The sequence below is a fragment of the Parachitinimonas caeni genome (assembly GCF_030129945.1).
Taxonomy (GTDB): domain Bacteria; phylum Pseudomonadota; class Gammaproteobacteria; order Burkholderiales; family Chitinimonadaceae; genus Parachitinimonas; species Parachitinimonas caeni.
The window spans coordinates 1-44304 of sequence record NZ_JARRAF010000037.1; the positions used below are offsets into that span (position 1 = coordinate 1).

At 58.7% G+C, this 44304-nt stretch carries 42 protein-coding genes; 29 read left to right on the plus strand and 13 right to left on the minus strand.

Annotated features, from left to right (window positions below):
* Positions 1-327 precede the first annotated feature (327 nt).
* Positions 328-1152 (plus strand): hypothetical protein, encoded by an 825-nt coding sequence (locus PZA18_RS20280; protein ID WP_284102701.1) that lies wholly within the window; start codon positions 328-330, stop codon positions 1150-1152.
* A gap of 105 nt (positions 1153-1257) precedes the next feature.
* Here PZA18_RS20280 and PZA18_RS20285 read toward each other — a convergent pair whose 3' ends face one another.
* Together PZA18_RS20285 and PZA18_RS20290 are read right to left on the minus strand one after the other, a co-directional pair.
* Entirely contained in the window at positions 1258-2631 is a 1374-nt protein-coding gene (locus tag PZA18_RS20285) for a metallopeptidase TldD-related protein (RefSeq protein ID WP_284102702.1), read from the minus strand.
* A 101-nt stretch (positions 2632-2732) separates the two neighbouring features.
* The gene (locus PZA18_RS20290) at positions 2733-4304 is read right to left on the minus strand and encodes a TldD/PmbA family protein (protein ID WP_284102703.1); all 1572 of its coding nucleotides are present in this window, start codon (positions 4302-4304) and stop codon (positions 2733-2735) included.
* A 383-nt stretch (positions 4305-4687) separates the two neighbouring features.
* Between PZA18_RS20290 and PZA18_RS20295 the strand changes: the two genes are divergently transcribed.
* Together PZA18_RS20295 and PZA18_RS20300 are read left to right on the plus strand one after the other, a co-directional pair.
* A complete protein-coding gene (locus tag PZA18_RS20295) occupies positions 4688-5203 on the plus strand; it encodes an endonuclease V (protein WP_284102704.1) in 516 nt (171 codons plus the stop codon).
* Positions 5204-5299: 96 nt separating this feature from the next.
* Positions 5300-5956 carry a FliH/SctL family protein gene (locus PZA18_RS20300; RefSeq protein WP_284102705.1) on the plus strand — a complete coding sequence of 219 codons (657 nt, stop codon included), beginning with the start codon at positions 5300-5302 and terminating at the stop codon, positions 5954-5956.
* Between the two features lie 172 nt (positions 5957-6128).
* Here the strand turns inward: PZA18_RS20300 and PZA18_RS20305 are convergent, their stop codons facing one another.
* On the minus strand, positions 6129-6746 hold the full coding sequence (locus PZA18_RS20305; RefSeq protein WP_284102706.1) for a DUF4291 domain-containing protein: 618 nt from the start codon (positions 6744-6746) through the stop codon (positions 6129-6131).
* 458 nt (positions 6747-7204) lie between these two features.
* On the opposite strand from PZA18_RS20305, the gene PZA18_RS20310 reads away from it, so the two are divergent.
* The 10 genes from PZA18_RS20310 to PZA18_RS20355 all read left to right on the plus strand — a co-directional run bounded on the left by PZA18_RS20310 (position 7205) and on the right by PZA18_RS20355 (position 20777).
* On the plus strand, positions 7205-7900 hold the full coding sequence (locus PZA18_RS20310; RefSeq protein ID WP_284102707.1) for a metallophosphoesterase family protein: 696 nt from the start codon (positions 7205-7207) through the stop codon (positions 7898-7900).
* Positions 7901-7988: 88 nt separating this feature from the next.
* Complete coding sequence (locus PZA18_RS20315; RefSeq protein WP_284102708.1) at positions 7989-9308, plus strand: SH3 domain-containing protein; 1320 nt, start codon at positions 7989-7991, stop codon at positions 9306-9308.
* Positions 9299-10624 (plus strand): SH3 domain-containing protein, encoded by a 1326-nt coding sequence (locus PZA18_RS20320; RefSeq protein WP_284102709.1) that lies wholly within the window; start codon positions 9299-9301, stop codon positions 10622-10624. The genes PZA18_RS20315 and PZA18_RS20320 overlap by 10 nt, the downstream gene beginning before the upstream one ends.
* 3 nt (positions 10625-10627) lie before the next feature.
* Positions 10628-11563 (plus strand): ATP-grasp domain-containing protein, encoded by a 936-nt coding sequence (locus PZA18_RS20325; RefSeq protein ID WP_284102710.1) that lies wholly within the window; start codon positions 10628-10630, stop codon positions 11561-11563.
* Positions 11564-11601: 38 nt separating this feature from the next.
* Entirely contained in the window at positions 11602-12651 is a 1050-nt protein-coding gene (pseI, locus tag PZA18_RS20330; protein WP_284102711.1) for a pseudaminic acid synthase, read from the plus strand.
* An 86-nt stretch (positions 12652-12737) separates the two neighbouring features.
* Positions 12738-13991, plus strand: coding sequence for a class I SAM-dependent methyltransferase (locus PZA18_RS20335; protein WP_284102712.1), 1254 nt, complete (start codon positions 12738-12740; stop codon positions 13989-13991).
* Complete coding sequence (locus tag PZA18_RS20340; protein ID WP_284102713.1) at positions 13988-18754, plus strand: glycosyltransferase; 4767 nt, start codon at positions 13988-13990, stop codon at positions 18752-18754. The genes PZA18_RS20335 and PZA18_RS20340 overlap by 4 nt, the downstream gene beginning before the upstream one ends.
* A 425-nt stretch (positions 18755-19179) precedes the next feature.
* Positions 19180-19359, plus strand: coding sequence for a hypothetical protein (locus tag PZA18_RS20345; protein WP_284102714.1), 180 nt, complete (start codon positions 19180-19182; stop codon positions 19357-19359).
* Between the two features lie 85 nt (positions 19360-19444).
* Positions 19445-20206, plus strand: coding sequence for a HesA/MoeB/ThiF family protein (locus PZA18_RS20350; protein ID WP_284102715.1), 762 nt, complete (start codon positions 19445-19447; stop codon positions 20204-20206).
* A 52-nt stretch (positions 20207-20258) separates the two neighbouring features.
* On the plus strand, positions 20259-20777 hold the full coding sequence (locus PZA18_RS20355) for a GNAT family N-acetyltransferase (protein ID WP_284102716.1): 519 nt from the start codon (positions 20259-20261) through the stop codon (positions 20775-20777).
* A 77-nt stretch (positions 20778-20854) separates the two neighbouring features.
* Here the strand turns inward: PZA18_RS20355 and PZA18_RS20360 are convergent, their stop codons facing one another.
* The 4 genes from PZA18_RS20360 to PZA18_RS20375 form a co-directional block, all read right to left on the minus strand.
* Complete coding sequence (locus tag PZA18_RS20360) at positions 20855-21313, minus strand: hypothetical protein (RefSeq protein WP_284102717.1); 459 nt, start codon at positions 21311-21313, stop codon at positions 20855-20857.
* An 82-nt stretch (positions 21314-21395) separates the two neighbouring features.
* Entirely contained in the window at positions 21396-21812 is a 417-nt protein-coding gene (locus PZA18_RS20365) for a Cif family virulence factor (RefSeq protein ID WP_284102718.1), read from the minus strand.
* 122 nt (positions 21813-21934) lie between these two features.
* Complete coding sequence (locus PZA18_RS20370) at positions 21935-23011, minus strand: alkene reductase (RefSeq protein ID WP_284102719.1); 1077 nt, start codon at positions 23009-23011, stop codon at positions 21935-21937.
* Positions 23012-23066: 55 nt separating this feature from the next.
* Positions 23067-23537: a YybH family protein gene (locus tag PZA18_RS20375; protein WP_284102720.1), complete on the minus strand. Its 471-nt coding sequence runs from the start codon at positions 23535-23537 to the stop codon at positions 23067-23069.
* Positions 23538-23648: 111 nt separating this feature from the next.
* On the opposite strand from PZA18_RS20375, the gene PZA18_RS20380 reads away from it, so the two are divergent.
* The 4 genes from PZA18_RS20380 to PZA18_RS20395 all read left to right on the plus strand — a co-directional run bounded on the left by PZA18_RS20380 (position 23649) and on the right by PZA18_RS20395 (position 26225).
* Positions 23649-24605: a LysR family transcriptional regulator gene (locus PZA18_RS20380; RefSeq protein WP_284102721.1), complete on the plus strand. Its 957-nt coding sequence runs from the start codon at positions 23649-23651 to the stop codon at positions 24603-24605.
* Between the two features lie 249 nt (positions 24606-24854).
* On the plus strand, positions 24855-25331 hold the full coding sequence (locus tag PZA18_RS20385) for a hypothetical protein (RefSeq protein ID WP_284102722.1): 477 nt from the start codon (positions 24855-24857) through the stop codon (positions 25329-25331).
* 162 nt (positions 25332-25493) lie between these two features.
* Positions 25494-25742 carry a hypothetical protein gene (locus PZA18_RS20390; RefSeq protein WP_284102723.1) on the plus strand — a complete coding sequence of 83 codons (249 nt, stop codon included), beginning with the start codon at positions 25494-25496 and terminating at the stop codon, positions 25740-25742.
* 75 nt (positions 25743-25817) lie between these two features.
* Positions 25818-26225, plus strand: coding sequence for a hypothetical protein (locus PZA18_RS20395; RefSeq protein WP_284102724.1), 408 nt, complete (start codon positions 25818-25820; stop codon positions 26223-26225).
* Positions 26226-26349: 124 nt separating this feature from the next.
* On the opposite strand, the gene PZA18_RS20400 is transcribed toward PZA18_RS20395, so the two are convergent.
* Positions 26350-27567 carry a serine hydrolase domain-containing protein gene (locus PZA18_RS20400; RefSeq protein ID WP_284102725.1) on the minus strand — a complete coding sequence of 406 codons (1218 nt, stop codon included), beginning with the start codon at positions 27565-27567 and terminating at the stop codon, positions 26350-26352.
* A gap of 150 nt (positions 27568-27717) precedes the next feature.
* On the opposite strand from PZA18_RS20400, the gene PZA18_RS20405 reads away from it, so the two are divergent.
* The 11 genes from PZA18_RS20405 to PZA18_RS20455 all read left to right on the plus strand — a co-directional run bounded on the left by PZA18_RS20405 (position 27718) and on the right by PZA18_RS20455 (position 37800).
* The gene (locus tag PZA18_RS20405) at positions 27718-28374 is read left to right on the plus strand and encodes a response regulator (protein ID WP_284102726.1); all 657 of its coding nucleotides are present in this window, start codon (positions 27718-27720) and stop codon (positions 28372-28374) included.
* Entirely contained in the window at positions 28374-29807 is a 1434-nt protein-coding gene (locus PZA18_RS20410; RefSeq protein ID WP_284102727.1) for a sensor histidine kinase, read from the plus strand. The genes PZA18_RS20405 and PZA18_RS20410 overlap by 1 nt, the downstream gene beginning before the upstream one ends.
* A 120-nt stretch (positions 29808-29927) precedes the next feature.
* Positions 29928-31532 (plus strand): flagellin N-terminal helical domain-containing protein, encoded by a 1605-nt coding sequence (locus PZA18_RS20415; protein WP_284102728.1) that lies wholly within the window; start codon positions 29928-29930, stop codon positions 31530-31532.
* Between the two features lie 94 nt (positions 31533-31626).
* Positions 31627-32016 carry a flagellar protein FlaG gene (locus PZA18_RS20420; RefSeq protein WP_284102729.1) on the plus strand — a complete coding sequence of 130 codons (390 nt, stop codon included), beginning with the start codon at positions 31627-31629 and terminating at the stop codon, positions 32014-32016.
* Positions 32017-32073: 57 nt separating this feature from the next.
* Entirely contained in the window at positions 32074-34086 is a 2013-nt protein-coding gene (gene fliD, locus PZA18_RS20425; protein WP_284102730.1) for a flagellar filament capping protein FliD, read from the plus strand.
* 116 nt (positions 34087-34202) lie between these two features.
* Positions 34203-34682, plus strand: a complete 480-nt coding sequence (fliS, locus tag PZA18_RS20430; RefSeq protein WP_284102731.1) for a flagellar export chaperone FliS — start codon at positions 34203-34205, stop codon at positions 34680-34682.
* Positions 34669-35010, plus strand: coding sequence for a flagellar protein FliT (gene fliT, locus PZA18_RS20435; RefSeq protein ID WP_284102732.1), 342 nt, complete (start codon positions 34669-34671; stop codon positions 35008-35010). The genes fliS and fliT overlap by 14 nt, the downstream gene beginning before the upstream one ends.
* 68 nt (positions 35011-35078) lie before the next feature.
* Positions 35079-35456, plus strand: coding sequence for a DUF2802 domain-containing protein (locus PZA18_RS20440; RefSeq protein WP_284102733.1), 378 nt, complete (start codon positions 35079-35081; stop codon positions 35454-35456).
* Positions 35453-36586, plus strand: coding sequence for a flagellar hook-length control protein FliK (gene fliK, locus PZA18_RS20445; protein WP_284102734.1), 1134 nt, complete (start codon positions 35453-35455; stop codon positions 36584-36586). The genes PZA18_RS20440 and fliK overlap by 4 nt, the downstream gene beginning before the upstream one ends.
* On the plus strand, positions 36576-36929 hold the full coding sequence (locus PZA18_RS20450; protein WP_284102735.1) for an EscU/YscU/HrcU family type III secretion system export apparatus switch protein: 354 nt from the start codon (positions 36576-36578) through the stop codon (positions 36927-36929). Before fliK ends, PZA18_RS20450 begins: the two co-directional genes overlap by 11 nt.
* 10 nt (positions 36930-36939) lie before the next feature.
* Positions 36940-37800 carry an NAD(P)-dependent oxidoreductase gene (locus PZA18_RS20455; protein WP_284102736.1) on the plus strand — a complete coding sequence of 287 codons (861 nt, stop codon included), beginning with the start codon at positions 36940-36942 and terminating at the stop codon, positions 37798-37800.
* Between the two features lie 85 nt (positions 37801-37885).
* Here the strand turns inward: PZA18_RS20455 and PZA18_RS20460 are convergent, their stop codons facing one another.
* The 4 genes from PZA18_RS20460 to PZA18_RS20475 form a co-directional block, all read right to left on the minus strand.
* Positions 37886-38533 carry a hypothetical protein gene (locus tag PZA18_RS20460; RefSeq protein ID WP_284102737.1) on the minus strand — a complete coding sequence of 216 codons (648 nt, stop codon included), beginning with the start codon at positions 38531-38533 and terminating at the stop codon, positions 37886-37888.
* Between the two features lie 145 nt (positions 38534-38678).
* Positions 38679-40469 carry an O-linked N-acetylglucosamine transferase, SPINDLY family protein gene (locus PZA18_RS20465; protein ID WP_407951200.1) on the minus strand — a complete coding sequence of 597 codons (1791 nt, stop codon included), beginning with the start codon at positions 40467-40469 and terminating at the stop codon, positions 38679-38681.
* Positions 40470-40758: 289 nt separating this feature from the next.
* A complete protein-coding gene (locus tag PZA18_RS20470; protein ID WP_284102739.1) occupies positions 40759-41805 on the minus strand; it encodes an RNA ligase (ATP) in 1047 nt (348 codons plus the stop codon).
* Between the two features lie 364 nt (positions 41806-42169).
* Entirely contained in the window at positions 42170-42823 is a 654-nt protein-coding gene (locus tag PZA18_RS20475) for an ATP phosphoribosyltransferase regulatory subunit (RefSeq protein ID WP_308447436.1), read from the minus strand.
* A 74-nt stretch (positions 42824-42897) separates the two neighbouring features.
* Between PZA18_RS20475 and PZA18_RS20480 the strand changes: the two genes are divergently transcribed.
* Entirely contained in the window at positions 42898-43056 is a 159-nt protein-coding gene (locus PZA18_RS20480; RefSeq protein WP_284102740.1) for a hypothetical protein, read from the plus strand.
* Between the two features lie 104 nt (positions 43057-43160).
* Here PZA18_RS20480 and PZA18_RS20485 read toward each other — a convergent pair.
* Positions 43161-44304: tetratricopeptide repeat protein (locus PZA18_RS20485; RefSeq protein ID WP_284102741.1), on the minus strand; the 1144-nt coding region annotated here is incomplete at its 5' end.

The following is a 44304-nucleotide window of genomic DNA, read 5'->3' on the forward strand; positions in this document are numbered from 1 at the left end:
AGTTTTGGGGCAGGGCTAGGCAGGGTGAGCGCAGTTTAGCGAGCTAAATAAGCGAACGCTAACGACGCCATGCCCCAAAAATCGACCCGGCCCGGAGGGTTTCGCCGGGTTTGGGCCTGCTGCCGCGTTAAAAATCGCTTGCTTAGTTCACTAAGCGGCGCGCTTTTTGCCTTGCATCAGGCCCAAATCCGACGAAACGCGATCCGGAAATAAAACGTCAACAGAGCCAAGGCTCGGTGGATGGCGCAGAGGGATGCGAATGCGCGTGTCGATGTTTTATAGCAGCTGCGTTCTCGAAAGACAGGGTGTGAAGGGATTGGAGAAACTATGCGGATTTTGCCTTATGTGGTGCTGGCATTTTTATTACCGCCGGTTATGGCGGCGCCCGCCAGTCGGGAATACAAATTAATTCTTGATTCTGGCGCATTGAAATCGGAGCAGGCTGCGGATATCGCGGCGAAGGTTGAACGGACTCTGCAGAATCTGGCTGGCGAAAAGCTGTCGATAGTCAGCCGTGTTAAATCGATGCGGGATAAAAGCCGGACTGTTCGTTTTATCGATACGCCCGGCGACTGCCTGCTGCGACAGGCTGGCTTGATCGTGCGGGATCGCGGCGATGAAAAGAAACGCGCTGTGACGCTGAAATTGCGCGGAAGGGGGAGTGAAGACTGGGCGCGTCATTGGCAGCTGAAAGAGGAAGAGGATGTGACACCCCCGCTGCAGGTGACATCTTCCCGTTCTCTCTCCAGCAAAATACCGGTGGCAACACCACTGAAAACCGTGGCTGATTTACTCGAATATTTTCCGGCATTGGCTGGATTGAAATTGCCGACGGGTAAAGCAGTTCAGTCGATTCTTCAGGAAGATATTCGCGAGGAAACGTTTACCCTGCCCCAATTCAAACTGGGGAGTCGCTGGAGCGAGACCGAATTGTCGATTTGGTATTTCGGCCGGGAAACCCAGCCGGGGTTGATCGAGGTGTCGTTCCGGTATGAGGTTGATCCGGCGGACGATGCCGTAACCCGCGCTCTGGCGGAGCGGTGGTTTACGCTATGGCAGGGAGCGTCCGGCTTGCCTGTGAGTGGTGCCGAGACCACCAAGACCGCCCATGTATTCCGGCGCGCAGCAGGGTTTTGTCAGGTAAACCCGTAGTTCGTGGTGGCCTGACCAGAAAAAAGGCCGCCCCGAAAGCGGGAGCGGCCCAGCGAAACGCGATCTGCAAACCTTATGTCAACAGAACTCAGGATTGAAACGCGATCAGGCGGCGACCGAAACCTCGGTCAGCAGGGCACATTCGGGGCCGAAATAGGCCTGGCCGACCGGGTTGTTGCCATCGAAATGGCTATGCCGCACACAGACATCCGATAGCTTCAGCCCCTTGAAGTTTTCCTGCACGGCGCCACCCAACGAGCCACCTTTCAGGTAGCGCACGGTGCCATTGATATTGTCGTGCAGGCGGGCCAGGCGGATTTCACTGCCGAATGTACCGCTGTTGGCATCGGTAAACAGGCCGGAGAACTGCAGGATCTCCAGCACCTGCGGTGCTGCTTTGGTCAGCGATGCATAGCTGTGGCGGCCGCCCGCGACGGTGACTGTACCGCGCACCGTGGTTGGCGCAGGCAGATTCAGATAGTGCGCGAACTGCTGATCGGCCGCGGTGGCGACGACGCGATTCTGTTCGACCAGGGGCAAGAGTGCCTGCGGTACCCCTTGTCCGGATATCGCCACGGTATCGGCCCCAAAGGGTTGCTGTGGGTCGAGCGCCAGCGAGATCAGATCGCCTTCGGTTGACTTGATCAGCGCATCGCCGACCGCCACGAACGGCAGCTGATGGTAGGCATTGCTGCCGCTGAGCTGGCTGATCTGGTCGTGGAACAGCGTCGCCAGCACGTCGGCGTGGATGATCACCGGGTAGCGACCGGCTTCGGTCTTGCTGACTTCCACCGCGTAGCGGGCATGGTTGGCGGCTTGCTCAAACAGACCGGCCACATCGACATCGGCCAGCCGTACCGACCAGCGGGTGTCGAGGTATTCATCGCTGAATACGCTGCCATCGGCCAGCTGCTTGCTGCACGAATAAGCGGCTTCCACATAAATGCGGGTGCTGAGGCTGCGGTGGATCAGCCCGTTGCTCAGGTGCTTGGTCAGGCGGTGAATCGACAGGAACAGCTCGGCAGAGTCAAAGCGGGCGTCGCGTGGCGTTGCCACGGCGGTGGCGATGTCCTGCGTCAGGCGGCTGACACTGCCTTCCAGATCTTCAACGATGGCCGGATCAGCACTTTGCACGCTCGGTAGCTCGGTCGCTGCGGTCGGCAGGGGCCAGGCCTGGTGGCTGGTCTGCAAGCCTGCGGCGATGGCGCTGTCCAGCTGGGGCGCCAGTGGCAGGCTGTAGAAGAACTTCTTGCTGACTTCCCCCTGACGACTGGCGTCGTCGAGCTTTACAAACAGACGGGCGCTGAGGTTGTTGACTTCCACTTCGCGGTCCTGGTCGATGACAAGGGCGCCGCCTTTTTCAGCCAGAAAGTAGCGCTCACGGCGCTGGATGGTTTCTTCGTTCACAATCCAGCCCTTGACTTGCGGGTGGTTGTCGAGCGTGGATTTCAGTTGGTCGAGGGTCCAGAGATGAGCCATAAGGTTTGCCTTTAAAGGTTCTGGTGCCGGTTGCCGGATGTTGCCGGCAGCCGGACTGCAAGATCGTGCAGGCACGCGGCAGGAAAGCCGCGCACGGAAAATCAGCCTAGCGTTGCCTGGGCAAGCAGCATGTAGGGGCCACCGCTGCCGGCATGCACGATCTCTTTATGATATTTGCCACAACCACCCACCTTGTTCTGCGGGTGAACGGCCTCGTCAGCGTCGCTGCGGGTGTACTCGATCTTCGACTTGGCAACGATGGCGTTGAGCAGGTCTGGCGTGTAGCCAGTGAGCTGGACATCACCACCCGCCGGCCCCCGGAATACCCGGCCGGTGAACTTGCCATCGCGGACTTCCTGCAGGAACTGAATGCCCACCTGGATACCCATGCCTTTCGGATCTTCCATGCCGCCCGCCGGCTGCGTGGCAACAAAGCCATCACCCAATTGCTGCATCAATTCGGCCAGCGTGGCGTCGCCTGCGCTGAAGTACGTGTTGGTCTGGCGGGTGTACACACCATTGGCCCAGCTTTCGCGCTTGCCGTTGGCGCTGCGCGGCACGCCAAGACGCAAGGCTGAAGTCAGGTTGGTCATGGGAGCACGCAACTGGCCGGCTTCCAGCAAGACCTGCTCCTGTGCCAGCCAGCCTTCTTCATCAAAGAAGTAGCTGCCCCAGGCCGCGAAGTCCTCATCGCCGTTCTTGAAGATGGCCGGGTTGTTGAGGATGGTGGCGTGCTGGTTGCCGACAATCTCGCCTGACTGGAAGAGATCCCATGCCTTGCTGCGGCCACGGGCACAGGTGTCGCCTTCCTGCGAATGACCAAAGGCCTCGTGCGCCAGTACACCGGCGATGCTGGGTCCAATCAGCACGCGGTACTGGCCGGGCGTCAGCAACTCGGCTTGGCGTACGGCAGCCAGATCGGCCAACGTGCCGGCAATCTTGTCTTCCAGCCCGGCCGTGACTTCCTGGCCGCCCAAGCCACCCACGACGCTGTGCGCGCGATGCGGGCCGGACATGGTCACCAGCACGGTGGCGATCCGGTACAGCGTCTGAGACATATTGACGGCGCGATCAATAAACAGCGCGTCCTCAATCGCGTAGCGCTGTTGTGCCTGCACGAAGCTCAGGTCGCCTTCGGCCAGGCCGGCATCCGGGGCCAGGGCTTTGGTGCGTTCAACGATGGCTTTCAGTCGGCCCAGGATGGCCTCGTTGCTGAGTCGGGTCGGGTCTTGCTCGCAGCGGATGCCAAAATGGACTTCGGTGGCGGCGTTTGCATCAGCGGGAATCTGAACGCGGATTTCGTCATCCAGCGGAAGCTGCAGGCGCTCAGACCAGCTGACCGGTGCATAGGGCCGGGCGATGGCGCCTGCTGCGGGGGGCGTCGCAGCGACACGGCCGGCAAAGCGCTGCGCCAGCTGCAGCAGGGCTTCGGGTTCGAGCTGGTCGCTGGACTGTTCGAACAGGGTGTAACCATCATAGATGCGCAATACCACACCCAAGGACACCTCATCGTTGATGTTCGACTGGCGCAGGTTCACGGTATGGGTAAGCTTGGTCTTGCGTTCGAGATAAACGGAGCCATACCAGCCGGGCTGGGCTTCCAGCACCGGCAGCAAGCTGGGCAGGAACTGGCGCAGAGGGTGTAGATCGGTACTGAAAGGGGCTCGTGCCATGGTCAGGTCCTTGCAGGAATTCGGTAGAGGTCAACAAACAGGCGAAAGGGGCGGCAACAGTCTGGCGGCTTGCGGTCTGTGCCGGCTTTCCCGCCGATTTACGGCTCGCCATCGCTGGAAAGCAGTCTAACAAAGGCATCCAGCCTGGTTTAGCAACAGAACAGACCAATGCTGATAGGCACAGCCCCGGAAGCCTTGTAATTTGGTGGCTTCAGCCTGATCTGCAAGCCTTGCCGGCAGGTATATTTCGGCCTGCCCGGTTTGCGGGAGCCTCCAACCCCCTCGTCTTGCCTCGGCCTTGATGACATTTTGTTTCCGGTCGCGCCGGGCTGAACTTTGGGGCATGGCGCGACCGGAAACAAAATAACAACAGAGCCTAATTTATGATTCTTGCTACCGATGTTCATTACCTTGCCGACCATGCCATTGCCGCAGCCGTGCTGTTTGCCCGATGGGACGAGGCCGTTCCAGCCGCATGCTGGACGGTGCGAATCGATACGGTTGCGGACTATATTCCCGGCCAGTTCTATCAGCGTGAGCTGCCATGCCTGATGCAGCTGATCAGCCAGGCTCCCCAGCCGATCAGCTGTGTGGTGGTCGATGGTTATGTCGATCTCGGGGGGGAGCAGCTGCCCGGACTGGGGCGGCATCTGTGGCATGCCCTGCAGGGGCAGACGCCGGTGCTGGGTGTGGCCAAGACCCGTTTTGCCGATACCCCCGATAACGCTGCGCTATATCGAGGCAAGAGCGAGAAGCCGCTGTTTATTTCAGCGGCTGGCATCGAGCTGGAACAGGCCAAAGCCGCTGTCGCCCGTATGCATGGCCGACACCGCCTGCCAAGTTTGCTCAAACGGGTAGACCAGCTGTGTCGCGGAATCGACGCTGCCGGCGCACTATGATGGGATGAACATCCCGGATTTGCGGTAAGTGAATGCCATAAGAATCAAATGAAAGCTGGCCCACTGATTGCAAAGGGCCAAAGTGAGCGAGACACCATGAGTTCCCTGATCAAGACCGCTGAAGTGGCGGAACAGAAAAAGCTGCTGTTGCCCAGGCGCAAACGAGCCGTTCCGGCAGGTGCTCCTGCAGCGGCAGACCCGGCAACGCCCCCCCTCGCGACGGCTTTGCCGGATACCCAGACCCTGATTGATCAAGTGCGGGCAGAAATCATGCAGCAGTTTCAGGCTGAGGCCGTTGCTGCGCGTGAACTGGGTCTGCGGCGTGGCCTGCGCGAGGGCCGGGAGGCTGGCTACCGCGAAGCGCAGCAACACTTTGCGCGAGAGCTTGAAGCGGTGCGGCAGCTGGCCGGTCAGTTGGCGGCTTCGGTTGAGCAGGGTCTGAGCGGTCTGCAGTGGCGGGCTTACCAGATTGCGCTGGAGAGTTTGCAGGAAGTACTCGGGGAGACTTCACTCCCTGCCGGGCAATTGGCTGCGGTGGTCGCCAGCAAAACCCAGGGCAATTTGCAGCAGGTGCCGATTGAGTTGGGCATCAATCCGGCCGACTTCGCCCGCTTGCGCCAGACCGAAGGCGTCGGCGACCTGCTTCCTGCCCGCCCGGACCTCTACTGGCGACAGGATGGCAACGTACCCAGCGGGCAGGTCGCAGCTCAAGATGCCGATGCGGATGCGCTTTGGCAGCTGGATCGACGTTGAGCGGGATCGACGTTGAACGGGATTGGTTGACCGGGGTATTTGAAGCCCCGTTCAAAAGCGCCAGCCGTTTTTGAAAAATGACTGAAATGGCAGGATGCCGGCGGCTGGAAATCAGCCGCTTTTATATTTGAATGGCACTTTCAGACTGTCTTGCGGGGGCGGACCTCTGAATTCACGTCATCTCCAGCCGTCGAGCGATTTCGGCGTGGACGGGATATTCGTGTTCCACCGGCAAAAGTGCTTTTGCTTCAGTAAGTTTTCCTTGTTTTACCAGCGATTCGATAGCGAGTGCCTGTTCACTGATATCGGTAATTTGCTGTATCCATTGTCCGGTATAAAGCGAAACCGCTTCCCCACTCAGACCTACTTGAATGGCGCGATAATCGAGCGGCTGCAAATGTAAATCGCGCTCAGGATCCCACTGAATACGAACCGGGTTATCAGCCTTGAGGGTGGCCCATTCTTCAGCGCTAACGCCGGCGGGTGGATGGCTCAAACAACTATGGGCCAGTGCCCACTCGAAGCCTTCACGACGGATATCAATCGCCAGAATCGTTTTTTGACCATCATCTTTATGCCCCCAGCCAGTGCGATACATCATCCATAAGAATGAAGGCTTTATCCAAGTCATTCGCTCCATTTTGAATGGGGGCGATACAAACCGGCCGTGGTGCAAAGCAGAAAGGGCAATCAGGGAAGAGTAGGCCTGATAGACACGAATGGTGTCCGAGTTGAATTGTGCGCGGATTTGACGATTTTTTATTGTTGTTTGATTCATGCCGCGCAGCATATTGGAATAGCCTTTGATTGGCTACGCCTCCCTGTTTTTCTGAGGGGGCGCCAGGGCTTAATCTGAGCCAAATAAGCAGATGAGTGGCTGATTTAAAAAGAAATAATCAAATGGATATTGGTTGGCTGGGCAGTGGGGATTTAAACAAACAGGCACGGTTTATGCCTGAAACTTGCGTTGTCGGCGTAATCGGCTATAAACCTTTATAAGTGCTAATTTCGCACGCATAAATAATCCGGCAATTCGATGAATCATATGGGGTCAATGCTGTGTCAAGCATCTGAACTGTAATGATTTTTCGGGCTGCTCAATCGAGGGTAATTCAGATCCATGGTGGTTCACCGGCGAACCCCGTTGTCCCGTCTACTTGGTCGCTTTGGGCGACCCAGCGGCTATTTGTCTGGTTTTCAAAATCATCCAGCTGGCTTTTCAGTGCTTTCCCCGGTGGGGAGCGCCGTATGAAGATTGCGCTGCTTGCCGATATTCACGCCAATGCCCCAGCCTTGCGCGCCGTCCTTGCCGAGGCAACCCGTTGCGGGGTCGAGCGACTGGCCGTAGCGGGCGATAGTGTCGGCTATTACTTCTGGCCACAGGAAACCTGGCAGCTGCTTACGGCGTGGCCGTTCGATGCCGTGCGTGGCAACCATGAAGACATGTTGCGTGCAAGTCGCCACGACCCCGTGCTGGCCGATCGCATTCTGGCCCGCTATGGCAGCGGCATCGCCATTGCCCAGTCCGAACTGGATGCGAGTCGCCAGCAATGGCTGGACGAGCTGCCGGTGCAGTGCTGGGTGCAGTGGGGGCGTTGGCGGGCCTTGCTATGCCACGGCACGCCGGATGACACCGAAGAATACGTTTACCCGGATTCTCCCGATTTCACTTTTGAACGCATGGCGGTCGCCGGGGCGGATCTGGTGATCTACGGCCATACGCACTATCCACTGTGCAAGACCATCGGGCGTTGCCGGGTGGTGAATCCTGGGTCGGTCGGTCAGCCACGGGATCGACGGCCGGGCGCACAGTGGGCGTTGTTCGATAGCGATAGCGGGGCACTCGAACATCGACTGACGCCCTACGATAACGCGGCAGTCGCGCGCGAAGCCGAGCGGCGGCATCCCGATATTCCTTACCTTGGGCAGGTATTGTGTCGTTAAGCGCTTGGGATGATGGCTTTGCAAGGCGTTGCGCGCGCAATTTCGCGATATTGCACAATGGCGATTTGACTCTGGATTGTAGGCATTTATGTTTTGTCGATGGACTGTTCTGACCCTGTCACTGCTTACCGTTGGGCCGGCGCTGGCGGCCGATGTGGCGCGCCTACGTTTCATTCAGGGCTCATGGGTCAACCTGCGGGCCGATGCCGGGCAAAACGCGGCGGTGATCACCCAACTCACCATCAATACCGAAGTCGCCCTGCTGGGCGAGCAGAACAAGAGCTGCGAAATCAGCTGGCAGGACAAGCGCGGGTTTGTGCCCTGCAGGCTTCTTTCTGAAAAGAAACTGACCATAGCCGAATTTGAACGCTACCTGCCCGGCGGTAGTGAGAATGTGCGCTATTCGGCGCCCCGGCTGTTCTGGCTGGCACCCTCGGCTGCGCGTCTGGTTGCTGCCGGCGAGAGCTTTTGGGAAAGCATGCTCACGCCCGCGCAAAAGCTGAAAGAAGCCCCGGTCCGTTATGCCAGCCGTCTGGGCAAGCCAATACCCGAGATCCACCCGGAAACGGACAAGGTACCCCCTCTGGTGCGGTATCCGATTCCCGAATTCGACGCGATGAAGGCTTTGCTCAAGGCGGGCATTGTGGTGGCACCGGAGAAAAAGCCGGTTTACGTCCGCTGGCCGGACGCCGAGGCCGCGCATAAGGCGGATCGCTTGGGGAGCATGGGCGAGGCGGCCAGTCTGCTCGATGGTTTGATTGCGCTGGCCAAGCCCACGGCGATCAGCCCTTCGCTGTTCAAGCGCGATGCGGATCTGGCACCGCCTGGCGTAGGTATCGAGGCGCTGAGTGCGCTGTTCCAGTTCAAGGAAACGCTCAAACCACTGGCCGGGCCGCGTTGGGAATGGACGGACTATCGTGAAATTGACCCACACTACTCCGGAGCCTGGGATCTCGGTAGCTTTGAGCTGCGTCTGGATCACCCGGTTTACGAGCACCGCATTGGTAGCAAGGGGGAGGTAGGAGTTTATGAGTGGATGGTCACCGACAAGTGGGAGCCAAACTTTGTTGGAACGGATTGTTTTGACGGGTTTATTGAGCCGCAAGGCAAGCAGCTGATGCCCGGCTACGCCAAGGTCAGCAAGCCCCTGACGTGGTTTTATACCGCCGCCGCCTTACCCCATAAGAAGGCAACCGTTGTTAGCCGTACCCTCAAGTTTCCCAAGCATGATTCGGTGAACCGGCTGGAGATCCGTGATATTGACCTGAATGGCGACAAGGTGCCGGATCTTGCGCTGTGGCAGGTGATGGATAGTGACGGGCTTCGTCTGTCGGCGCACATTCTGCTCGCCAATATCGGCGGCGTGTGGACCTTGATCAGCGGCGAGAGGGAGTCGATATGCACCTGAATCAACGCCAACTGATGGGGGCGCTGGTTTGCCTCGCAATGGGTCATTGGGTGCCGGGTTACGCGGCGGACGCCCGGTTCATCGCCGGTTCGTGGGTCAATCTGCGCGAGGCGCCCTCTGACAGTGCCAAGGTGCTTGGGCAGTGGGTGATCAATACCCCGGTGACGCTGTTGTCGGAGCAAGGGCGATTCTGCGAAGTGTCGGCCGAGGGCAGGCAAGGTTTTATTGCCTGCCGATTGCTGTCAGAGCACAAGACGCGGTTGGAGGAAGTGGATGCCCACCTGGCCGACGGTACGGATAACCCGAAGGCAGACCCGACCAAGGCTTTCTGGCTCGACCCGACGGTAGAGCGCCTGTTTGATGCGGGCGAGTGGTTCTGGGGAAAAATGCTGAGCCCGAAGCAACAGGCCAAAGAGCGGCCTTTGCAATACGGTAGCGAGCAGGATAAAGCGGATGTCAGCGCAGGCAAATACAGGGACAAGCCCACGCCGCTAGTGCGATTTGCCATTCCTGAATTCGAAGCCATGAAAGACTTGCTGAAAAAGGGGCGGGTATTCCCAGTGAAAGCGGAGGGCGCCCCGGTGCCGTTCGAGACGTTCATGGCGCAACAAGCCGAAGCTGACAAGCGGCGGCAGCCATGGGAGGTCAGTTACCCGTCGGTGAACTATAAACTGGCCATCTTGGCTGGAAAGTCGGTGTTTGCCGGTGAGCGCGACCTGGCACCGCCCTCGTTTTCGGTCCAGCAGTGCAGCGGCTGGTTTAGCCTCCCGGCGCGAATCAAGTCTGTGACGGCACCGCGCTATCTGAATGCCTACTGGCTGGAAGTGGATGCGCGCTACAGCGGGGGCTGGGACGTTGGTAGCGTGAAATTCGGCCTGGATGCGTCGGTACATGAATACCGGATATGGCCGGATGGCACCGTAACCCGGCATCGCTTCGAACCACAGGATGAAATCACTAGGGGGGTTGAGCGGGCATGTGTCGATTTGCCCCGCTATGGCGAATCGTTGGCTGGCAAAGAGCCTGAGTACGATAGCAAGGGCAAGGTGCCCTTGCTCTGGTTTGTTTCCCCCAAATTGTTCGAATTCAGCAAGAAAGCCCAGATCACCCGGCGCAAGATCAAGCAGGAAAGCGGTTATGTAGAAGTGTTCGATGTCGATCTGAATCAGGACCGCATTCCCGACCTGTCTTTGTGGCGACAGGTTGCCGTGACAGTCATTGTTGGGGATGTAGACGCCGTTCAGAAGACCCTGTTTGCCAATGTCAGCGGCCGTTGGTGGTGGCTGGATACCCGCACGTTGACGGAGTGCACCTGAGCCATGATCCAAACCTGCTATCTGATCACTGGCATTGGCGGCGATATTGCCCAGAACACCGCGCGTATTGTGCGCGAGGTGCGGCCCCATGCACGGATCATCGGCAGTGATCTGCACGAGCGGCACGCGGGGCGATTATTTGTTGATGCCTGCTATTGCCTGCCACCTGCTACCGCACCCGACTACTTGCCGGCCTTGCGCGCCTTGCTGGCTGAGCAGGCGGTGAGCCATGTGTTGCCAATGACCGAGCCGGAGCTGAATTTTCTGGCCGGGCTACCCACCTTGCCGGAGGGTGTGCAGTGGTTTCTGTGCGGGGCCGCGGCGATTCGTGCCGGCGTCGATAAGCTCGACACCACGCGCCAGCTGCTGGCTCTCGGTATCGACATGCCCTGGACCGTACCGGTCGCCGAAGGCGCCCTCGAATACCCCTGCATGCTCAAGCCCCGGCGTGGTTCAGGTTCGCGTGGGGTATTCAAGATCGAGGATGCCAGCGACGCGGCCTACCACGTTCGTAAATCGCCCGACGCGGTGTTTCAGCAGTTGTTGGAGCCGGCCGAGCGGGAAGTAACCTGCGCGATTTTCCGCGCCCGTAGCGGTGAAGTGAGGGTATTGCAGCTACAGCGACGGTTGATTGGCGGCCTCACGGGCTGGGCCGAAACCATCCACGACCCGGCGGTCGAGGCGCTGTGCGGTGAAATCGCCGAGAAACTCGATATTCGCGGTTGTTGCAATGTGCAACTACGCCGCACCGACGCCGGCCCCAAAGTGTTCGAAATCAACCCGCGTATCTCTTCCACCGCCCTCATGCGCCATCTGCTGGGCTTTTGCGATGTGCAATGGTGGCTGGATGATGCCGACGGTCAGCTCGGTAAGGATTACCAGCCCATACCCGCCGGCCGTGAAGTGGTCAGGGTATTTGATGCTGCGGTGTTGAGATAAGCCAAGGTGGCCAAGCGGTCACTCAAGAGGATAAAACCATGTCGTTTGCCATCGCCCATCGCCCCATCGGGCCGGATCAGCCGCCCTTCATCATCGCCGAGATGTCGGGTAACCATAATCAGTCGCTGGAGCGGGCGCTGGCGATTGTCGAGGCGGCGGCCAAGGCGGGGGCACATGCGCTCAAGTTGCAGACGTATACGCCCGACACCATGACGCTGGATCTGGATGAAGCCGAATTCCGGGTGGCCAGCGACGATGCACTATGGGGCGGCAAGTCTTTGTACAAGCTGTATGCCGAGGCTTACACCCCGTGGGACTGGCATGCGCCGATCATGCAGCGGGCACAGGCGCTGGGCATGCTGTGCTTTTCCACGCCGTTTGACGAAACCGCCGTCGATTTTCTCGAATCGCTGAATGTGCCCGCCTACAAGATCGCCTCGTTTGAGAACGCCGATCTGCCCTTGATCAGGCGGGTAGCGGCCACCGGCAAGCCGATGATCATCTCGACCGGTATGGCCACCCTGGCCGAGCTGGACGAGACCGTGCAGGCAGCGCGGGCCGCCGGCTGTGGCGAGCTGGTGCTGCTCAAATGTACAAGCACTTATCCGGCCAGCCCGATCAATACCAATATTCGCACCATTCCGCATCTGCGCGAGTTGTTCGGCTGCGAGGTGGGGCTGTCCGACCACACCATGGGGGTCGGGGTGTCGGTGGCCGCCGTGGCGCTGGGGGCAACGGTCATCGAGAAGCATTTCACGCTGAGCCGGGCCGATGGGGGTGTCGATTCGGCGTTTTCGCTGGAGCCGGCCGAACTGGCGAGTCTGGTTATCGAAACGGAGCGAGCCTGGCAGGCGTTGGGGCGGGTGTCGTATGGCCCCACTGCTTCGGAGCGCCCATCGCTCGCTTACCGGCGCTCGCTGTATGTGGTGCGCGACCTGAAAGCCGGCGACATGCTGACCAACGAGTCGGTTCGTGCCATTCGCCCCGGTTTGGGCCTGCCGCCCAAGTATCTGGATCAGGTACTGGGCAAGCGGGTGAACCGGGATGTTAAACGCGGCACGGCCCTGGGCTGGGAATTGCTGGGGTGAGGCCCAGACGGCCTGAGGTCCACTGATGAAATGCCCACACCTTACCGTTCACGGAACATAGAAGACTTTTTCTAGGGAATCTCACCATGAGCCAGACCGGCCTGATCGACTGGAAAACCCATGCCTGGCAAGACCCGAATATGGTGGCCTGGTATGCGCAGCGGATGGAGCAGAACCTCGATACCAACCAGCTGAAGAACCGGCTGGAGCTGGAGCTGATTGCCCGGCATCTGCGTGGCCATTCAGTGCTGGATGTCGGCATCGGCACAGGGCGCGCCTCGCTGCCGCTGCTGAAGTCGGGCTATGCCGTTAGCGGTATTGATAGCTCGCAAGCCATGCTCGACGAAACCCGGCGTCAGGCTGGTGATCTGCCCATCGAGTTGAAAGTGGGGGATATCGGTGCGGTACCGTATGGCGATGGCCGCTTCGATAACGTCATCTCGCTGAACGTGCTGGTGCATTTTCCTAACTGGCGAGAGGTGCTGGTGGAGTGGAAACGGGTGCTCAAGCCGGGGGGGCGCATCATCTTCGACATTCACTCCTTCGATCATCTGCTGGCGGCGCTGGGGGAGGGCGAGCAGCTGCAGCGGCTGACCCGGCCTGGTGAAACGTCGGCTGAATTTGCCGAATACAAATCAACCGCTGGCGTCGCGCAGATTGTGGCCTTTGCCAACTCGGTCGGGCTGAAGGTGGTGGCGGTAGCGCCTTATGGCGCGTTTCTGGGTGGAGGCAACCCGAATTACTGGCTGACCAAGCTGGAAAGCAGTTTCCGCTGGAAGCGGCTGTTGTCGTGGATCACCCTCGACCAGCGGCTGATGGAGTTTGCCTGTTTTCTGGAACAGACCTTTGTCGAGCATCTGGGTAGCGCCATCTGCGGCCGTCTGATGGTGGTGCTGGAAAACCAGCCGGACCCGGCTGGCAATGCCGAGCTGCTGGCACGCCACACCGAGTTGAACCAGCGAGAAGGCGATCGCCTGCATCTGGAGAGCTACTTTGAACGCCTGCCGAGCAGTGCCGAACAGCGGGCGGCGTTGTGGGAACGGCACTTCAGCCATCCACGCAATCTGGTGCTGCTATACGAAATCTTCCGCTCGCTGGGCGGCGATACCCATATCGACATGGCCCTGGCCATTCCGCAGCCCTGGAGCTATCGCTTTGATACCTGGGCACTGCAGGATGCTTACGACGATGCTGGCTGGCATCTGGCCCGCAATTGGGCGGATGTCATGGCCGAGCCCGCCCAGTGTCATGGGGTTTCGCTGCCAGCCACCCTCGAATACCCGTTGATGAAACGACTTCTTTCCACCTGTTATGGTCTGTTTGACGAAGGGCAAGCATGAAACCAGCCGCCATTGTTTCGCTGTTGTGGGAAAAAAATCTGGGCGTGCTGGAAGCCTTTGCCCGTCGCCACCCTGAAGTCCATATCCTGATTCTGTCGCGGGGCCTGTCAGCTGCGGCTTGCCAGCGTCTGGTGGCGGGGGGCGTCAAGCTGGTGGCCTTGGATGGCCTGCTCGACGAAGCGGCCCAGCAACGCGCTGCCGAAGCGGTGATGGCCGGGCTGCAGCGGATGCAGCAGAACGCAGCAGCCATTGGTGAACACGCCACCCATTTCAGCCTGGATGGCAGCACCTTCTGCCGGGTGATTGGCGAACTGGCCGAAAAAACCTGGCCGGCTGTCGCCGCCATTCTGGAAGCGCTGGCGCTGGCCCGGCAGGCTTATGACCTGCGACTGGTGGCTGTCAACGAGGACTACACCGAACTTTCAAAAGCCGTGGTGCTGTGGGCAGGCGCCAACCGGGTGCCCAGTCTGCACCTGGCGCACGCGCTGGCGTTGGCTGACCCGTATACCGTTCACCGCCAGCTCAATGCCGATCTGATCGCGCTGATTGGCGAGCGGGGAGGCGAAGGCTATCTGGACGCCGGCTTCGCCCGCGAGCGACTGCGGGTGACGGGCAACCCGGCCTGGGATCACTACCCGGCCTTGCGCCGTGAAAGGGTACTGCTGCGGCGCCAGCTGGCTGAGCAATACGGCTTCGACGGCACGCTGCCGTTGCTGGTGTTCGGCACCACCTGGGCCGCCAATTTCTCGGCCTTGGTCGATGGACATGCCTTTGCTTCGACCCTGCGCACGTTTTTGTCGAGCGTGGCGCAGCTCCAACAGCAGGGCGTGCGCTTCACGGCAGTGGTCAAAGACCGGCCCTCCAACCAAAGCTACGGCGCGAACGAATTCGAGCGGGTGCTGGAAGGGTGTGGGGTCGATCGACGTGGGGTGCGTTATGCCAGCGATACCCCCGACCGCTGGCTGGTGGCGGCCGATGCTGTGGTATCGGTCGATTCCAATCTGACGGTCGAGGCGATGAGCGCCGGGGTGCCAGCCATCAATCTGATGAACGACTCCGGCCTGCGTATGGGACCATCGTTTGGCGCCTATTCAGGCGTGATCGAGGTGGCTGCCGATGAACTGGCGGCGGCGATGGGTCGGGTGCTGACTGACAAGGCGTTTGCCAAGGCGGTGGTGGATGCGGCCAGCCGCCAGTTGCCGTATTTTAATGCCGGGCACGATGGTCGAGCCACCGAGCGGGTGGCGGCGCTGATGTCGGAGTTGGCGGCGGTATCGCAGCATCGTTTCGTCTGGCAGAGCCATCTGGAATTCTCCGATACCGACATTGGCCATTATCACGATACGGCACGGGTCGAGCTGATTGCCCTGCTGCAGGAAGAACCGACGCTGGTGGTGGAGATTGGCTGTGGCACTGGTGCCACCGGTGCCGAAATCAAGCGGCGCTATCCGCAGGCGGTGGTGTATGGCATCGAAGCCAACCGGCAGGCGGCTGAGCTGGCAGCATCCCGCATCGACCGGGTGTTGTGTGGCCGGTTTGAAGACTTCGACCTGGCGCGCGAGGGGTTGAGCGAGGGGACGGTCGATCTGGTGATCGTCGCCGATGTGCTGGAGCATATGTACAACCCCTGGCGGGTGCTGGTGGAGCTACGCCGCTATCTGAAGCCGGGCGGCAAGGTATTGGCCAGTATTCCCAATACCCGCAACCTCACCATTATCGACAGCCTGTCCAAAGGCAACTGGCGCTACGAGGCCGAGGGGCTGCTCGACGTCACGCACATTCGTTTCTTTACCAAAGCGGAGGTCGAGCGCTTCTTTGCCGAAACCGGCTACCGGATTACCGAGATGCGTCATCGTCCCGATGGCCGGCTCTACAATTTCTATCAGCAGAATCAGGGCAAGCCCAACCTGCAGATCAAGCTTGACCGCATGACGCTCAACGATGTGACGCAGGATGAACTGGTCGAGCTTTGCACGCTCCAGTTTCTGACCCTGGCAGAACCCCTGCCCGCCGAGGAGCTGCCGCAAACGGCTCCACAACCGACCGGCACCAGCCAGAATGCACGCGAGGCCGATCCTTACCGGCAGTGGCTGAACCTGCATCAGCTCGACATGAACCGGGCGCGTCTGTTTGACCAGCGCATGGCCAGCTGGCCGGTTGCGCCGCATGTACACGTACTGGTGCGCTGCGCGAGTCAGGAAGACGCGCCACTGGTCCGTACCATTGGCTCGTTGGCGACCCAGCTCTACCACAATGTGACCCTGACGGTCCTGGCCGATTTTGCCCCGCCACGCGGCGTTCCGCTGGGGGAGCGGATCAGTTGGCAGCATGTCGAATCTGCCCAGGGCACGGCAAGGCTGAGCGAGCTGGCCTGCGAAAGCACCGCTGATTGGATAGCGGTGGTGGATGCCGGCGATGAAGTGCTTCCCCATACCTTTTTGCAGCTACTGGAGTCAGCCCTCGAAAACCCCGGCTGGCACTTGCTGTACAGCGATGAAGATCGGGTGACGGGCGACAAGCAATACGGGTTTCCGCTGTTCAAACCGGATTTCAACCTCGACTACCTGCGCTCCCTGCCTTATATCGGTGGCCTGGTGCTGGTACGGCAGGGGCTGCTGCGCGAGCTGGGTGGGTTCGATCCGCAGGCCGGGCTGGGTTGGCACTATGACTTTGTGTTGCGCTGCTTCGAGCACTGCGGGGCGCCGGCCATCGGCCATGTTGCCGAGGTGCTCTATCATAAGGGCGGTCATGGCGCTGAAGATCTGGCGCAGGTGGCCGATCTGCGCGCTGACCAGATCGCCGCTGTTGAACGGCATCTGCATCGACTGGGCGTCATGGCTGAAGTCGGCCCCGCCTATTTTCCGCTGGGCTGGCGGGTACGTTACTGGCATCCGCAGAAACCCCTGGTCAGCATCATTATTCCGACACGCGACCAGCTCGATTTTCTGCGCCGTTGCATCGAAACCCTGCTCGAAAAAACCGCGTATCCCCATTACGAAATCATCGTCGTGGACAACGACAGCCGCACCCCCGAAGCGCAGCACTATCTATCGGTACTGGCAGCGTCGGGAGAGGACCGTCTGAAGGTGCTGCGTTATCCGCACCCGTTCAATTATTCGGCCATGAACAATCTGGCCGCGCAGACAGCGCGTGGTGACTACCTGCTGCTGCTGAACAACGATACCGCCATCCTGCAGCCAGAATGGCTGGATATGCTGATGGAGCACGCCCAGCGGCCCGAAGTCGGCATTACCGGCGCCCGTCTGCTGTTCCCGGACGGCACCATCCAGCATGCGGGCGTGGTGCTGGGCATGCTGGGGCCGGCCGAACATCCGGGCCTCGGAGCGTCGCATCAGGAACCCGGCTATCTGGGGCGCCTGCACCTGGATCAGGACTTCTCGGCCGTTACCGGCGCCTGCCTGCTGGTACGGCGCAGCGTGTATGAAGAAGTCGGTGGGCTCGACGAGACGGCGTTTGAAGTGTCGTACAACGATATCGACCTTTGCCTGAAAGTGCGTCAGCTGGGTTATCTGGTGGTATGGACGCCTTACGCGACCTTGATGCACGAAGGTTCGGCCAGCCAGAAGAACCGCAAAGTGGAAGTACTGACGCAGGAAACCAAGCAGAAGCGCTTCCGCGACGAGCAGGTGCGCCTCTACCGCAAATGGCTGCCGCAGATTGCCCGTGATCCGGCCCATAACCCCAACCTCACCTTGCGGGCACGCGCCTGGGAATACGAAACCCGGCCGCCGCTGATGTGGCGACCGGCCAGCTGGCGACCCTTGCCGGTGGTGCTGGCGCATCCTGCCGATGCCATGGGCTGCGGCCACTACCGCATCATCCACCCCCTGCATCATCTGAACGAGGCGCTGAAGATCGAAGGCTACGCCAGCTTCGAGCTGTTCCAGACCGCCGAAGCGGCCCGGCTCAAGCCCGATACCCTGCTGGTGCAGCGGCAGATCACCGCGCCGCAGATCGAGGTACTGCGCAACCATCGCGATTGCCTGAATACCTTCATCGTTTACGAACTGGACGACTACCTGCCCAATCTGCCGCTGAAAAGCGCCCACCGCAAAGATATGCCCAAGGACGTGATCCGTTCACTGCGGCGCGGGCTGGATCTGTGCGACCGCTTCGTCGTCTCGACCGAGGCGCTGGCCGAAGCCTTCAGCGACTATCACCGCAACACCGTGGTGGTGCACAACAGCCTGCCGCCCAAGCTATGGGGACAGTTGCAAGGCCAGCGCCGGACTTCGGCCCGGCCACGGGTCGGCTGGGCTGGCGGCGCCAGCCATACTGGCGATCTGGAATTGATAGCCGATATCGTCAAGGAGCTGGCGTTTGAAGTGGACTGGGTGTTCATGGGCATGTGCCCCGATAAGCTCAAGCCCTACATCCGTGAATTTCACGGCGGCGTGCCCATCGAGCAGTACCCGGCCAAGCTGGCCAGCCTGAACCTGGATCTGGCGCTGGCCCCGCTTGAGAACAACCTGTTCAACCGCTGCAAGAGCAATCTGCGCCTGCTCGAATACGGCGCCTGCGGATTTCCGGTGATCTGCACCGACATCGCCCCTTACCAGGGCGACTTGCCGGTTACTCGTGTCCGCAACAAGCACAAAGACTGGATAGACGCGATTCGCGCCCACCTCGCCGACCTCGACGCCACCGCCCGCCAGGGCGACGCGCTGCAGGCAGCGGTGCGTGAACGCTGGCTGTTGCAAGGCGACCGGCTGGATGCGTGGGTGAGGGCGTGGCTGCCCTGAAAAAGACAAGGCCCGCCAGAAGGCGGGCTTTTGTTTTTCTTGGATAATACAATCAGTAATTTTGCTTGATTGATTTTCATTGCTAATTGATTGGTAAAATTGTCTAACATTTGAATTGTTCATGAATTTCTGCTGTCTTGCTTTGTTGTAAAAATGCTTATATGGATTTTATCTAATTGATTTTTAATGATAATTTTGATTTTAGATAAAAATCGTGGCACTTCGTTCAAGTTGTATGTTATTGATTTGTTTGTGGGTATTTATTTGGAATTTTTGTATTTTATGTAGATTTGTTGACTTGATTGATGAGAAATTTTATTATTGTTGACGAGATTTATTGATGGTCTTTTAAGTCTCGTTTGTGGTTTTGGGTATTTTCATAAATACCCAAAGCTAAAATCAAAATAGATAAGTGGGTTTAAATCATGAAATTTGTTTTGCGTGGATTGCCGGAAGGCTTAGTTGGAAAGTCTGAAATTGAAGCTGACTCAGTAAGTGATGCTGTAAAGCAATTTCCTGTCCTTGAATTGTTTGCGGCAGATTTGGAGAAGGTTGCCGGTGGTGAAATCCCTAGGGTTAATATCCACAAGCCTTGTGATGGCTGAGAACTAGCCTTTTAGTTAGAAGTTGTTTGTGTAAAACGGGGGGTGGCCGAATTTGGGTGCCCCCTATTCATTTTCTGAGTAAAAAATGACAGAACTCTTTAAATTTCAGGATACTCGCTATAACCGACAAGAAAATATGCCGGAATGGGGAGTTCATGGCCAAGAAAAATTAAAATCTGCGACAGTTGCGGTTATTGGGGCTGGAGGGGTAAAGTCAACTTTGCTGATGGCGTTGGTGGCTGCCGGAGTAGGTAAAATAGGGATATTTGAGTTTGACACTGTAGAGCTCTCTAATCTGAATCGTCAGATTCTCTATAGAACTAGTGATATAGGAGTTCACAAAGGATCTGCGGCGAAAAAGACATTGCAGGACTTGAATCCGGAAATTGAGATTATTCTTATTCAGGAGAAAATAACCGAAGAAAATATTCATGAATTACTTTCTGGTTATGAATTTATAGTTGAAGGTGGTGATTCTCCGCATGGTCGAAATTTGGTAAACAGATACTGCTTGGATTCAAAGAAGCCGATGGTTCATGCTTCGGCTCAGTTCTCATATGGCTATGTTTTCTCAATGATTCCGAGTGATAAATCCGCTTGTTTTGCGTGTTTGTTCCCTGATGATCATTCTCGGACTGAGCATACAGGCGCAGTACCGGTAAATGTGCTATCTACCTCCGTAGCGGGTTCCTTGGGTGCTGCGGAAGTAATAAAATGGTTTCTAGGTTATAAAGACAGAATGTTTGTAAATAAGAGAATGGTTTTTTCATCGCTAATTTTAAGCAGCGATTTCGAGGTGGAGAGGGTAGAGAAAAGTCCCTCATGCCCGGTTTGTGGTGAAGTATAAATACTTGTAAGCTGAATTTTACTTCGTAAATCGAATATTGAGAGAGACTTAAATGCTGATTGAGACCCCGAAGTTAGAAGACGCCAAAAAGCTACTTGAATATTTTCATGAATTGGTGGCGTCAGATACAAACCGTGTCGAGAGGGTGGAGGACGTACGTAAAATCTCTATTGAGATGGAGGAGAGTTGGATAAGAAATATACTTGCCAAGCAGGCAGAAGGTTCTTATGCCGCCAGATGCATTTATGATGATTCAGGAAAAGTCATCGGCCTTGGCGAAATTGAGCGGCGGCCAAGATGGATTGAACGCCACGTTGCAGAAATTCGTTTCGGATTGCTACCCGATCATTTCAGTGCGGGCGTAGCGTTTGTTCGAGTGCTTGAAAATCTGGCCAAGGAGATGGGGATTGAAGTTTTATATTACTTCCATCTCACAACGCAGAAGCAAGGGCTTGATATTATGCAGGAGTGTAAATACAAGGAGGTGGGGATTATTGAGGATTATTATAAAATCGATAATTCCTATGTGGATAGAATCTACCTGCAGAAAAATATTGTTTCTCCTGGCTGAGATTTTTCTTGGCATGGAGTTCAGGCTACAAGCCCCTAACTTGGACGGGGCTTGTTTGCGTCGGGTTTACGAAATATTTACTTTAAGGCTTTAAATAAAACATCACTATACAGTGCTGCCCATGTCAATATAATTAGCATTGAACCAAGCGAGAAAAATGGTGCAAACAGGGCTTCAAGCCACTCGATACGCCTGTTTTTCCAAATGTGTTTTAGGATTGATTTGTTTATTTCTCTTGCGTGGAAATTGCCTAGTTTCAATTTTAACCGTATCTGACGGTTTTCTTCCATTAAATATCCAAAGCACCTGTTTATTAAGAGTTGAAGATTGGCGTGAAATGCGTATAGACACACTAATATGATTGGAACTATGTAAAACATTTGTTCTGAAATGCTCATGCGCTTAAGGCGGAACATGGCAATTGCGACACCGAGAATGGCTGCTATCATTAGTAGATTTCTAAGATAGTTTAAGAATTCAACCCTGCCATGATCGGAACATAAAACTAATCTATCAAAAAATGATTTCTCAGACATTGGCTCTCTCCTCGTTCTGGGTCTTGGAAGTTTTGAATTGTTTAAAAATGTCGGAAAAGGCTGGTAATTCCGGCAATTTATATTAAATGTCGTCTTGCCACACCACCGAGCTGATGCGCCAGCCTTTATCCATTTTTACAAAGTGCAGGTATTTGGTACCCCGGCCGGTGAAGGGCTGACCCTCCATCAGGCCGGCTTTGGAGTAGCGGCAGTGGCGACTGGCGATGCCGCCGGTGATCTGGGTGTCGGCGCTGTCTTCCTGTTCCTGAAAGTCGGTCAGGCGGCCGCTGGCGAATAAAGCCTGCCGGGGCGCGATAAAGCTTTCCAGCGAATACACGGTGGTGCCTTGCGGGCTATGGCAGGCGATGACGGCCTCTGGCAGGCAGAGTGCGTAAAGGCGGGAAAGATCGGGCAGCTGGCCATCCTTACAGGTGAATACGCTGAAGAAGGCTTGTACCAGCTGGTCGATCTGGGCAGAGTCGGAAGGGGTCGAGGTCATGGTCGGTGTCGCGGCCTAAGTAGTGTTTTAAGTGGTGTTTGAATGGGGGCACCTCAAAACTTCCTGTTTTCGAGGTGCCGGCGGCTCAGTCTACAAACAGCTTCGAGGTCTTGGCGCCAGGTTCAGCCTGCCATCGCGGTGGCATCCGCCAGTGCCGGGTAGTCAGTGTAGCCAATTGGCCCTTCGCTGAAGAAGGTTTTGTCATCGTAGGCATTCAGCGGCGCCCCGGCCTGCAGGCGGGCGGGGAGGTCGGGGTTGGCAATGAAAAGTTTGCCGAAGGCTGCCGCGTCGGCTTCGCCTTGTGCGATGAGCTGGGAGGCTGTCGCACTGGTCAGGCCCTCGTTGGCAATATAGATGCCGCCGAATTCGCGTTTGAGTAGCGGGCCAAGCCGGTTGGCGGTCTGCGATTCGCGGGCGCAGATAAAGGCGATCTTGCGCTTGCCCAGTTCGCGTGCCACATAGCCGAAAGTGGCTGGCCGGTCCGAATCGCCCATGTCCAGCAGGTCTGACTGTGGGGCCAGATGCATGCCGACACGCCCCGGCCCCCACACCGATATGGCGGCATCTGTGGCTTCCAGCAGCAGCCGGGCGCGGTTTTCAAGGCTGCCGCCGTAATCATCGGTGCGGTGGTTGCTGCCATCCTGCAGAAACTGATCAAGCAAATAGCCGTTGGCACCGTGCAATTCCACGCCATCGAAGCCGGCGCGTTGGGCGTTGACGGCGCCAAGCCGGAACTGCTCGACGACCTCGGCAATCTCGGCCCGGCTTAACGCATGCGGCACCACATAGTTCTGCAGCGGACGAATCAGGCTGACGTGACCTTTGGCAGCAATCGCGCTGGGGGCCAGCGGCAGCCGGCCGCCCAGATAGTCGGGGCTGGAGATCCGCCCCACATGCCATAGCTGCAGCACGATTTGCCCCCCGGCCTCATGCACTGCCTGGGTGATGGCCTTCCAGCCCTGCACCTGTGCCTCAGACCAGATGCCGGGGGTGCGAGGGTAGCCGACACCCATTGGCGATACCGCTGTGGCCTCCGAGATGATCAGCCCGGCGCCAGCGCGCTGCCGATAGTATTCGCGCATCAGCGCATTGGGCACCCGGCTGGGGGCATCGGCGCGGGTTCGCGTCAGCGGCGCCATGATGATGCGGTTGGGCAGCTTGAGTTCACCCACGGTTAGTGGATCAAACAAAGTCGTCATGTTTTCAATATTCCTTGAATGCAGAGGGTTGCGAAGGCAGGGAGCGGCTGAGCGCTCAAGGCGTTTTCGGGAATGAAGCGTGGTCGAGAATGTATTGCCACTCGCCATTTACCCGGCTGGCGATGTCCGAGAAGCGGCCCTCGACGATGACAGCCTCGCCGCCTTCATGGGGTTCGAGGCGAAGGCTGAACAACCCCCACGAATGCACCAGATTGCCGGACGCAATGTAATGCGCGTCGCGGATTGTGACGCGCGCCTGGTACTGCTTGAACATGCCGCCATAGCTGGCCACGATATTCTGCGTGCCCCTGACAACCATCTTATCCAGGCCAAAAACCGTGGTGGAAGCGGGGTTCATCCGCGCTAATGCCTGGGTGTCGCCGGCCTCGACTGCGCGGCTCCAGGCTCTGACGGGTTCGCTCAGACCATCCTTGATCTGCACCGGGGCTTTCTGGCTGGCCAAGGCGGGTGCGGCCAGCGCCAGTGCGGCCAGGATGCTTATGCCGGGGCTTGTGAGGGGGTTCATGTCGTTCTCCTTGCGGGTGGCGGGTAGGGCAAGTGTGCGATGGTTTCGCCATGCCGAGAACTGCAGGAACTAGAATTCACACTATTCCAATTTGTTATGAATTGAAGTGCCATGAACGAGCTGAAAGCGATGCGGGTGTTTGTGCGATGCGCCGAGCGAGGCAGCTTCTCGGCCGTTGCGCGCGAGTTTGAAACCACCCAGCCCAATATCAGCAAACTGGTGGCAGCGCTCGAAGCGCATCTGGGCGGCAAGCTCTTTGTAAGAGCCGTGCAGGGCCTGCGCTTAAGCCCGGAAGGCCAGCAGTACTACAGCGAGATCAAACCGGTTGTCGAGGCACTGACCCGTGCCGAAGAAAACTTTGGCCAGCTGCGCAATCAGGTATCGGGCACCGTGCGCCTGTCGGCCTCCCAAGCCTTTGCCCGCCTGCAGGTGCTCCCCCATCTGCCAGCCCTGCTGGCGCGCTACCCCCAGTTACAGGTTGATTTGCAGGTAAACGACCGTGCGGTGGATCTGATCGAAGACAACATCGACATCGCCTTTCGCTTCGGCCCGCTCAAAGACAGCACCCTGCTGGCCCGCCGCCTTGGCGTGAGCCGGCGCGTTACCGTGGCCACACCGGCCTACCTGCAGCAATACGGCACGCCCCTGGCGCCGGCCGAGCTTGCCGGGCACGAGTGCATCTTTTTCGACCAGCCCAATACCTCGCGCGACTGGACCTACTTCCTCAACCCCACCCGTGCAGCCAGCCCGCAGGCTGGCCGGCCGCGACCCATACCGGTACGCATCGCCGGGCGCTTTCAAACCAACAGCCCGGAAGCACTGCGCCAGGCCGTACTAAGCGGCATGGGCATCGCCCAGATATCTGCCTGGATGGTCAGTGCCGACATTCAAGCCGGCCGGCTGTGCCTGCTGCTGCAGGACTACGCCATTGCCGACACCCCGATCCACGCCGTCTCGACCCTCAACGCCCGCCAATCCGCCAAGATAAAAGCCGTCATCGACTTCTACGAGGCAGCCTTGCGCGAAGAGCTGGCGGCAACCCAGCCGGTGCTAGGCGATGCCGGCTAGTGTTGCATCACAACGGAGGTGAGTTTGATGTGGACGATTCAGGATATTGCCCAGCCCGTATTCTTTGACCAAAGGCCATGCGCATGTGCGTGCATTGTCCTCACTCGCTTTTCATGTGCCCCTCAAGCGTGGCCTATAGTGAAGAGGGCGCAGAGCTACGCGAATTTGATCGATCAAGCAGGCGTTGGGGGCGGGAAAGGTGGAGCGGGACAAGGGGAATAGAATGTTAGGCGTCAGTTCAGGAACGCTATGTTGCAGCTGGCCGCAGTGCGATTTACGTTAGGTCTCTCCTTCATGCGTATGAATGGTTGGTATCGGCTTTGGGTTGTGGCTGCCATTATTTGGTTCTGTCTCATTTCCATCGGGGCTTGGTATCTTCGTCCCAAGCCTGAATCAATATCTCACCGAAAAGAGTTCCTGGCTGCGGTCAGCCCAACAAGTGCAATGCATCAGTGTTCTTGGACAACAGCGCAACAAGACTGTGAGAAGGAAGCAAAGGTCGTGGTACAAATGCCCAACGGTTATAACGTTCTGCTTGCCGTTGATGACAAAGAAAACGGCCTATCCGTTGTAAGGAGCTATTGGAGAGCAGTCCAAAATGAAGCTTGGAAACAACAAAAGCAGACAGCGTTATGTGCTCTCGGTATCTGGCTGATTCCTTCGATTGCAGCTCTACTCGTTGGTCATGGAGTGGCGTGGGTGCGGCGTGGTTTTCAGGGAAGGTAGAGTGCAAGACATAGCCCGTTCGAGCCAGAGACCTAACCCTGCATTCGAAGGGAGCTGCGCAACCATCTCAATCCCGCGTTGGGGCTCACATCACAAGTAATGCCTTGCGTTCTCGCGGTTTCATAGCTCGTGCTGATTGGACGCTTTCAAAGAGGAAGAAAAATGGAAGTCTGGATTAAAGCCCTCGAAGTTGAGATGCAGGTAAAGCAAAAAGGAATCGAGCTGGAAGTTCGCAGCCCAGATGGAAAGGAACAGCTTGGAGACTGTTATGTAACCATGACTGGCCTTGTTTGGTGTAACGGAAAAACCAAGAAGGAAAACGGCATCAAAGTTAAATGGGAAGACCTCATTGCGATTTGTAAATCGGACGCCTCGCTTAAAGCTGCCGTCAAAGCAGCCAAAGCGCTATAGAGCCTCAACCCGCCAGCCCACATGGAACTGCGCGATAAAATCTCGCAGCGTCCGTGACTCCTACGTTAGACACCAATGGAGGCATACGAATATCGCAAATTGGGCTTGCCACTTCGCTGTGCCGTCGAGGTTGCGGCACAATTGGGACGAATTGCCAAGCCCCTTGAGCGGCATTTACGAGAAGAATTCAAGAAGGGTGATCACAGAGCCGCGAAGGCCCTCGGAATGCTCGGCACCATCGAGCAAGAAACCGTCGCCGCGCTTGCAGAGTCGCTACTTGGCGGTCCCGACCTTTCGCACGAATCGGCCCGTGCCTTGGTCTGTTGCGGAGAGGCCGAAAATCCGGAGGTTCGCAAAGTAGTCGAGTCTTCAGAGAAGGCTAAAGCCATACTCTCCTGGGCTGCATCCTACGTTGGCCGGCAGAATTCGCATAAGCCCCCCATTGTTGATGCTCAACCGCTCTGTCAAGGGGGCTGGCTGTAATCCCTCTACAGTTCGAAAACCCAAGGCCGCATGCAGCGCTGCCTCGCCCAGAAGCCGCCGCGCCAAAGGCGCTGGCTAACCAAGCCAGCTCCTCCACCCAAAAGTCCAACGTCTTTCCCCACCGCTAGTTCAAGCCCGCTGCCAGGATGGCGGCATCTACCTGGCGGATGACTTTCATCTGCAGCGATGCCTCGCCTTCCGGGTGGTCTTCGTCGAGTTTGTTCATCATTACGGCATAGCTGATGCCGGACGGGAGCTGGCGCAGTACGGTGGCTACGCCGGGGTCGGCGCCGCTGAAGCCGCCGTTGTTCGAACCTTCCAGCGGCTTGCCGTCGGGGATGCGGTAGCGACCGGCAAATTTTGCCATCGCGCTGGCGGTGGTGATGGTGGCGCCAACCGCTACCCAGTTTTCTGCCCTGACCGCGCCATCGAGCGCCGAGACCACTTTGCCGGGTTCGAATACGCTCGGTGCCGTCACGGTAGTCTGGTAGTTGGGCTCGCGTGGGTTGCGATCTTTAAGGCGCGACTTGGCGGCTTCGATGTCCCGGCCGGGCACGCCAAGCGGGGCGAAGATGGCTAGCCGGATGTAGTCGATGTAAGGCATCTTGGCGGCTTGCTCGATGATGCGGCCCAGCAGCAGATAGCCGAAGTTGGAGTAGGCGGCGCGGGTGCCCGGCGCGTGGTCGAGCGGCCGGGCCAGTACGGCGCGCATCAGGTCGGTCTGCTCGGGGGCGGTGCTGAGGCCCAGCTGTTGCTGGATGGCGGCTTCTTCGGTCAGCGGGTCGCCTGATACGGTGGCATCCCAACCGCCTTGGTGATCCAGCAGATGCTGAATGGTGATCTCGGCAAGCCGTGGGTCATGGGTGGGCAGCGAAGCGGGCAGGGCCAGCCAGCAACGGCCGTTGCCTTCGGTGCAGAACACCTTGTCGGTCATCGCCAGCACCCCATCGCGGGCCAGCCGCTGGATGGCGGCGGCGGTGACGGGCTTGATGATGCTGGCGGTCATGAACAGGGCGTCTGCGGGTAGCGGCACGGTCGCGGCGGCGTCGCGATGCCCGAACGCCTGTTCAAGTAGCGGTGTGTCGCCCTTGAAGATGGCGATGGTGGCCGCTGTAACGCCGGCCTGGGCCAGCAGGGGTTTCAGGGCAGCATCGACCTTGCCGGAAAGGTCGCCGGCACAGGCTTGCAGCTCGCCAGTGCTGGCCGAGGGATGGCGGGCCACGCAGCTGACCGAGCGTTGCGTGGCTTGCGCCGAATCGCTCTGGCACCCGCCCAGCGATAGCGCCACGGCGCCCGCCAGCAGATAGACCGCTTCTTGGTTGCAAAGTCGGGGAAACATCATGATGAGCCTCTTGCATCGGTAAAAATCTGGCTCACATCATGCGGCGGCGAATCTTAAGCAAACCTTAAGCGCGCAGCCCGCTGGCTCGGCTTTGTGCGGCCAATGCGGTTTAATGGTCGCCCGCCAACTGCACCGGGCTGCCGAATCCCCATGCATATTCTGATGATTGAAGACGATCTTGATCTGGGCCTCGCCTTGCAAAGAGCCCTCAAGACTGAAGGTTTCACTACCGAATGGTGGCGCCGTATCGCCGATGCACCGGCATTGCCCCGCGCAAGCGATTACGACTGCATCCTGCTTGATCTGTCTCTGCCCGACGGCACCGGCTTCAGCCTGCTGCGGCAGTGGCGGCAGGCCGGGGTGACGGTGCCGATTTTGATCATGACCGCCTTGTCGGCTCTGGATGACCGGCTGGCCGGGCTTGATGGCGGTGCCGATGATTTTGTCGTCAAGCCGTTTGCCGTGGCGGAGCTGGTGTCGCGAATCCGGGCGGTGTCGCGCCGCTATGCCCAGCAGGCCAGCGAGGTCTGGGCACTGGGTGATCTGGAAATCGAGCCGCGCCGCCATCTGCTGCGCATAGCCGGGGAGGCGGTTGAGTTGTCTTTGCGTGAATTCCGTTTGCTGCTGGAACTGGCCAGAGAGCCGGGGAATGTGGTGCCCAAGGGCATCCTCGCGCAACGGCTCGAACCGCTGGGCGACCCGGTGAACTTTGGCGCCATTGACGTGCATGTCTGTAATCTGCGCGCCAAGATCGGTGCAGAACGTATTCGCACCGTGCGCGGTGTCGGTTATCTGCTGGTGGTCTGATGAATCCTTCCCCATTGCCCAAAGCCAAGGCGTTTGGCATTCCCGATCTGCCGGTGCTACATCCTCTCACCCGTAAAACCCTGCTCCGGCGCGTGGTACTGGCCTTGCTCGCCGCTTTTCTGCTGGTGTGGCTGGTCCTGGGCGCCGTGCAATTTCTGATTGCCAGCAACCAGTCGAATACCGACGAGGGTATTCGTGAAGCAGCAACGGGTTTGTCGGAAGCGCTGGCGCCCATCACGAGCCCTGTCGAGGCGCGGGCGATCAGTGAGGCAACCTCACGCCAGTTCAATGCCTTCTACCGTCGCCAAGAGGTGCCGGCCGCCATGCTTATTCAGCTGCAGGATGAGCAGGGGCAGATCTTGTTTCTATCCTCCAATGCAGGCGGGATAGCGCTGAAGGCCGAGCTGACGCAGATGACTACGCTTCATATCAAGGGGCGGTTGTTTCGGGCATTTGCCTGCAAGGCTGGGCGGTGGCAGATCGTGCTGGCTGGGGCAGAGCCGGGCACGCTTTGGCTGATACAGTCTTTGCTGAAGGAACTGTTGCTCTATCTGGGGCTGGCCTTCCCCTGCATCTGTCTGCCGATCTGGCTGGCGGTTTCCCGGGGCTTGCTGCCCTTACGCCGTTTTTCCGAGCAGATTGCCGCCCGGGGTGCGGACAATCTGCAGCCGGTGGGCATCGACCCCGAGTTCGAGGAACTCAAACCTCTGGCGTCCGCGCTTGACCGTCTGCTGGCGCGGCTGCGCAGCAAGGTCGAGCGCGAGCATGGCTTTGTGCAGGATGCAGCGCACGAGCTGCGTACCCCCATGGCGGTGATTGCCGCACAGGCCCATGTCATGGCAATGGCCGATGATCTGCCCAAACGCCAGGAGGCCGCACAGCAACTCGATCAGGCAATTGCCCGGGCCTCGCATCTGGTGGAACAGCTGCTGCAGCTAGCGCGCATGGATCAGGAAAAATCGGGGCAGCTTGGGCCATTGGCCGTGGCAGATACCGCCAGACGCTGTCTGGCCATGTTGGCGCCGTTTGCCATGAAGCGGGGCCAGGAGCTATCGCTGGAAGCTCCCGACCAATTGTGCTTTCCACTTGCCGAGCCCCTGTTTGAGTCGATACTGGTCAATCTGCTGGATAACGCCATTCGCTACGGGGCGGAAGGTGGCTGTATCGAGGTCGAGTTGTCTGAAGCCGGGGGCGGATTGCTGCTGTCGGTAGCTGATGATGGCCCCGGCATTGCGCCTGCAGACCGGCAGAAAGTCTTCGAGCGCTTTTATCGTGGCGGAGGCCATGACACCCAGGGCACGGGCCTGGGCCTGGCCATTGTCCAGCAAGCCGTGCAAAGCTCGGGCGGCCAGGTGCAGCTTACCTCGGGCTTGAAAGGCCGTGGCTGCCGGTTTCTGGCAGAGTGGCCCCGGCCGCAGCAAGCCAGGAAATAGCGGGCACCGCTTTTTTGCAATCGTCTTCTAAAGTTTCCCGAACCGGTTCCGATATATGGCTCGAAGGCGCCGTGCGCCGGGGACTTACCGAAATCGGGATCCGATTCAAGGAGACGCAAAATGCAAGTGATTAACACGAATATCCCGTCGCTCAACGCGCAACGGAACCTATCCACCTCGCAGACCAGCTTGACGACATCGCTGCAACGCCTGTCGTCCGGTTTGCGGATTAACAGTGCCAAAGACGACGCCGCAGGCCTTGCGATCTCCGAGCGTTTTTCCGCACAGATTCGCGGTATGGACCAAGCCCGCCGCAACGCCAACGACGGGGTGTCGATTGCGCAGACCGGTGAAGGCGCGCTGGAACAGATGGGCAACATTCTCCAGCGTATCCGCGAACTGGCCGTACAGTCGGGTAACGCCACCAACTCCCAGTCTGACCGCGAAGCGCTGAACTCAGAAGTCACGCAGCTGGTATCAGAACTGGACCGGTTCTCGACCGCCACCGAGTTCAACGGTCAGAAACTGTTTGATGGCAGCTTCGGCGCAGCCACCTACCAGATCGGTGCTAACGCCAATCAGACCATCAACGCCACCACCGCCAACTTCCGTACCAACCAGTATGGTACCTACCAGCTGGGTGTCGGTAACGGGACGGGCATCGGCACCGTGACCTCGTTTACCTCGGGCGCCACCTCCACTTCGGCAGGCAGCACTGGCGTGGTGTCTACCGGTGGTTTGAACGTCACGACATCCGGGACGTTCAGCATTAATGGTGTGACGATTTCCGCCAGTGGTACCGACAGTGCAGCCGCGCTGGCTACCAAGATTAATGCGGCTAACGCCGGCGTCGAGGCCAGTGCCCGCACCGAAGCCACCCTGACCTTCTCGGCCAGCGGCTCGTTCAGCCTGACAGCCGCATCAAAGAGTAATACCTTCGAAGCGGTGGCCTTCAACGTGACCGATGCCGATGGCGACGGTTCGATCGAGCAGGAAGACTATGCGCAGGCGGTGGCCGCATTCAATGCCAAGTCTTCGAAGACCGGTATCGTGGCGCAGGTTGTGGACTTCCAGACCACCAATGCAGGGGTGACAGAAACCCGTTCGGGCTTGAGGCTGGTCGCAGCAGACGGTAGCAATATCGCCCTGGCGGCTTCGGGTGGCTTTGCGGCCGATGTGGCGATTTGGAATGCCAGCGGTACGGCAGGCGTTGATGCCACCTTGCTGACCAGCGGTTCCTCGGCGGCGGCGGCTTCGGGATCATCGGATGCGACGCTATATATCGGCGGCCAGGTCACCGTCAACTCGCGTGGTTCGTATGCCCTGACATCGGCTGGTGCAGCCTTCGCTTCCGGGGTTGTCAACTTCGGTGGCGTAGCGGCGAACGCAGTAGTATCTTCCGATATAAGAACGGTTGAAAAGATTGATATCTCGACTGTTGAAGGGGCGACCCAGGCGCTCAGAGTGGTAGATGACGCCCTGTCGCTGGTCAATGATCAACGCGCCAAGTTCGGTGCCTTGCAAAGCCGGTTTGCGGCCACGATCACGAACCTGCAGACAACCTCCGAGAACCTCACTTCGGCGAGATCGCGGATCAGGGATGCAGACTTCGCATCGGAAACGGCGAACCTGACACGGGCACAGATCTTGCAACAGGCAGGTACCGCGATGCTGGCTCAGGCGAATGCGCTACCTAACCAGGTTCTGAGTCTGCTCCGCGGCTAAGGCTTGGGCGTGGATAGATCATCCTAGTTTGATTGGAAAATCGCCCTGGCCGGTAGTCGGATCGGCTGGGGCGTAAGCACAGGAGGGTAGCATCATGCAACTCCAATCCGTCTCCCAGGTCAGCTCGGTGGGCTCGATACAGCTCAACCCGGGTGAAGGTGGTGCAGTACGCGCGCAGGTGGCGGCGGCAGAATCCAGCCAGATTGCCGAGGCTGTGAAGGTCAGCCCTGATGCCATACAGGCTGCGCACGCAGCGCCAGATCCGAAAGAAGTGAAGAACGCGGTCGAAAAGCTGAACAAGTCGGTCGAGTTGTCGAGTCGCAGCCTGCAGTTTTCTGTTGACGAAGACACCCGCATCAACATCGTCAAGCTGATCGATACCGATTCAAAGCAGGTGTTGAGGCAGATTCCTTCGGAGGAAATCTTGTCGATTGCCAAAGCCATCGACAAGTTGCAGGGACTGCTGATTCAGGACAAAGCCTGACCCGGTCAGCGATATCGCGGCATGGGATCGGCGTAGATATCGCACAAGGAGTGGATGATGGCTTCGATCAGTTCGGCAGGTCTGGGTTCGGGTCTTGACGTCAATGGGCTGGTGTCGCAACTCATGGCGTTTGAGCGCCAGCCTCTGACCGATTTGACCAAGAAAGAGGCGAGTTATCAGGCCAAACTGTCGGCCATGGGTAACGTCAAGGCGGCTGTCTCAACGTTCCAGGGCTCGGTTCGCGGGCTGACGGACGTCAGCAAGTTCAACCGCCTCGGGGCCACGGTCAGCGATGCCACTATCGCGACAAGCTCAGCCACCAGCCTTGCTCAGATCGGCACGACACGGCTTGAGGTCTGGCAACTGGCTCAGGCCCATAAGCTCAAGACTGCCGGGGTTGCTGCGGCAGATACTGTGGTCGGAACCGGCACACTGACAATCCAGTTCGGTACCTATAACTCCGACGACAACACCTTTGCCATCAACCCGAACAAATCATCCGCCACGGTCACCATTGCGCCGGAAAAGAACACCCTGGCAGGCGTGCGGGATGCCATCAACGCCGCCAACATCGGTGTCAATGCCAGCATTGTCAACGATGGAGGGACCAACGGCTTCCGGCTGGTGCTGGCGTCAAAAGACAGCGGCGCTGCCAATAGCCTGAAGATCACAGTCAGCGAGGATGGGGGTTCTCCCACCAATACCGATACCAGCGGCTTGTCGATGCTGGCTTACGACCCGACCGGTACCGTGGATGACGGCAAGAATCTGGTTGAAACCGTAGCCGCGAAAGATGCCAAGCTGTCGGTCGATGGCGTAATGATCGCCAAGCCCAGCAACACCGTCACCGATGCCATTCAGGGCGTAACGCTCAATCTGCTCAAGACCACGACCGCTGCGGTGGATGTCACCATCAGCCGGGACACTTCGGCAGTGACAACGGCAGTTCAGGCTTTCGTCAAAGGGTATAACGATCTGGCCAAGACGCTGGGCGATCTGTCGGCGTTTGACCCGAAGAGCGGCAAGGCAGCGGCCCTGCAAGGCGAATCGGTGATCCGCAGTCTGCAGTTCCAGATGCGGGCGACGCTCAATGGCGTGCTTGGTCAGGGCAGCTTTACACGCCTGTCGCAAGTCGGCGTGAGTTTCCAGCGCGATGGCACCATTTCGGTTGATACGGCAAAACTTGCCGGTGCGCTCAATACCAATGCCGACGGCGTTGCCGGTCTGTTTGGTGCCTGGGGCGTCAGCACCGAAAGTTCGGTGAAATTTGTCAGCGGCAGCAGCGCCACCAAACCGGGCTCGCATGCGGTGAACATCACCACGCTGGCCGCCCAGGCCAAACTGGTTGGCGGCACGGTCAACAGCCTGACGGTTGATGGCAGCAATGACACATTCACCATCAATGTCGATGGCACCGGATCGGGCACCATCACCCTGGCGCAGGCAACGTATGCATCGCCACAGGAACTGGCTGCAGAACTACAGTCCAAGATCAATGGTGACAGCAGCCTCAAGGCCGGTGGCAAGAGCGTAGTCGTCAGCTACAACGCCGATACCAGCACTTTCGAGCTGACCTCGGCCCGCTATGGCTCGGCCTCGAAAGTCAGCATCGTGTCGGGGGCGGCGGCGCTGGATACGACATTGGGTCTGACCATCGGCTCCAGCGCTTCGGGGGTGGATGTTGCTGGCACTATCGGTGGCGTGGAAGCGACCGGTTCAGGCCAGTATCTGACTGGCAACGGCGTGGCCAAGGATTTGAAACTGCAGATCACCGGCGGTTCTCTCGGCGAGCGAGATCCGGTGGTCTACAACGTTGGCCTGGCTGCCCAGCTGGACAAGCAGCTTGATGACATGCTGTCAGCCAAAGGCATGATCGCTGCCCGCACTGAAGGGCTGGATCAACAGATAAAAGGGGTGGGTGACAAACGCACCACCCTCAATCGCCGGCTCGATACGGTCGAGGCGAACTATCGCAAACAATTCACGGCGCTTGATACTTTGGTATCGAGCTTGCAGCGAACCAGCAGCTATCTGAGTCAGCAGCTGGCGAACCTGCCCAAGGCAGGGTAATGCATGAAGCAAGGCCGCTGGCTGCGGCGGAATGGCAAGGCGTCATCGCCGCCGTGTAGCCAGCTGCTTGGTGCGCTCCATGGTTGCCTGGCTCTGGGCCTTTCAGGGTGGAAGCCATGAATGTCAACAGACGTGCTCTGAATGCATATGGGCAGAGTGATCTGGAGCACCAGATCGACACCGCAAGCCCGCACAGGCTGATCTGCCTGTTGTACGACGGCGCAATCAAGGCCGTGGCCATGGCAAAGGTGCAGATGGAAAACCATCTGGTCGCAGCCAAGGGCGCTTCCATATCAAAAGCCATTTCGATCGTCGAAGACGGTCTGCGTGTGGCGCTCGACAAATCGGTGGGGGGAGAACTCGCCGATAATCTCGAGTCTCTCTACGACTACATCTCTTACCGGCTGCTGGTCGCCAACGTCAATAACGACCCCGAAGCTCTTGATGAAGTGGCCAAGCTGCTGAGTGAGCTGCGTGAAGCCTGGGAGTCCATCGGGAATGCAGCGACGCAGAACAATGGCGCCAGCAACGAAAGCGAATCACCGCTAGAATTAAACCGTGAGAAGAAGGCAACGCTAAGCTATGGCCGCATCTGAGTTTTCCACCACGCTTGCCCATCACCAGCAGCTTCTGGAGGCAACCTTGTCCTTGCTGGGGGTGGCGCGTGAAGAGCGCTGGGATGACATCGAAGCGGCCGGCGTCCTGCAGCGGGAAGCCCTGGCACGTATCGAAAGCCAGCCGGCTGAGCCACTATCTGCCGAACAGCGCGGTCAGCTGAACGGGCTTTTGCAGCAGATCGACCATGCCAACCAGGAAGCGCTGCAGCGGGTGGAAGCATGGCGGCTGGAGGTTGGCGATATCCTGCAAAGCTTCGAGCAGTCACGCGGTAATGCCGACCGGCTGTCTAAAGCCTACGGCGGCTGAGTTGGCGTGATCAGCGCTTTCTTCTTGCATCAACATATCCTGTGTGAGCATGAATGGAGAGCGGTGTCGTGGGTAATATCGTCATCACTTGGCCGCAACTGGCGGTAGTCGCAATCCTCGTGGTCGGCGTGTATGTGGCGGAGCTGCTGCTGTTCATGCGGCGATCCGGCCAGCCGCAGCGCCATCGAATCAATCAACTCGAAACGGAAATCGACAGCCTGCGCGACGATCTCGTCGCCTTGCGCCGCGAGCTGGCGGCGAGCCGGATGCCGGTCGCCGAAGAGCCCGAGCCGGTACCGGCCAGCGAGGTCGACTCTCCTTATAGCCAGGCGATCCGGTTGGCCCGCCAGGGGCTGGACTCGGCTGCGGTCGCCGCCGGATGCGGCATTTCGCGCGGGGAGGCTGAGCTGATCGTTGCCCTGTATCGGGGGCGCAGTCGGTCATGACCACGCCCACCGACAGTGCAGCAACCCAGCTGCAGCTCTATGCCAAAACGATCCAGGCGCCACTGATCCAGATTTCCGACACGCTGGAAACCACCGCGCTGCTGTTCACGGTGGGTGAGAAGGTCAAGGCGGAGGTCCGGGGAGAGCTGCAAGGTGGTCGTTTTGCTGTCATGGTGAAAGATCAGCTGCTCGATTTGAATCTGCCGCGCAATACGCAACCCGGCGAAAAGCTGGACCTGACGGTCCTGGCCAATTCGCCCAAGCTCACCTTTCTATTGCAGCGCGAGAATGCGTCCCCCCCACCAGCGGCACCGACGACGCCCGCAGCCAACGATGCGGAAGCCCGTAATGTCAAACTTTCCCCGATGGCTCAGCTATTAGGCAACCTGATTGCCGAGCCTCCCGCAGATGCCGAGCCCAAGTTGTCGCAGCTGGCTCAGGTCGGGCCATTGTTTGCCGGCAAGCTGCCTGAGCCGGCAACCGTAGCCGGGGCTTTGCGGCAGGCAATTGGCGAAAGTGGCTTGTTCTACGAATCGCATCAGGCGGAATGGATAAGTGGACAAAGACCGCTGGCATCGCTGCTGAACGAGCCGCAGGCCAAAGCTCAGCCGCAATCCCGCCCCGCTGTTCCGCAGACGCCCACCCCGCTTGTCGGCAAGGAGGAGGATGGCCAGCAGGCAACCACCGAGGCCGGGAAAGGGGCCTTGCTGCCGCCGTTCGCACAAACGGCCGATGAGCCTCCCATCGTTCGACAGCTCGTCCAGCAGCAGCTGGAGACGCTTGATCAGCGCCAGATCAACTGGCAGGGGCCGGTCTGGCCAGGGCAAGTCATGCGCTGGGAGATCGACGAACCACCGGAGCAGGGAAAATCTGGCCGCGAAGGCGAGGAGGGCATGGTCTGGCATACCAGGCTGCATCTGGATCTTCCTCATCTGGGGGGGGTGACCGCCCTGTTGGCCCTGCGCGGCCACACCGTTGATTTACGCTTTCAGGTGGCCGATGCCGATACCGCCAGTCAGATCCGCGCGAATGATGAACGTTTGCTGGCCGGATTCGAGGCCGCCGGGCTGGAGTTGGCAAGCCGACAGGTGGATGTTGGCGATGACGAGGTGACGGGCCGTGGCGGATAACCCGCCCAGCAACCGCCAGCAGGCGGTAGCTTTGGCGTATCTGGCAGGTAGCGCTGCGCCAAAGGTTGTGGCAAAAGGCAGAGGCCTGATTGCCCAGGCCATTGTTGAACGGGCCAAGGAAGCGGGTGTATTCGTCCATCAGTCACCAGAGCTGGTAGCCTTGCTGATGCAGGTGGACATCGACCAGCATATTCCACCTGAGTTATACCGCGCAGTCGCTGAGGTTCTGGCCTTCCTGTATTTTCTGGAGCACGGCATTGCTGCAGATGCCCCTGTTTTCCAGGCGCCTGAAGCGACCAGTGCTGCGGCGGAAAAGCCAACGCAAGCTGGCGACGAATCTTGAGGGAGATACCATGCATATAGGATTGATCGGCCCTGGCATCATGGGCCGTCCGATGGCGTTCAATCTGGCCAAGGCTGGCCACACTGTTCATGTTTATGCGCGACGCGACGCCGCGCTGGAGCCTTTTTCCAATCAACCGGGTTTTGTGATCGCGTCCAGTCCGGCGGAGGTGGCCAGGGCGGCGGATATCATCATCACCATTGTCTCGGATACGCCAGATGTTGAAGCCGTGCTGTTTGGTCCGGACGGCGTGACACATGGCGCCACTGCTGGCAGCGTGGTGGTGGACATGAGCACGATTTCACCGACAGCGACCCGCGAATTTGCCAACCGTCTGGCGATGCAAGGCGTGGAGATGCTGGATGCGCCGGTATCCGGTGGTGAAGTTGGCGCCATCAACGGTACCCTGTCGATCATGGTCGGTGGCAAGCCGGAGGTGTTTGAGCGCGTGCGCCCGGTATTTGAGCTGATGGGCAAGAATATCGTGCATGTTGGCGATGCCGGTGCCGGGCAGGTGGCCAAGGCTTGTAATCAGGTGGTGGTGGCCGTAACCATTGAGGCGGTAGCCGAGGCCCTGACATTTGCACGCTCGCATGGCGTTGACGGCGCCAAAGTTCGGCAAGCTTTGCTCGGTGGGTTTGCCGGCAGCAAGATCATGGAAGTCCACGGCCAGCGCATGCTCGATGACAACTTCCAGCCCGGCTTCAAAACGCATCTGCACGCCAAGGATATGCGGATCGTTGAGGCCGAGGCCCGTAGCCGTGGCGTGGTACTTCCTTGTGCCGACCTGGTTTCAGGGCGTCTGGAAGGACTGATTGAGGCAGGCATGGGAGAGCTGGATTCTTCGGCCTTGTACCGGTTGTTGAACTAAGTCCCCGGTTAAAGCATCTGTAGAACTAAACCAAACAAAAAGGCCCGTCTGGGCCTTTTTGTTTAGGGGCATGAATACATCAGAATCAGTTGCTGGTGCTGGTGCTGGTGCTGGTGCTGGTGCTGGTGCTGGTGCTGGTGGGTTGGGCACCGGCGGCCGGTTCTGCCTTGAAATCATCCCCTGACAGATCGAGCGCACTGAGCGTACTGGCGGTGGCTTTTACGGCGTCCCACTTGTCTGCCGGACTGGAGAAGGACGAAATAATCACTTTGTCCAAGGCCTTGCTCCAGTAAACCGTGTAGAGCACATGCAGCTCTTTACGACTGCCATCGGGCTTGTCGATTTTTTCCTCGGTTTCCAGGCAGGTGCGCTTGAAGGCATTCTGGTCTGTCGCCTTGCACTCGCGAACCACCTTCGCGCCAGCTTTTTTCCGGTCAAGGAAGCCTTGGGCAAAGACGTCAACTGCCGTCTTGGTGCCTTTCTCGACGCCTTCCAGAAGCTGCACCCTCAACCCGGTTTCGTAGGGGGTTTTAGTTGCCTCTTCAGCTGAAATGGTCCAGATATGGCCCGAGGAAGTCTTGATTTTGTTGAAAAACCAAGCTTTGGGGCGAACCAGCTTGGCGTCGGTGGGCTCCAGCATTTGCGAGATGAAACCCTTGGGAAGCGGGGGAGGAGTTTCCGCCAGGCAGTGAAGGCTGGTGGCGCAGAGCAAGCTAGCAAGCAAGAAACGCATTCGAAATGTCCGTGATGACTAGTTATGGATTACCGATTGATCGCACAAGATCCGGGTGGCGGGGCTGAGAGAGCCGCCTCACGACCGTTGGGGTTGCGATGGTAGGCCAGCGGCCAAGGCTGAGGCAAGCCGGGCGTCCTCAGGTTCAGGCCGCGCTGTGGCTCAGCCAGAATTCGCGGTAAGCGTCTTCCAGCTCGCGGGTAAAGCCGGCCTCATCCAGCAGCGGCGAGCCTTGCAGGCGCTGGCGCATATCACTTCTCAGCTGTGCCAGTTCTTGAATTCGACCGGGCAGGGCGGCGGCCAGTTCCAACCATGCTTCTTCGTCCGCCGCCGCGAAGCCCTTGATGCCGAGACAATGCAAGATGGACAGCCCGACCCGGCTGCGATGGTTTTTTCCATAGCGGGTCAACGGTGGCACCCCCATCCATAGCCCGGCCAGTGTGGTGGTGGCGCCGCCGTAAGGGTAGGGGTCGAGCGCAATGTCAACGGCGCCATGCAATGCCAGGAATTCACTCTCAGATAGCCGACCATGCAGCTGCAAGCGCTCCGGGCCGATGCCTGCTTCGGCAAAGAACGCCAGAACCCGTTGCCGGCTTTGGCCGACGGGAACGGCCGCCAGCAGCAAGCGGCTGTCGGGCAGGCGTTGCAGCAGGCGACGCCACAAGGCCAGCGTGGGCTCGCCCAGCTTGCCCCAGCTGTTGAAACTACCAAACGTCAGAAAGCCGTTGCGCAAGGCGGGCAATGGCGCGACATCCGGGCAGTGGGGATGAGGACGGTACACCATGTGAAAGCGCGGCAAGGGCAAAATCTGTTCGCTGCGGGGTTGCTCGCCAAGATCCTGGGCGAGGGTGGCATCACTGATCCAGCCATCCATCGCGGCCAGTCCGGTACTGCCGGGGAATCCCATCCAGGTAATCTGCAGAGGGGCGGCCCGGCGGGCAAAGACACCGAGACGGTGATGGTCGGTATGGCCTTTGAGGTCAATCAGGATGTCAATCTGGTCCTGACGAATCTGTGCCGCCAGCGCGTCGTCGCTCAAGGTGGCCACCTCGCACCAGCGGTGCCCCAGCCGCTTCAGCCGTTCGGTCGCAGCATCCGGTTTGGTGGTGTAGCTATACAGCGTGATATCGAAGCGGTCGCGGTCATGGTGGCAGAGCACCGGCTCAATAAAGTGCATGACCGCATGCTGGTAGAAGTCATTCGAAAGATAGCCGATCCGCAATCGCTGGTTGCCGGGTCGGCTGGCTTGGAGGGGCGGTGCGGAGATTTTCGCTTCGCAATCGCGCCGGAAAGCGGCGTAGGCCTCGGCGAGTTCGTCGTGGTGGGCATCGGGGTTCTGATGCAAAGCAAAAATCAGGTTGCTGTGGCCAAGCCAGTTGTGGGGCTGGCGCTGCAGCAATTGGCGATAGGCTGCAATCGCTTCCGCATGCAGGCCCAGGCTTCGGCAGACTACACCCAGATTATTCCAGGCTGGGCTGTAATCCGGCAGCTGCTGCAGCGCCTGCAGATAGGTTTCGCGGGCAGCGTCGAGGTCGCCTTGCCCCTGCTGGGCGAGGCCCAGGTTATAGAGGCCATGACCATTTTGCGGGTCGAGTGTGACGGCGCGGCGGGCGGCATCAATCGCCGCCTCCAACTGGCCGGACTGACGCAGGGCTTCTGCCAGATTGCGCCAGTATTCTGGACGGGCATCTGCCAGATCAACCGAGCGCTGCAGCCAGGACAGCGCCTCTTCGGCCTGCCCATTCTGCAACAAGGCAACGCCGACCATGTGCAGCGCACCGTGATGTTGCGGAGCGTGTTTCAGTACTTGCTGGTAAATCGAGACCGCCCGTGCCAGCTGCCCCTGTTGATGCAGGGCAACGGCTTGGGCCATCCAGGATTCGAGTACAGAAGGCGTGGGAGAAGAACTCATCGTGGCGCGGATAATGGCGAGCAAAGCCGGTGATTGTAGGCGATGCCCGCCATGACCGCACCAGACCGGTCAGGAAGGGTTGGCAGGGTTCAGCGCTGTTGCCCCTTTATTCCCGGCCGGACACCAAACGTCAGCGGTGCCTAGGCGCCTAGCAGCCTGTCGGATTTTCGATGCGCGGGCGGAATTCGCGGGTTGAACAGTCTATTTTTGCTGGATTTTTCGTTGCATAGGCTCACTATGCGCCTCAAAAACCAGCAAAACGGGTCTCGTTCTCCCGCGTTTCCACCTCCGCGCCCGAAAGTCCGACAGGCTGCTAGCGATCCCCGTGCTTCAGCAGATAGCTGTTGGAGATCGCCTTGAACGAGAAGCTACCATCCAGTTGTTTGAATACCACCCCTTCCCGCGAGGTGGCTGGGTTGAGCGATGGTCCTTCTGCATAAGCGAGCACTTGCGCCAATTGCCCGCCAAAGCGCCGCAAAGTGGTGAGTTCCAGGATTGGAACTAGCTGTATGGTTGCCCCGAGAGCCCGTAGCTGGTCAACGACAGCCAGCCGTTCCACCGGACCAAGGTAACTGCCCCGGTCGATATCGAAAATGTCGAACAGATAAAACGCCTTGCCCTGAAGCTTCTCGGGGTTGCCCTGGATACCGGTACCAACGATTTCTCCTTGTAGTGCCAGACTGCGGCCAAGGGCTGTCAAAGCTTCGGTCAGTCTATCTTGCCGGGCGACCTGCCACAGGCTGTTGCTGGGGGTTTCCTTCAACCACCAGTTGCGACCACACACCCCGCTGACACCTTCGTGGTGGAACACCGTCATGCTTGATCCATCCAGCTTCACGGTGACTTCAAAAACCTCATCAGCTCGGCTGCTTAGCACGTCGGGCAGGTTCTGGATGCGCTCCTGATCCGTCTTACGGATGAAGGCGGGAAATGCGCCTTCAACCTCGCCCCCCAGTTCGGCAGGGATTGGTGCTTCCCACTTTTCAATACCCAGCAGATCGGCGAAGTCCTGCTCACGTAGGCGGATATCGCTCAGGCCGTCCAGCCTGGCGGAAATTTCAGGAAAGTCTGCCAGCGGCAAGATCAAGCCCTGCGACAGCTGCCCCCGCAGCTTGATGGTACGTAGCCGAATGCCTTCCTTCTCGTTCCATCGCACCTTGTTTTTGGCCAGAAAGGCATAACGTGGATCTGCCAGGGGCAGGAAGGCGTCGATTTCGAAGAACACACAGCGTTCACCCGGTTGAAATTCCCCTTTCTTGATGACGACCGTCCAGCCTTCAACGGTGGCGCACTCAATCGCATCTGCACCGGGAATAGGCTGGATGGCATCGACTTTTCTTACAGTTACCAGTTTTCTCATTTTCATACTTTCAAGATCGGCCGCATCGCCTCATCGACCTGCCGACCTCATGGAGCACCGATGCGTTATTCCGGTGTAATGTGATCCGGGTGTGCGTCATCAGTGCCGTGGTTGGCAACCGGCACTCCCCCACTTGTGCCGGTTGCAATCGCTGGGTAACCCAGTACTTTCAGTCAGGTTCTGCTGACGTGAAGTTTGCAGTCGCGCCGGGCCGAGTTTGGCTTAGGGCGATACCTGCCAGGGTGACCGTGGAGGGTAAGGGGCGGAAGCCCCAACCACTCCGCATGGCATCCTCCTTGTGGAGACGCCGGGTTTCACAGGAAAACGGTCCGGCTTTGCGTTGCCGAACGCTTGCACCGAATGACTATGCGACGCGCTCCACGCCTTGCTCCTCGCTGTTTTCTGGAGAAACGCGATCTGCAAATCTCACATCAACAGAGCCTAGCGCCAAGGCGAGTCGCTCCAGACCAATTCCGAAACCCGCTCCTTCCGCATAGGCGCCGCCACCCACAACCTGCTTCTGAGCACCGAGCTGCGGGCAGCTGAATTCAAATCCATTTCCTTCAAGGTAGTAGCTCAAGCCGCGCTGGGCGCGGGCATCCAGCTCGTAGCGCAGCCCTAGGGAGTCGAGAAATCCCTGACACAGCTGCAGACTTAACGCCTTGGCAGCGGCGGGATCTGCGCTCAGACACTCGAACCCGAGCTGTGTGAACTCGCGATACCGTCCCGCTTGCGGCCGCTCGTAGCGGTAACAACGTGCGATATAGAAAAATAATCTGGGCTGATTACCCGGTCGCCACTGTGCGGCCATTTCCTGGAAGATCGCGGTGGCTTCAGGAATCAGGCAGCAAGGACGCCCCTTCTTGTCGGGGAAGGCCCACATCTGGCCGATAACCTCACTACCCCCTGCTTTGGCGATAAACGTATCTTGTTGCCACAGAGCCGGCAGAATGACTTCTTCGGCACCCGCTTCAATGAAGCCAGCTCCTGAAGCGATTTTCGATGGCTCGTAATGCAGCGGCTTCCTGTCCCATTGTGATACGTGTTCCTCGCACCATACTCATGTGATGTCCTTTCAAATGGATGCGCCAATTGGCAGCAGAAAATAAAAAAGGCGCCGTTGGCGCCTTGGTTTTGCTGACTTGCTTTGCGGTATTGCGATCAAATACTGGGTTATCTGATTCTCTCTACGGCAAGGCTACGGACGCGCAAAACCCCGACGCCATCTTGCTGGCAATGATGATGCGCTAAGCGGAATGAGGGGGTGTTTTGCAGGTCCATGTTTTCGAGCATGCCACAGCCCATTTGTTGCTGGCAAATCCTGTGCCGGGGCGGCTGTCTGTTTGTTGTCATTTTTACCGGCTTGCCTCGGCCAATAGCTGATTGGCCAATTGCCTTTCCTGGGCAATGGTTGCCCGGCTATCTTTATTCAGTTCCCTGGCGGCTTCTTCAAGCAACTGGCGGGCAACCTTCTTGTCGCCGGTATAGAACGCCAGTCGGCCGTGCTGATATTTGAGATAGGCATCCCAAAGTTTGTCGGGCCGAATCGAATTAAGGGTTGCCACCTTCAGACCCGCTAGCAACTTTTCTACGCCTTCGGTTTTTTTCATGTCCAGCAGGGTGCCTGCGAGATGGAATTTGATCGACTGCACAATCGCGTGATCTTCCGGCAAGGTGGTGCGGGCATCGGCAAGCACGGCAATCAGCAGTGGATGGGCTTTCTCCGGCTGGCCAGCGCTCTTGTAGGCCCGTGCGGCATTATTCCGGTACACCAGCGCTTGCGAGACGATGGCGCCATTGGCCTTGGTGGCGATTTGCGCGGCGCGTAGATAGATTCCGGCAGCGACCTCCCAATCGGCGCTGCTGAAATGGGCATTCGCAACCCGGGTCAGCGCCTTGGCATAAGCCATCGTGTTTTCACCCACGGCTTGTTGCACGCAGTCGGTGGCAGATTGCGCCTCGGCAATCGCCTCCTTCAACTTGAACTGGATGGTGAGGATCTCGGCATGGCCCTGTATTGCCTGGCAATGCAGGAAATGGACTTTCCCATAGCGTTTTTCAGAGCTTTGCTTGAGGGCGATGAACTGCTTTTCAGCGGTTGGAAGGTCGCGCAGTGCCAGGTATGAATACGCCAACGCGTATCGGGCCTGCTCGCGCAATTGCGGGCTGGGACTCGGCGTTGCCTCCAGAATCTCCAGCGCTTTGGCTTCGCTGCGTTTGACGTCCTGCCAGCGATACTCGCTATAAGCGACCTGTCCAACAACATGCCAATAGTGCGCGAGCGCTTCGGAAGGCAAGGCGTTTTTCAACCAGACGGAACGTTCGACCTCAGCCAGCTGCTGCTTGGCCTCAGGAAGCCGGGTCAAGGCGCGTAGGCTATCGGCCTTGAGGATCTGGATATGCGCCTTCTGCTGCAGATCGGGATTGGCCACCTTGGTCAGCGCCGTCAGTGCCTTGTCGCCCTCGGCCAGCGAAGCGCGATGCTCGCCCAGGCTGTTG

What these genes read in the sequence shown, in the direction of transcription:
- PZA18_RS20345 (WP_284102714.1), top strand. Translation starts at nt 19,180, where the DNA reads ATGAAATTTGTTTTGCGTGGATTGCCGGAAGGCTTAGTTGGAAAGTCT.
- PZA18_RS20365 (WP_284102718.1), bottom strand. Translation starts at nt 21,812, where the DNA reads ATGACCTCGACCCCTTCCGACTCTGCCCAGATCGACCAGCTGGTACAA.
- PZA18_RS20350 (WP_284102715.1), top strand. Translation starts at nt 19,445, where the DNA reads ATGACAGAACTCTTTAAATTTCAGGATACTCGCTATAACCGACAAGAA.
- PZA18_RS20300 (WP_284102705.1), top strand. Translation starts at nt 5,300, where the DNA reads ATGAGTTCCCTGATCAAGACCGCTGAAGTGGCGGAACAGAAAAAGCTG.
- PZA18_RS20325 (WP_284102710.1), top strand. Translation starts at nt 10,628, where the DNA reads ATGATCCAAACCTGCTATCTGATCACTGGCATTGGCGGCGATATTGCC.
- PZA18_RS20320 (WP_284102709.1), top strand. Translation starts at nt 9,299, where the DNA reads ATGCACCTGAATCAACGCCAACTGATGGGGGCGCTGGTTTGCCTCGCA.
- PZA18_RS20360 (WP_284102717.1), bottom strand. Translation starts at nt 21,313, where the DNA reads ATGTCTGAGAAATCATTTTTTGATAGATTAGTTTTATGTTCCGATCAT.
- PZA18_RS20290 (WP_284102703.1), bottom strand. Translation starts at nt 4,304, where the DNA reads ATGGCACGAGCCCCTTTCAGTACCGATCTACACCCTCTGCGCCAGTTC.
- fliK (WP_284102734.1), top strand. Translation starts at nt 35,453, where the DNA reads ATGACCACGCCCACCGACAGTGCAGCAACCCAGCTGCAGCTCTATGCC.
- PZA18_RS20280 (WP_284102701.1), top strand. Translation starts at nt 328, where the DNA reads ATGCGGATTTTGCCTTATGTGGTGCTGGCATTTTTATTACCGCCGGTT.
- PZA18_RS20455 (WP_284102736.1), top strand. Translation starts at nt 36,940, where the DNA reads ATGCATATAGGATTGATCGGCCCTGGCATCATGGGCCGTCCGATGGCG.
- PZA18_RS20315 (WP_284102708.1), top strand. Translation starts at nt 7,989, where the DNA reads ATGTTTTGTCGATGGACTGTTCTGACCCTGTCACTGCTTACCGTTGGG.
- PZA18_RS20310 (WP_284102707.1), top strand. Translation starts at nt 7,205, where the DNA reads ATGAAGATTGCGCTGCTTGCCGATATTCACGCCAATGCCCCAGCCTTG.
- PZA18_RS20285 (WP_284102702.1), bottom strand. Translation starts at nt 2,631, where the DNA reads ATGGCTCATCTCTGGACCCTCGACCAACTGAAATCCACGCTCGACAAC.
- PZA18_RS20400 (WP_284102725.1), bottom strand. Translation starts at nt 27,567, where the DNA reads ATGATGTTTCCCCGACTTTGCAACCAAGAAGCGGTCTATCTGCTGGCG.
- PZA18_RS20390 (WP_284102723.1), top strand. Translation starts at nt 25,494, where the DNA reads ATGGAAGTCTGGATTAAAGCCCTCGAAGTTGAGATGCAGGTAAAGCAA.
- PZA18_RS20375 (WP_284102720.1), bottom strand. Translation starts at nt 23,537, where the DNA reads ATGAACCCCCTCACAAGCCCCGGCATAAGCATCCTGGCCGCACTGGCG.
- PZA18_RS20470 (WP_284102739.1), bottom strand. Translation starts at nt 41,805, where the DNA reads ATGAGAAAACTGGTAACTGTAAGAAAAGTCGATGCCATCCAGCCTATT.
- pseI (WP_284102711.1), top strand. Translation starts at nt 11,602, where the DNA reads ATGTCGTTTGCCATCGCCCATCGCCCCATCGGGCCGGATCAGCCGCCC.
- PZA18_RS20405 (WP_284102726.1), top strand. Translation starts at nt 27,718, where the DNA reads ATGCATATTCTGATGATTGAAGACGATCTTGATCTGGGCCTCGCCTTG.
- PZA18_RS20355 (WP_284102716.1), top strand. Translation starts at nt 20,259, where the DNA reads ATGCTGATTGAGACCCCGAAGTTAGAAGACGCCAAAAAGCTACTTGAA.
- PZA18_RS20380 (WP_284102721.1), top strand. Translation starts at nt 23,649, where the DNA reads ATGAACGAGCTGAAAGCGATGCGGGTGTTTGTGCGATGCGCCGAGCGA.
- PZA18_RS20370 (WP_284102719.1), bottom strand. Translation starts at nt 23,011, where the DNA reads ATGACGACTTTGTTTGATCCACTAACCGTGGGTGAACTCAAGCTGCCC.
- PZA18_RS20340 (WP_284102713.1), top strand. Translation starts at nt 13,988, where the DNA reads ATGAAACCAGCCGCCATTGTTTCGCTGTTGTGGGAAAAAAATCTGGGC.
- PZA18_RS20420 (WP_284102729.1), top strand. Translation starts at nt 31,627, where the DNA reads ATGCAACTCCAATCCGTCTCCCAGGTCAGCTCGGTGGGCTCGATACAG.
- PZA18_RS20295 (WP_284102704.1), top strand. Translation starts at nt 4,688, where the DNA reads ATGATTCTTGCTACCGATGTTCATTACCTTGCCGACCATGCCATTGCC.
- PZA18_RS20305 (WP_284102706.1), bottom strand. Translation starts at nt 6,746, where the DNA reads ATGCTGCGCGGCATGAATCAAACAACAATAAAAAATCGTCAAATCCGC.
- fliD (WP_284102730.1), top strand. Translation starts at nt 32,074, where the DNA reads ATGGCTTCGATCAGTTCGGCAGGTCTGGGTTCGGGTCTTGACGTCAAT.
- PZA18_RS20460 (WP_284102737.1), bottom strand. Translation starts at nt 38,533, where the DNA reads ATGCGTTTCTTGCTTGCTAGCTTGCTCTGCGCCACCAGCCTTCACTGC.
- fliS (WP_284102731.1), top strand. Translation starts at nt 34,203, where the DNA reads ATGAATGTCAACAGACGTGCTCTGAATGCATATGGGCAGAGTGATCTG.
- PZA18_RS20385 (WP_284102722.1), top strand. Translation starts at nt 24,855, where the DNA reads ATGTTGCAGCTGGCCGCAGTGCGATTTACGTTAGGTCTCTCCTTCATG.
- PZA18_RS20410 (WP_284102727.1), top strand. Translation starts at nt 28,374, where the DNA reads ATGAATCCTTCCCCATTGCCCAAAGCCAAGGCGTTTGGCATTCCCGAT.
- PZA18_RS20415 (WP_284102728.1), top strand. Translation starts at nt 29,928, where the DNA reads ATGCAAGTGATTAACACGAATATCCCGTCGCTCAACGCGCAACGGAAC.
- PZA18_RS20335 (WP_284102712.1), top strand. Translation starts at nt 12,738, where the DNA reads ATGAGCCAGACCGGCCTGATCGACTGGAAAACCCATGCCTGGCAAGAC.
- PZA18_RS20395 (WP_284102724.1), top strand. Translation starts at nt 25,818, where the DNA reads ATGGAGGCATACGAATATCGCAAATTGGGCTTGCCACTTCGCTGTGCC.
- fliT (WP_284102732.1), top strand. Translation starts at nt 34,669, where the DNA reads ATGGCCGCATCTGAGTTTTCCACCACGCTTGCCCATCACCAGCAGCTT.